The organism is Micromonospora sp. NPDC004336 (assembly GCF_053602615.1).
Map to the genome: position 1 here is coordinate 1 of NZ_JBSGDY010000042.1, position 41,795 is coordinate 41,795.

The following is a 41,795-nucleotide window of genomic DNA, read 5'->3' on the forward strand; positions in this document are numbered from 1 at the left end:
GGCGGCGCTGGCCGCCTCCCGAGGCGAGGACGGCGCGGCCGCCGCCGGCAGGGCGGCCCCGGCGGGTGCCGAGGTGACCGTCACGGTCGACGGCCAGCGGGTCACGGCCACCGTGCAGGCGCCCGTACGCGCGCTCGGCACGCGGCTGCCCCGGATCACCGTGGCGGCGACTGCGGTCGCCGCCGTGGAGCCCGGCGTCCCGGCGGCCGGACCGTGACCGACCCGGCGTCGGCGGGCCGTTTCCGCGGCCCGGCGGCCATCGACGGCGCAACCGCCAAGGAACGCGGCGGGGCGACGGTCTGCCTCCTCGCCGTCGGGCTGGTGTTCGTCCTGGTCGGCCTGTTCGGGGCGGCCGTCGGCGCCGCGCAGACCGCCCGGCAGCGGGCCCGGGTCGCGGCGGACCTGGGCGCGCTCGCCGGTGCCGGTCAGGCCCTTCAGGGGGAGCCGACGGCCTGCCGCCGGGCCGCCGAGATCGCGGCCGTCAACGGCGCGTCGCTGCTCGCCTGCCGGCTCGAAGGCCTCGACGTCCTGGTGACCGCCGAGGTGGCGGTGACGCCGCTGCCGGGCCTCGCCCGCGCGGCGACGGCGACCGCCCGCGCCGGCCCGGTCCGGGGTTGACCAGCAACGGCGACCGCCCAGGCCGGCCCGGGCCGGGCTGACCAGCGACGGCGACCGCCCAGGCCGGCCCGGTCCGGGGTTGACCAGCGACGGCGACTGCCCGCGCCGGCTCCGTCCGGGGTTGACCAGCGCCGGCACAGCTTCCCGACCGGGCCGGGCGGGTCAGCGTCCCTGGAGGGCGTCGAGGGCGATGGCCATCGCGATCACCAGCCGGCGGTCGACCTGCGGGTGTTGCACCTGGACGACGTACCGGTCCCGCAGGCCCCACTGCTTGATCACCGAGAACACGGGCTGACCCTCGGCGACGAAGTCGAAGTGGTAGGGCAGCCAGGACAGCGAGTCGACGAACCGCCGCAGCAGCGCCACCGGCATGCTGCGCTCCTGGCCGGTGATCTGCGGCAACCCGGCCTGCTCGACGTGCCAGGTGGACCGGAGCAGCGACTGGGCGAAGTCCTTGCGGAACTGGCCGATCGGGTTGCCGGCGTGGTCGGTCACGTCGTAGGTGGCGCCGATGTCGAGGCGCTGGCGGGCCTTGAAGCCGAGCAGCGGCTGCTGCTTCGAGTCGTCGGTGTAGATCGTCACCTGCTCCTTGAAGGCGAGCCGCTTCTGCTGGGCGAACGCCAGCATCCCGCCTTCAGAGCCGTCCGGTGCGACGGAGTGGACCTCGTACTGGTTGACCATCATCCGGAGCCGCTGCCGGATGTGGAACTGCTGCTGGGCCTGCAAGCTGTCGGGCTGCATCAGATCTCCTTCGAGGGGTGCGCCGGAGTGTCGCACAGGCTCAACCGATCCGCTCGCCCACAGGTCGCGTGCGGTCCGGCACCGACAGGCCGTGCCCTCCGCCGCCGGCACGCCGCCCGGCGGCAGCCGGCTAGGGCGCTGGCGCCCCTGCCCACCGAACCGCTGCGCCGCCGGCCGACGCCCCACGAGCGACGCGGGCCCGGCCGCCGCCCCGCGAGCGACGCGGGCCCGGCCGACGCCTCATCGGCCGCCGTCGACGGTTGCCTTCAACGCCCAGGCGTTCAGCACCTGATGGATGCCGCGCAGCCGTTCGTTGATCTGCTCCAGCCGCTCCGCCTGCGCCAGCGAGGCGAGCGCCGAGCCGAGGGCGATCAACTGGTCGGGTGTGAGGTTCTCCTGGTCGATGGTGTAGAGCAGGTCGACGGTCTCCGCGATGGTGTCGGCCACGACTCCTCCTTCGGCGGGAAGGACGGCTAGGGATCCGCGAGCACCGATGGAAGCGCTCCCACGACGTCTCTTGCCCCGCGAACGGAGGTTCTATGCCTGCATCCCGCCGCGCGGGACACCGCCCCGCACGGAGACACCCGCCCGGCACGGAGACCCAGCGCCGCACGAACACCGCGCCGCACGGACACCGCGCTGCACGGACACCGCGCTGCACGGACACCGCGCCGCACGGAGACGCAGCGTCGCAAGGAGACGCAGCGTCGCACGGAAACCCAGCGAGGCGATGGAAACCTCAGCGCGGTGAGGTCGGCAGGTCAGCCCGGCAGGCGCGCGCCGTCCGCGGCGGGCGTGCCCGAGGGGGCGTCGTCGGCCCGGCGGGGCGCCGGTACGCCGTCGGGCAGGTTGGCCAGCACCACGTCCAGCACCTTCACGGCGTCCGGCTTCGACAGCGGGTTGTTGCCGTTGCCGCACTTGGGCGACTGCACGCAGGACGGGCAGCCCGCCTCGCAGCCGCACTCGGCGATCGCGGCCCGGGTGGCCCGCAGCCAGGCGGCAGCCGTCCCGTACGCGCGCTCCGCGAAGCCCGCCCCGCCCGGGTGCCCGTCGTAGACGAAGACGGTCGGTGCCTCGGTGTCCGGGTGCAGCGCCGTGGAGAGCCCGCCGATGTCCCAGCGGTCGCAGGTGGCGGTGAGCGGCAGCAGCCCGATGGCGGCGTGCTCGGCGGCGTGCAGCGCGCCCGGCACGTCGGCCGGCTCGACGCCGGCGGCGGTCAGGGACTGCGGTGACAGGGTGAACCAGACCGCCACCGTGCGCAGCTCGCGGGCCGGCAGGTCCAGTGGGCGCGTGTCGATGACCTCGCCGGAGGCGATGCGCCGCCGCTGGTACGACACCACCTGGCTGGTCACGTCGACCTCGCCGAGGAAGAGGCCGACGGGCCCGGCGTCCACGTACGAGCGGACCGACACCACCGACAGCGAGGTCACGTCGCGCGCGTGGGTGGACCAGTCCGGCTCCTCGGGGTGCACCAGCGCGCACCCGTCGGCCAGGTCGAGCGAGTCGACCACGTACGAGACGCCCTGGTGCAGGTAGACCGCGCCGGGGTGGAGCAGGAAGTGCGACGAGCCGCCGTCGACGGTGCCGAGCAGCCGCCCGGTCGCCGCCTCCACCACGCAGACCGGCGCGCCGCCCTCGCCGCGCAGGTCCACCTCGGGCCGCTCCCGGTGCCGCCAGTACCAGCCGGTCGGCCGCTGCCGCAGCGCGCCCGCCGCCACGAGCTGGTCGATCGCCTCCTTGGCCCCGTCGCCGAAGAGTTCCAGGTCGGCCGGGGTCAGTGGGGCCTCGACCGCCGCGCAGGCGAGCTGCGGCGCCAGCACGTACGGGTTGGCCGGGTCGAGCACGGTGGCCTCCACCGGCCGCCCGAACAGCGCCTCGGGATGGTGCACGAGGTAGGTGTCGAGCGGGTCGTCGCGGGCGACCAGCACGGCGAGCGCCTCCTGACCGGAGCGCCCGGCCCGCCCGGCCTGCTGCCACAGCGACGCCCGGGTGCCGGGATAGCCGCAGATCAGCACCGCGTCGAGCCCGATCAGGTCGACGCCCAGCTCCAGCGCGTTGGTCGAGGCCAGCCCGAGCAGGTCGCCGTGCAGCAGGGCGCGTTCCAGCTCGCGTCGCTCCTCGCGCAGGTAGCCGGCCCGGTAGGCGGCCACCCGGTCGCCGAGCCCGGGCACCGCCTCGTCGAGGGACCGGCGGGCGTTGGCCGCGACCACCTCGGCGCCGCGCCGGGACCGCACGAACGCCAGCGTGCGTACCCCCTCGGCGACCGTGTCGGCGAGCAGGTCGGCGGTCTCCCGCAGCGCCGACCGGCGGACCTGGGTGAGGTCGGCCGCCGGGTCGGCGGCCGAGTCCGGCGGCAGCAGCGGCGGCTCCCAGAGCGCGAAGGTCACCCCGCCGCGCGGCGAGGTGTCCTCCGTGACGGCGGCCACGGGCAGCCCGGTGAGCCGCCCGGCCGCCGTCGCCGGGTCGCCGGAGGTCGCCGAGGCGAGCACGAAGACGGGGGTACGCCCGAACCGGGCGCACTGCCGTCGCAGGCGGCGCAGCACGTGCGCGACGTGCGAGCCGAAGACCCCGCGGTAGGTGTGGCACTCGTCGATCACCACGTACGCGAGCCGGCGCAGGAAGCCGGACCACTGGGCGTGCCCGGGCAGGATGCCGTGGTGCAGCATGTCCGGGTTCGTCAGCACGAACCGGGAGTGCTTCCGGATCCACTCCCGTTCGGCGCGCGGGGTGTCGCCGTCGTAGCAGGCGGGGCGTACCCCCTCCAGCTCCAGCGCGGCGACGGCGCGCAGCTGGTCGGCGGCGAGCGCCTTCGTCGGGGCCAGGTAGAGCACGGTGGCGCGGGGGTCGGCGAGCAGGGTGGCCAGCGCGGGGAGCTGGTAGGCCAGGGACTTGCCGGACGCGGTGCCGGTCGCCACCACCACGTGCCGGCCGTCGTGCGCCAGCGTGGCGGCCTCGGCCTGGTGCCGCCAGGGCGCGAGGACCCCGCGCCGGGCGAACGCCGCGCGCAGCTCCGCCGGCGCCCAGTCGGGCCACGGCGCGGGCTCGCCGGCGCGGGCCGGCACCCGTTCGACGTGGGTGACCGGGTCGGCGCCGCCCCGGGAACGCAGCCGGCCGAGCAGGTCGGCCGGGGAACGCCGGAGGCCGGCGCCCGCGGATACGGTGGCAACGGACGACGGCCCGGCGTCGCGGCGCGGCGTCGGGTGCGCCGAGCCGGGATCGTCGGAGGTCACGTCCTGCACTCTCGCACTGGTGTTCGGAGATGGAAAGCCGGGGCCCGGGGTAAGGGAAGGCCTCCGCCGGTGAGCAGAGCCGGTCTCCGGCGGGGATGGTTAGATGCCCAGGAGAGTTTACGGCTCTTGCGAGGGAGGACCGATGGAGCTGTCGCTGGCGACCCGCACCGTGGGCGAGCACACGGTGCTCGAGGTCGGCGGTGAGGTGGACGTCTACACCGCGCCGAGACTGCGGGAACGGCTCCTCGAACTGATCGACGGTGGCGCCCGTCACGTCGTGGTCGACCTGGGCCGGGTGGACTTCCTCGACTCCACCGGGCTGGGCGTGCTGGTCGGCGCGCTCAAGCGGCTGCGCTCGGCCGGCGGTTCCTTCGCGCTGGTCTGCGACAAGGAGCCGCTGCTCAAGATCTTCCGGATCACCGCGCTCGACCAGGTCTTCCCGCTGCACCCCACGGTCGAGGCGGCGATCGGGGCGGGCCCGGCCGGCGCTGGCGCGTGATGGCCACGGTCCGGCTCTCGTTCTCGCCGGCCCCGGTGCACGTGCGCACCGCGCGCCTGGTCGGCGTGGCGGTCGCTCGGCGGGCGGGGGTCCGCGAGGACCTGCTCGACGAGGTGCGGCTGGCCATCGGCGAGGCGTGCACGCGCGCCGTCGCCCTGCACCGGCAGTACGGCGTGTCCGATCCGGTGCTCGTCGAGATGTCCGACGGCGCGGCGTACGCGGTGCGGGTCGTCGACCGCGCGCCGATCGAGGCCGGCCTCGGGCTCGCCGCGCTGGACGCCGACCAGCTCGCCAACGAGTCGCTCGACGAGGACGACCTCACCACCGGCGTCGGCTTCGCGCTGCTCGCCGGCTTCGTCGAGGATCTCCAGGTCCGCCCGGTCGACGAGGGCGTCGGCACCGAGGTGCGGATGGTCTGGCCCGTGGGCCGCTGAGCCGCCGCCCCGCGAGCGGGGCCGCACCGCCCCCTCCGGCCGAGGGGAACAACAACCCGCCCTCCGACGAGGGCGTCACGCGCCGTCAGGCCGCGTCCCGCCAGGGGCGCGGCCTCTTTGCCATGGACAGGCCCCTATATCAGATTTTTCCTCATAACACAGCGACGAAGATCATCGAGACACCCTGCCCCCTGGTTGTGACCTCCGACACGGGGGAGGGCTACAGTACGCGGGTTGTGAGCAAGTGATCGCATCCCGCAGCCAGCGGGAACGGTGTTCATCGCTGGTCCGCCGGGGTGGGTTGGCGCGCGCTTGCGAATCCGCATCCAGGCGCCGGGTCGGTGCGTCTCCACCGGCCGGCGCGAGCGTTCGGTACAGGAGGACACAGATGTCCGACACCTTGGCCGCCGAGGGCGGCGGGATCTCCCTCACCGGAAACAACGTCACGTACGTCGTCATCGCCGCGGTGATCGCGCTGGTGGCGCTCGCCTTCGCCGCCGCGCTGACGAAGGCCGTACTGGCAGCCGGCAAGGGCACCACCAACATGCAGGAGATCTCCGGCGCGGTCCAGGAGGGCGCCTCGGCCTACCTGCTCCGGCAGTTCCGTACCCTGGCGATCTTCGTCGTCGTCGCCGTGGTGCTGCTCTTCCTGCTGCCGGTGCACGACACCGACGGCAGCGAGACGGCGGTGAAGATCGGCCGGTCCGCCTTCTTCGTCATCGGCGCGCTGTTCAGCGCGTTCATCGGCGGGGCGGGCATGTGGCTGGCCACCCGGGCCAACCTGCGGGTCGCCGCCGCCGCCCGGGAACGCGAGGGGGGCCGCGAGGCCGCCATGAAGATCGCCTTCCGCACCGGCGGCGTGGTCGGCTTCCTCACCGTCGGCCTCGGCCTCTTCGGCGCGGCGCTGGTCGTGCTGTTCTTCCGGGCCGACGCGCCGACCGTGCTGGAGGGCTTCGGCTTCGGCGCCGCGCTGCTCGCCATGTTCATGCGGGTCGGCGGCGGCATCTTCACCAAGGCCGCCGACGTCGGCGCCGACCTGGTCGGCAAGGTCGAGCAGGGCATCCCCGAGGACGACCCGCGCAACGCCGCCACCATCGCCGACAACGTGGGCGACAACGTCGGCGACTGCGCCGGCATGGCCGCCGACCTGTTCGAGTCGTACGCCGTGACCCTGGTCGCCGCGTTGATCCTCGGCCGCGCCGCCTTCGGCGAGCAGGGCCTGGTCTTCCCGCTGATCATCTCCACCATCGGCGTGCTCGTCGCGATCATCGGCGTCTTCATCACCCGGCTGCGCGCCTCCGACCGCAACGGTCTGACCGCCATCAACCGGGCCTTCTACATCTCGGCGCTGCTCTCGGCGGTGCTGGTCGCGATCGCCACGTACGCGTACCTGCCGGCCACCTTCGCCGGGCTGGACGGCGGGCTCACCGACGTCGACGAGAACCCGCGGGTGGTCGCGATCGGCGCGGTCGTCATCGGCATCGTGCTGGCCGCCGCGATCCAGGCGCTGACCGGCTACTTCACCGAGACGAACCGGCGCCCGGTGCAGGACATCGGCAAGAGCTCGCAGACCGGTGCCGCCACCGTCATCCTCGCCGGCATCAGCGTCGGCCTGGAGTCGGCGGTCTACTCGGCGCTGCTGATCGGGGCCGGCGTGTTCGGCGCGTTCCTGCTCGGCGGCAGCTCCGTCACGCTCTCGCTGTTCGCCGTGGCGCTGGCCGGCACCGGCCTGCTCACCACCGTCGGCGTGATCGTCGCGATGGACACGTTCGGCCCGATCTCCGACAACGCCCAGGGCGTGGCGGAGATGTCCGGCGACATCGACGAGCACGGCGCCCGGACGCTGACCGAGCTGGACGCGGTCGGCAACACCACCAAGGCCATCACCAAGGGCATCGCGATCGCCACGGCGGTGCTCGCCGCCACGGCACTCTTCGGCTCGTACACCGACACGCTGCGCACCGCGTACTCCGACGCGGGGGTGGGCGACGTCGGCGCCGAGATCCTCAACTCGCTGAACGTGGCGAACCCGCGCAACCTGGTCGGCCTGATCATCGGCGCGGCGGTGGTCTTCCTCTTCTCCGGGCTGGCCGTCAACGCGGTCTCCCGCTCGGCCGGCGCCGTCGTGATGGAGGTCCGCCGGCAGTTCCGCGAGCTGCCCGGGATCATGGACCGCACCCAGCGGCCCGAGTACGGCAAGGTCGTCGACATCTGCACCCGGGACGCGCAGCGCGAGCTGATGACCCCCGGCCTGCTCGCCATCCTCGCGCCGATCGCGGTCGGCTTCGGCCTCGGGCCCGGCGCGCTGGCGGCGTACCTGGCCGGCGCGATCGGGGCCGGCACGCTGATGGCGGTCTTCCTCGCCAACTCCGGCGGCGCCTGGGACAACGCCAAGAAGCTCGTCGAGGACGGCGCGTACGGCGGCAAGGGCTCCGAGTCGCACGCCGCGACGGTCATCGGCGACACCGTCGGCGACCCGTTCAAGGACACCGCCGGCCCGGCCATCAACCCGCTGATCAAGGTGATGAACCTGGTCTCGCTGCTGATCGCGCCGGCCGTGGTGGCCTGGAGCGTCGGCGACGACCGGAACACCGGCCTGCGGGTCGGCATCGCCGTGGTGGCGACGCTGATCATCGTGGCGGCGGTGGTGTTCAGCAAGCGCAAGGGCGTGGCGATGTCCGACTCGGGCACCGACACCGGCGCGGGCAGCCCGGACCAGCGGCCGGAGACGGTCAACGCCTGATCCGTACGGCGTCCGGTCCCCGGTCGGCCCGCGTGGCCGGCCGGGGACCGTCCGTGCGCCCGGCAAACCTGACCGGTGCCCGGGCTCGACAGAGGCCGTACGCTGCTTCGCATGCGCACGTGCCGGGCGACAGCCGCCGGAAAGCTGACGGTGGTCCTGGCCACGCTCGTTCTCGTGGCCGCCGGCTGCGGCGGCGGGCCCAGCCCACAGGCGTGGGCCGCCTCGGTCTGCTCCGCGCTCACCCCCTGGCGGGCCGAGATCAGCAAGCTGACCAGCAGCACAGACCAGCAGATGACCGCCCAGACCACCCCGGCGCAGGCGAAGGAGAACCTGGTGCGGCTCTTCGGCGGCGCGGAGCAGGCCAGCGAGACCGCCCGGCGCAAGGTCGAGCAGGCCGGCATCCCGGAGGCCGAGCACGGCGCGGAGGTCTCCGAGGGCTTCCGCGCGTCCCTGGCCAAGATGCGCGACGCGTACGGCAAGGCCCGGGACACCGTCGACGGGCTCAGCACGGGCCAGCCCACCGCCTTCTACGACGGCGTCCGCGCCGCCGTGGAGACCCTCAACAAGGAGTACGACGCCAGCGCGCTCGACACCAGCCGACTCAACTCGGAGGAGTTGAAACGGGCCTTCGACGAGGTGCCGGAGTGTCGCTGAGCGGGACCGGTGAGCCGCCCGACGGGCTGACGCCGCCTGCGCTCTTCCCGGCCCCCGGGCTCTTCCCGGCCCCCGAGCCGGACCGGGTGGCGCCCGCACCCCGCCGTGCCGCCCCGCCCCCGCCGGTCGACCCCGACGACGCCGCCCGGCAACTGCCCTTCTTCGCCGCCGAGGCGGCCGACCCGTCCCTCGCCGACCTCGCCGGCCTGCTCGCCGGGCCCGGCGAGGTGGTCAGGATGGGCGGCACGGCCCGCCTTTCGGTGGTGGTGGACGCCGCCTGGCGGGTGCACGTGCTCGTCGCCGAGCTGGCGTCGCGCGGGGTGGCGGCCACCTGGGAGGCGACCGCCGACGGGCGGCACGCGGTGCGCACCTCGTACGCCCGCACGCTCAAGCCGCTCGCGGTCGCCTGGCTGCGCGGCTCCGCCAAGCGCCCGCCCGCCGGGTTCCACCTCAACGGCCGGCGGCTGCGGCTCTGGCTCGCGGCGGCGGGGATGGCCGAGCCGCCCGGCTTCCTGCTCCGGCTCGGACCCGCCGACGAGGAGTGCTGGGAACCGGTCGGCGGCGCGCTGGCCGCTGTCGGCCTCTCCGGTGCGCTCCTGCGGCCGGGCGACGGCGGCCCGGCGTACCGGATCACCGGCCGCCGCCGGCTCGCCCGCCTGGCCGAGCTGGTCGGCGACCCGCCGCCCGCCGCCCCGGCGACGGCCTGGCCCGGCCACGCCTGACCACGCCGGTGCGGCCCGCCGTGCCGGGGCGGATGCGGACGCCTCCCCGCCGGGTCGGGCGGATCGGGATGCGGCCCGCCCGGGTCGGGCGGTCCGGGCGCGGCCGGGCGCGCGGGTGTCCGATCAGGGACAGCCGGATGCGGAAACGCGCAGGAAAACGGCCGGGTGGCGCCTCCACCGAGGGTCCGCCATCGTCACAGTGTTCCGCCTGACGGCACACGCACGGTGTACGGTGGCGCCGTCCGGCACCGCCACGCGCCGCCGGAGAGCAGGTGCCGCCCCGCCGAGGGCGGTTTGCCGCCCGCGAAACCCGAAACGTGGGCGGCGCGTTACGTTGGACATCCGGACCGCCGGGGGCCGGCGGGTCGAAAGCGGGCCCCAACCGGGCATCGCGGCCACGAGCAGGAGTGAGGTCGGGGAGAAACGTGCCGAGCAACGCTGGAACCACCCGTCTGGTCATCGTCGAGTCACCGGCGAAGGCCAAGACGATCTCGGGCTACCTCGGCCCGGGGTACGTCGTGGAGGCCAGCTTCGGCCACGTCCGGGACCTGCCGCGCAACGCCGCCGACGTGCCGGCGAAGTACAAGGGCGAGCCGTGGGCCCGGCTCGGGGTCGACGTCGACAACGGCTTCCACGCGCTCTACGTGGTCTCCGCCGACCGCAGGCAGCAGATCAGCAAGCTGGTGAAGCTGGCCAAGGAGGTCGACGAGATCCTCCTGGCGACGGACGAGGACCGCGAGGGCGAGGCGATCGCCTGGCACCTGGTGGAGACGCTCAAGCCCAAGGTGCCGGTCAAGCGGATGGTCTTCCACGAGATCACCAAGCCGGCCATCCAGGCCGCCGTGGCCAACCCGCGTGAGATCGACCGCGACCTGGTCGACGCCCAGGAGGCCCGGCGCATCCTCGACCGCCTCTACGGCTACGAGGTCTCCCCGGTGCTGTGGAAGAAGGTCATGCCGAGGCTCTCGGCGGGCCGGGTGCAGTCCGTGGCGACCCGGATCGTGGTGGAGCGCGAGCGGCAGCGGATGGCGTTCCGCACGGCGGAATACTGGGACATCCTCGCCACCCTGGCCGTGGCGAACGCCGGCGAGGGGCCGCGCACCTTCAACGCCACCCTGGTCGCGCTGAACGGCGACCGGATCGCCACCGGCAAGGACTTCGAGCCGACCACCGGCCGGGTCAAGGCCGGCGCCGGCGTGGTCCACCTCGACTCCGCCGGCGCCCACGGGCTCGCGGCCCGCCTTCAGGGGCGGCCGTTCACCGTCACCCGGGTCGAGGAGAAGCCCTACCGCCGCCGCCCGTACGCGCCGTTCATCACCTCCACCCTCCAGCAGGAGGCGGCCCGCAAGCTGCGGTTCTCGTCGCAGCAGACGATGCGCACCGCGCAGCGCCTCTACGAGAACGGCTACATCACCTACATGCGTACCGACTCGGTGAACCTGTCGGAGACCGCCATCGCGGCGGCCCGCCGGCAGATCGTCGAGCTGTACGGCGAGCGCAGCGTGCCGCCGGAGCCGCGCCGCTACACCGGCAAGGTGAAGAACGCGCAGGAGGCGCACGAGGCGATCCGCCCGGCGGGGGACAACTTCCGCACCCCGGGCGACGTGGCCAAGGAGCTGTCGGCCGAGGAGTTCAAGCTCTACGAGCTGATCTGGCGGCGCACCATCGCCTCGCAGATGACCGACGCCGTCGGCTCCAGCGTCTCGGTGCGCATCCGCGCCGTCTCCGCCGCCCAGGAGGAGGCGGACTTCGGCGCCACCGGCAAGACCATCACCGACCCTGGCTTCCTGCGGGCGTACGTGGAGTCCAGCGACGACGAGAACGCCGAGGCCGAGGACGCCGAGCGCCGGCTGCCCACCCTGGTCAAGGACCAGCCGCTCACCGCCGACCAGCTGGCCGCGCAGGGCCACCACACCCAGCCGCCGTCGCGCTACACCGAGGCGTCGCTGGTGAAGGCCCTGGAGGAGCTGGGCATCGGCCGCCCCTCGACGTACGCGTCGATCATGCAGACCATCCAGGACCGCGGCTACGTGAACAAGCGCGGCCAGGCGATGATCCCGACGTTCCTGGCGTTCGCCGTGATCGGGCTGATGGAGCGGCACTACCCGCGCCTGATCGACTACGACTTCACCGCCAGCATGGAGAACGAGCTGGACGAGATCGCCGGCGGCGACCACGCGGCGGTCGACTTCCTCACCGCGTTCTACTTCGGCAGCGCCAACGGCGCCGGCGACCGGGACATCGCCCGCTCGGGCGGGCTGAAGAAGCTGGTCACCGAGAACCTCAGCGACATCGACGCGCGCAGCGTCAACTCCATCCCGCTGTTCACCGACGACGAGGGCCGCGAGGTCGTCGTGCGGGTGGGCCGCTACGGCCCGTACCTGCAGCGGGCGGTGCCGGGCGAGCAGCCGGCGCCCGCCGCGGAGGGCGAGGAGGGCGGCGGCCAGGGTGACCGGGCGCCGATCCCCGAGGGGCTGGCGCCGGACGAGCTGACCCCGGAGAAGGTGCACGAGCTGTTCCTCGGCGGCGGCGGTGAGCGCAAGCTCGGCGACGACCCCGCCACCGGCGAGCCGATCCTGCTCAAGTCGGGCCGCTTCGGTCCCTACGTGGCCAGCGGCGAGCGGAAGTCGTCACTGCTGCGCTCGCAGTCGCCGGACTCGCTCACCTTCGACGAGGCGCTGAAGCTGCTCAGCCTGCCCCGGCTGGTCGGCGTGGCCCCGGACGGCGTCGAGGTCTTCGCGAACAACGGCCGCTACGGCCCGTACGTCAAGCGCGGCGACGAGTTCCGCTCGCTCGACTCCGAAGAGAAGATGTTCACCGTCACGCTCGACGAGGCGCTGGCCCTGCTGGCCGCCCCGAAGACCCGCCAGCGTCGGGCCGCCGCGCCGCCGCTGCGGGAGATGGGCGTCGACCCGCTGACCGAGAAGCCGCTGGTGATCAAGGACGGCCGGTTCGGCCCGTACGTCACCGATGGAGAGACCAACGCCTCGCTGCGCCGGGGACAGACCCCGGAGGCGCTGAGCATCGAGGAGGCCTCCGAGATGCTCGCCGAGAAGCGGGCGAAGGGGCCGGCGCCGAAGAAGAAGGCCGCCGCGAAGAAGGCGCCCGCCAAGAAGGCGACGGCGACGAAGGCGACGGCCGCGGCGGCCAAGTCGACGGCGGCCAAGAAGACCGCGACGGCCAAGGCCACCACCGCGAAGAAGGCCCCGGCCAAGAAGGCGGCCCCCCGGAAGGCCACCACCACCGCCGACTGACCGCCCGCCGCCGCCACCGCAAGAGATCTTGGTACGGGCGTGCCCCTCGGAGGGCGCGTTCGTACCAAGATCCGGTGGAACTGGACGGCGAGGCGTCAGCCGGCGATTCGGGTCAGGACGAGCCCGTCCAGCCGGCGGCTCGCAGGGCTGCTCGGACCTGGGCGAGGACCGTCGGAGAGTCGTTGCGTACTGCCCAGGCGGGAAAGCGGAGCACCCGGTCGCCGTCGATCCACAGGTCGTTCTGCCGACGCATGTCCGCCCAGGCGGTGGCGGGGTCGAGGTGCTGCCCGCCGTCGATCTCCACGTGCACCCGCCACCGTTCGAACCAGACGTCGAGGTAGCGACGTCGGCCGGCGGCGTCGTGGCGTACGGCCTGCCGGGTCGGCTCGGGCAGCCCGGCGCGCCGGATCAGCCCGAGGAAATCGAGTTCGGCCAGGGAGTGCGCGCCACCGGCGGCATCCGTGGCGGTGCGCCGGATCAGGTCCCGACGCCGGGCCCGGGGCAGCCGGTCCAGGACCCGGTGCAGGTCGTCGCCGCCGACGAGGCGCTGCTGAAAGCCGGCCGCGATGATCGATCGTGCCTCCTGGTCGGTCGCCGCCCACTGCGCCGCGTCGACCAGCGACCGGGCCGGCATGGTGCGGGGCGGCTGCCCGACGTGCAGCACGTCCTCCTCGCCGAGCAGGGCGGTCCGGTGCAGGCGTACGCCGGGTGGCAGCGCGCGGCTCTGGTGTGCGGCCGGTAGGAGCACGTCCACGACTCGGCTGTCGTGACCGCGTAGGCCCCAGGCCTGCGCCGCCGTGAGCCCGCCGAGCATCGCGGCCGACCCGGCGGCGAGCACCGCGATCCAACGGTGTTGTGCGGGACCGACCGGACCGTTGTGGGCGACGAAGACGGCGCGGTGCACCTGGCGCCAGCGGTTGGTGGCGACCCGGTGCCGGATCGCCCTCGGCGTCAGGTGACGCCGGGCCTGGCCCAGGCTGATCACGTCTTCCTGACGGAACAGCAACCAGGTCAACTCGTCGGCGTCGGCACCCGGCAACGCCCGCCGCAGCCCCGCCAGCGACCTCGAATGTCTCCCCACACCCGCACTCTGCCCACCCAGGTGCCGCGGCGTCCGCCCCTGTGGACGGCGAGCAGATCTTGGTACGAAAAAGCCCCTGGAGGGGCCGTTTCCTACCAAGATCTGCCTCGACCGGCGCGACGGCCGGCGCGACGGCCGGCGCGACGGTCGGGGGCGGTCGGGGCGGGGTGGGTCAGCCGAGGGTTCGGGTCAGGTGGGGGTTGGTGAAGAGGCGGTCGGGGTCGAGGCGGTCGCGGACGGCCTGGAAGTCCGCCCAGCGGGGGTAGGCCGTCGCGAGCGACGCCGCGTCGCGCCAGTGCAGCTTGCCCCAGTGCGGGCGCCCGCCGAGGCCCTCGGCGACCTGCTCGAAGGCCCGCAGGTACGGCTCGTACGGCATGCCGACGTACTGGTGGATCGCGACGTACGCCGACTCGCGCCCGTAGCCGTGGGAGAGCCAGATGTCGTCGGCGGCGGTGAACCGCACCTCCACCGGGAAGAGCACCTTGAACGGCAGGCCGTCGACGATGCGCCGGAGCGCGCCGAGCGCCTCGCCGAGGGCCTCGCGCGGCAGCCCGTACTCCATCTCGACGAAGCGGACCCGGCGCGGGGTGCAGAACACCCGGTCCGAGCGGCCGGTGTAGTGGCGTTCGGTGAGGGCCCGGGCGGAGATGGCGCTGATGCCCGGGGCGAGCGCCGGCACGGCGCGGCCGAGCCGGCAGGCGCCCTCGAAGACGGTGTTGGACAGGAACTCGTCGTCCAGCCAGCCGCGCCAGCGGGGCAGCGGCCGGTCGTCGGCGGGGACCCGGTCGTTGGTCTTGACCTGCACCCGGTCGGTGTAGGGGAACCAGTAGAACTCGGCGTGATCGTGCTCCTCGACCAGCGCCGGCAGGTCGGCCAGCACGTCGTCCAGCGACGCGGGCCGCTCGTGGGCGTGCAGTACGAAGGCGTCCACGCAGCGCAGGGTCACCTCGACCAGCACGCCGAGGGCGCCCAGCGAGACCCGGGCGGCGGCGAACACGTCGGGGTGCTCGTCGGCGGAGCAGCGCAGCACCTCGCCGGTGCCGGTGACGAGGGTGAGCGCCTCGACGAACGTCGACAGGCAGCCGTACGCGGCGCCGGTGCCGTGGGTGCCGGTGGAGATCGCCCCGGCGATGGTCTGCGCGTCGATGTCGCCCAGGTTGGGCAGGGCCAGCCCGTGTGCGGCGAGCAGATCGTTGAGCGCGCGCAGGGTGACGCCGGCCGGTACGGTGACCAGTCGGCGATCGACGTCGACGCGTACGCCGGTGTCCAGCGCGGTCAGTTCCATCCGCCGTCCGTCGGTGACGGCGACCCCGGTGAAGGAGTGGCCGCTGCCCACCGCCCGGATCCGGTCGCCGGCCGCCGCGGCGGCGCGGACGGCCTCGGTGACGTCGGCGAGGGAGGTGGGGCGCAGGATGGCGCTGGCGGTGGCGCGTTGGTTGCCGGCCCAGTTTGACCAGGCTGCCGGGGTGGGCGGTGCGGTGCCGACCATGCGCACTCCTCGACGTGAATGTGAACTGTCTTCATATCAGGAACGTTGTCGCAGGTAAATACCGCAATCGAGGTTTGCTCGTTGTACCGGTAGTCACGAAGACGTGACGTGCAGATATGTTCATCCGTCGAAGGGGGGTGGCGCCGAGTGTCCACACCAGCCGCCACAGCCGGGCCGCTGCGCCGCGTACCGGTGCAGGGTCGAAGTGTCGCGCGGGTCCAGCGGATGCTGGACGCCTGCGCCGAACTCGTCGACGAGGTGGGGTACGAGGGGCTGACCACGACCCTGCTCGCCGAGCGCGCCGAGGTGGCGATCGGGTCGGTGTACCAGTTCTTCCCGGACAAGCGGGCGATCGTGCAGGCCCTCACCCTGCGCACGATGGAGTCCTACCTCCAGCGGCTCGACGAGCGTTTCGCCTCCGACGACCTGACCCACTGGTGGGACGGGGTCGACGCGGGGATCGACGAGTACATCACGATGCACCGCACCGTTCCAGGATTTCGTACCCTGCACTTCGGCGACGTGGTCGACCTGCACCTGCTCGACGAGCAGCGGGACAACAACGGGGTGATCGCGGACCAGCTGGCCCGGGTGCTCACCGAGCGCTTCGGCCTGACCGACGTCCCCGCCCTCCGGTTCCACCTGGAGATCGCGGTGGAGACGGCCGACGCGCTGATCAAGTTGGCGTTCCGCCGGCTGCCCGAGGGCGACGACCGGGTGCTGGTCGAGGCGAAGGCGCTGATCCGGGACTACCTGCACCGCCAGGTCGACGCCCCGGCCGACGCCGGCCAGCCCGGCTGATCCCGTCCCGCCGCCCGGTGCGTGGGCGGCGGGAGACCTCGCTCCGCAGCGCCATCGAACCGTCGCAGCGCGGACGGCGTGTCAGAGGAAGGCGTGGCCCTCGCCCCGGTAGGTGGGCACGGTGGCCACGACCGCGTCCCCCTCGACCAGGTGCAGCTCGTTGACGTGCTCGCACAGCTCGCCGGCCTTCGCGTGCCGGAACCAGACGCGGTCGCCGACCCGTAGCGTGGCGGCGGCGGTGCCGGCCAGCGGGGTCTGCACCTCGCCGGCGCCCTCCATGCCGACCAGCTTCAGCCCGGCGGGCAGCCAGGGGCGGGGCAGCCGGCTGTCCTCCGCCGGCCCGGAGGCGATCCAGCCGCCGCCGAGCACGGTGGCCAGGCCGGGCGCCGGGCGGCGGACCACCGCGCAGGCGAAGGCCGCCGCCGGGGTGGGGCGCCACGCGCGGTAGGCCTCGAACAGCGTCGGCCCGTACAGGCCCGATCCCGCGGCGACCTCGGTGACCGCGGGATCGGCGCTGGTCGCGGCCACGCTGCCGGTGCCGCCGCCGTTGACGAACTCCAGGTCGGCGTGCTCGCGTACGGCGGCCACCGCCGCGCCCCGGCGGGCCAGCAACTCGCGGTACGACCCGCGCTTGACCAGCCGGATCACGGAGCCGGTCACCGCCTGCCCGGGCGGCGCGTCGCCGAGGCCGGCGATCTGCGCCTCGTACGCCATCAGCCCGACCAGCCGGAACCCGGCGCGGCCGGCGACGGCGGCGGCGAGCACGCCGGCCGCTCGCGCGCTGTGCACCGGGGAGCGGCGCACCCCGAGGTGCACCCGCCCGCCCAGCGGTCGCCAGGAGGCGTCCAGGTCGAGGCAGACCCGCAGCTCGGGGCGGCGCCCGGGCGCGCACACCGTGTCGACGAGGTCGAGCTGGTCGGTGCCGTCGACCATCAGCGTGACGGCCGCGGCCAGCGCCGGGTCGGCGGCGAGCTCGGCGAGCGCTCCCCGGTCGGCCGTGGGGTACGCCACCAGCGCGTCGTCGGTCACGCCGGCGCGGACCAGCCAGATCGCCTCGGGCAGGGTGAACGCCATCACGCCGTGCCAGCCGGGTCGTCCCAGCGCCCGGCCGATCAGCTCCCGGGCGCGGACCGACTTGCTGGCGACGCGGAGCGGTTTGCCGGCGGCGCGGTCGACCAGCGCGGCGGCGTTGCCGTCGAAGGCCGCGAGGTCCACCACGGCGTACGGCGGGTCGAGGTGCGCGGTCGCCCGGTCGAGGCGCTCACGAGTTTTGTCGCTTTCGGTGGTGGCCACGTCTGCACGCTAACTGTCTGGGAGTCAATGCGAAATACCCTCGCGTCTGTCCGGGCTGACGGCGGTGGTCGCGGCGGCCTAGGCTCGGCGAGCAGGAGAATGTCGCGGCGGGGGAGGTCCCCGCCGGGTCTAGAGTGTTCCACCGGGACTGCCCAGCGATGGGCCGGCACGTGGAGGTACGGCCATCGAAAGCCAGTTCAACGGCGAGTCGCCCGGCGTGTCGCCGTCCTCGAAGAAGCCCGGCGGCACCGCGGAGAAGCCCGGGGCCGACCTGTCCGGCTACGCGGGCATCCGCTCGGTGCTGCGGATCACCCCGTTCCGCCGGCTCTGGATCGTGCTCGGCGCGGCCTCCTTCGGCGACTGGTTCGGCCTGCTCGCCACGTCGGTCTTCGCCGCCGCCCAGGTCCAGGGGAGCACGGCGAAGGGTGCCGCCTTCGGTGGCGTCATCGCCATCCGGCTGCTGCCGGCGCTGGTGCTCGGCCCGATCGCCGGCGTGCTGGCCGACCGCTTCGACCGCCGCTGGACGATGGTCATCTGCGACGTGCTGCGCTTCCTGCTCTTCGCCTCGATCCCGTTGGTCGCGCTGCTTGGCGCCCCCGGCGGGGTGGTGGTCGGCTGGGCGGCCGTCGCGACCTTCCTGATCGAGTCGCTCACGCTGCTGTGGATCCCGGCCAAGGAGGCCGCGGTCCCCAACCTGATCCCGCGCGCCCGGCTGGAGGCCGCCAACCAGCTCACGCTCATCACCACGTACGGCCTCACGCCGGTCCTCGCCGCGCTGATCCTCGCCGCGCTCGACGCCTCCGTGCGGGCGGCCACCGGCGGCGCGACGCCGGACTGGGCCGAGCCGGCCCAGTTGGCGCTCTGGTTCAACGCGTTCTCCCGGCTGGCCACCGCGCTGGTGGTGGCGTACGGCATCAAGGAGATCAGCCAGGGGCAGGCCGACGAGCGGGAGCGCGCCGAGCAGAGCATGCTGCGCCAGTTCAAGGAGGGCTGGCGCTACATCGGGCAGACGCCGCTGGTCCGCGGCCTGGTGCTCGGCATCTTCGGCGCCTTCGCCGGCGGCGGCATCGTGATCGGCACCGCCAAGTTCTTCGCCACCTCGCTGGGCGCCGGCGACGCGGCGTTCTACCTGCTCTTCGGCGCCATCTTCATCGGCCTGGCCCTCGGCATCGGGCTCGGCCCGATGATCGTCAAGGACATGTCCCGGCGGCGCTGGTTCGGCATGAGCATCGTGCTGGCCAGCGCCTCGGTGATGGCCCTGGCCTTCGCCATCCACCTGTCGATGGCGATGGTCGGCGCGGTCCTGGTCGGCGCGGGCGCCGGGATGGCCTTCCTCTCCGGCACCACCCTGCTCGGCGGGGAGATCGCCGACGAGGTGCGGGGCCGGGTCTTCGCGGTGGTGCAGATCGGCACCCGGCTGGTGCTGATCCTCGCGATCGGCCTGAGCAGCCTGCTCGCCGGCGTCGGCGGCTCGCGCCGGCTGGAGCTGGCCGACCTGGGCGTCTCGATCTCCTCCACCCGGCTGCTGCTGCTCGCCGCCGGCGTGGCCGGCATCTTCGCCGGGGTCAGCGCGTTCGGGCAGATGGACGACAAGAAGGGCGTCCCCGTCCTGGCCGACCTCTGGGGCTCGATCCGGGGCCGCCCGCTGATGCCGGCCGAGCCGTTCGTCTCCGCCGGCCTCTTCGTGGTCTTCGAGGGCGGCGAGGGCGCCGGCAAGTCGACCCAGCTCGCCGCGCTCGCCGAGCGGCTGCGCGGGCAGGGGCGCGACGTGGTCGTCACCCGCGAGCCGGGTGCCACCGCCGTCGGCGAACGGATCCGGTCGCTGCTGCTCGGCGCGCCCGGGTCCGACGTGCCGTCGCCGCGCGCCGAGGCGCTGCTCTACGCCGCCGACCGGGCGCACCACGTGGCCACCGTCGTCCGGCCGGCGCTCGTCCGGGGCGCGGTGGTGATCAGCGACCGGTACGTCGACTCGTCCCTGGCCTACCAGGGGGCGGGGCGGACGCTCCCCGTCGACGAGGTCTCCTGGCTCTCCTCGTGGGCCACCGGCGGGCTCAAGCCCGACCTGGTGGTGCTGCTCGACGTCGACCCGCGCACCGGCCTGTCCCGGGTCGCGGCCCGCGCCGAGGCGGCCGACCACGTGGAGGCCGAGTCGGTCGCCTTCCACGAGCGGGTCCGGTACGCCTTCCTCGACCTCGCCGCCGCCGACCCGAAGCGCTACCTGGTGCTCGACGCGTCCCGCCCGGTCGAGGAGCTGGCCGACGGGGTGGCCCGGCGGGTCGAGGAGATGCTCGGCGCCCCCGGCGGCATCGTGCACCCGCGTCCCGCGCAGGGGCCGGACACCTCGGTGCAGCCGGAGTTATCCGAATCGGAGCTGGTGACGATGGAGCATCGGACCTGATGCCGGACGTCTTCGCCGACCTGGTCGGGCAGGACGAGGCGGTCGACACGCTGCGCCGCGCCGCCGCCTCGGCGGCCGCCGTGCTGCGTGCCGCCGCCGTTCCGCCCGCGACCGACGCCGCCGGGGACGAGTTCGACGCGCTCGCCGAGGAGGTCGAGGGCGCGGGCGCCGATGACGCCGAGGGCGCGCTCGCCGCCGTCGATCCCGGGGCGGGGATGACGCACGCCTGGATCTTCACCGGGCCACCCGGGTCGGGGCGGTCGGTGGCGGCCCGGGCCTTCGCCGCCGCCCTACAATGCGCCCACGGCACCGGCTGCGGGCAGTGCCAGGGCTGCCACACCACGATGGCCGGCACCCACGCCGACGTCCGGCTCGTCGTGCCGGAGGGGCTCTCCATCGGCGTCAACGAGATGCGGGCGCTGGTGCTGCGCGCCGCCAGCACCCCGTCGGGCGGGCGCTGGCAGGTGGTGATCATCGAGGACGCGGACCGGCTCACCGAGGCCGCCGGCAACGCGCTGCTCAAGGCCGTCGAGGAGCCGCCGCCGCGTACGGTGTTCCTGCTCTGCGCCCCGTCCACCCACCCGGACGACATCTCGGTGACCATCCGGTCGCGCTGCCGGGTCGTACCGCTGCGGCAGCCGGCGGCCGACGCGGTGGCCGAGGTGCTGGTCCGCCGCGACGGCGTGGCGCCCGACGTGGCGCGGTGGGCGGCGGCGGCCGCGCAGGGGCACGTGGGCCGGGCCCGTCGCCTCGCCCGCGACCCGGAGGCGCGCACGCGCCGGGAGGCGGTCCTCGCGGTGCCGCGCCGGCTGACCGGCGTGGGCGCCGCCTTCGACGCCGCGTCGGCGCTGATCGAGGCGGCGGAGGCGGAGGCGGCGGCCTCGGTGGCGGAGACCGACGCCGCCGAGCGGGCGGCGCTGGAGACCGCGCTCGGCGCGGGCGGCACCGGGCGGGGTGCGGCCGGCGCGATGCGGGGCGCCGCCGGCCAGCTGAAGGACCTGGAGAAGCGGCAGAAGTCGCGGGCCACCCGGGCGCAGCGCGACGCCCTGGACCGGGCCCTGGTCGACCTGGCGGGGTTCTACCGGGACGCGCTCACGATGGCGTTGCGCGCCCCCGTGGCGCCGGTGCACACCGACACCGCCGCGCTGGCCGGCGCGGGCGCGCAGAAGTGGGACGCCGAGGGGTCCCTGCGCCGCCTGGAGGCGGTGCTGGAGTGCCGGGCGGCGATCGAGGCGAACGTCAAGCCCCGGATCGCCGTCGAGGCGATGATGCTCGCGCTCTGGAAGGGCTGACGCCGGGCCGGACCCCCCGCGCCGGGCGCCCCCGCCGGGCCTGGTCCCGTCGGCCGGACCGGCCGTCCACAGGCATCGACAGCCTCGATTGCTGTGCGGTACGGTCCGGTGTGCCGTGGTGACGGCGGTGGCACGCTCAGTGATGGCCTGGCCGGGGAGGAGTCCGCCGATGCCGCGGGGGGAGATCGACGAGGCCTGGATCGAGGAGGCGGTGCGGCGCTACCGCCGGATCGAGTCGCTCCAGGCCGAGTTCGACCAGGCGGTGGCGACGGTCGAGGTCACCGTCCGGTCGCCCGACGGGCTGGTCGAGGTCGTGGTGACCGCCGGCGGGCGGATCACCGACGTCCGGTTCCTCGGCCCCCTGCACACCCGCAGCCCCCGGGACGTCGCCACCTCCGTGCAGGCCGCGGTCACCGCCGCCGCCGACGCCGCCCAGTGGGCCCGGGAGAAGCTGCACAACGAGACCTTCACCGCCTACCGTCCGCTGGCGGGAGCCTGAGATGGAGAGTCTGCGCGCCCTCGCCGCCCGGCTCGACCAGGCCAGCGAGACCCTGACCGCCGTGTCCCGCACGGTCACCGCCGGCGACCCGTCGCAGGCCGCGTTCGGCGCCGACGCCCCCGGCCGGCCCGGCGAGATCGGGCGGGCCCTGCACCGGCAGTGGATCGCGGCCACCGGCGACCGGGCCCGGGAGGCGCACGTCGCCGCCCAGCGGCTGGCGGCCGTCGCCGCGGCGGTGCGGGCCGCCGCCGACCACTACGCCGACGTCGACCGGGGCGTCCGCCACCGGCTGGCCGGGGAGGCGTGATGGACACGCTCGACCGGCTCGCGGAGCCCGGGCTCGACCTGCTGCGCCGGGTCGACACGCTGCTCGCCGCCGGGGCGCCCGAGAGCCACCGGGTCTGGCCGCTGCTGCGCCGGATGCAGGTGCTCCCCGGCGAGGCCGTCCGGCACTTCCTCGATCTGCACCCGGCGCCGCTGACCGGCGCGGGCCACACGCTGCGCCGGCTGGTCCGGGGCTACGACGACGCCTCCGCCGCGCTGACCGATCCGGTGCTCTGGTCCGGCCCGGCCGCGTCGGCGTACGGGCAGGCCCGGTCGGCCCTGCTGCGCCACCTCGACGAGGGGCCGGAGAGCCTGGTCGGGCGGCTGGAGTCGACCGCCGGCTACGCCGAGGCGCTCGCCGACTGGGTGGAGGGCAGCCGGCTGGCGTTGGCCCGCGCGCTGGCCGACGTGCTGCGCTCCGCCGAGGCGGTGGCCGTGGTCGCGGCGACCTCGACGGCGGGCGGCGGATCGGGGCGCCCGGGGCAGGCCGGGCCGGGCGGAACCGAGGCCGCCGAGATCGCCGTACGGGTGCTGGGGGTGCTCTGCGTCGCGTACGACGGGGCGGAGACGCTGCTGCGGCAGTGGGGGCCGAGCCTGGCCGAGTCCCGCTGGCGCGAGCCGGTGACCGACCGTCCCCGCTACGACACCCCGACCCGGATCGGCTGGTAGCCCTCGGGCTCGGCTGCCTGGCCCGCAGTTGCGCCGGCGGTTCCGCCGGACGGGCCTGCGCACGGCGCACGGCGTCGCGCCCGGGACCCGGTCGGACCGGGCTCCGGCGGCGACGCCGTGGCCTTTCCCCCTGCACCCCCCGCAGGTCTGCCTCCACTCAACGCCTCCGGTGCGCGTTTGTCCCGTACGGCGCGGAGGATTCAACCGTCCGGGCGAGGAGCCTCGACACGACGAGGTGGGCCACGGGTCAGTCGAGTCGACAGACATGAATGGCTGCACGGCGTAGTCGGGTCGCGACGGCCGGCCGCGCCGGAGGCGTCCCGCCGTCGTAGGGTGAGAGCCATGGGCATGCTCTGCGCGGTCAGCTTCCAGCGGTACGGGCGCCTCTACTACCTCGACCCGGGCGAGTGGAGCCCCCAGGTCGGCGACAAGGTGCTGGTGCCGACCGACGACGGGCCCGAGGTGGCCGAGTGCGTCTGGGCCGCGCAGTGGGTCGCCGAGGACACCGACGGCTTTCCCCGACTGGCCGGGCTGGCGCAGGAGGACGACCTGCGCCGCGACGAGGCGCTGCGCCGGCGCAAGGCCGAGGCGAAGGTCGCGGCGAAGCGGCTGATCCGGGAGCACGGCCTGCCGATGAAGGTGGTGGCGGTCGACCACGTGCTCGGGGCCGCCGAGGGCGGCGGCGAGCGGAGCACCATCTACTTCACCGCCCCGCACCGGGTGGACTTCCGCTCCCTGGTCCGGGACCTGGGAGCCACCCTGCACTGCCGGGTGGAGCTGCGCCAGCTCTCCGCCCGGGACTCGGCGCGCGTGCAGGGCGGCATCGGCTCGTGCGGCCGCGACCTCTGCTGTGCCACCTTCCTCACCGACTTCGAGCCGGTGACGATCCGGATGGCCAAGGACCAGGACCTGCCGCTCAATCCGCTGCGCATCTCCGGCGCGTGCGGGCGGCTGATGTGCTGCCTGAAGTACGAGCATCCGCTGTACCAGCGGTTCCAGGAATCCGTCCCCGGGATCGGGACGCGGGTGTCGACGCCGGAGGGCGAGGGTCGCGTGGTGGGGCACAGCGTCCCGCGCGACTCGGTCACGGTCCGTCTCGACGCCGACGGCTCCCGCTGCTCCTGCTCCCGCGCCTCGGTCTGCGGCCCCCGCCAGGCCCACGACCAGCACTACAACCCCTGACCCTCCCGCCCGCGCCCGGGCCGGAAGGGGTCAGGGGAGAGTGATCGGGGGCTCGGCCAGGCGGGGGCGGAGGGGGTGCTTCGGCACCAGCCAGGAGGACTCGGGGGACTGGTCCGGGTTGACCTGCCAGTCGCGGGCCACCCGGTCCACGGCGATCGGATAGATGGTCAGCGTGCCGTCCGGGTCGATGCGCAGCCGCAGGAACGCCTTCGCGTCCTCGATGCCCTGGCCGGCGAAGAGCTCGTTGATGTTCACCCCGAACGCGCCGGCCACCAGCAGGTACGCGGCGACCAACTGGCTCGCCACCAGCCCGATCACCGGGCCGTAGACCACCGCGGCGGCGACCGCCGGCAGCGGCCACGGCCAGTCGTAGAGGGGCAGGGCCAGCCAGGCCCACGTGCCGGCGGCGGCCAACCCGACGTGGGCCAGCCCGTGGCTCACGCCGAGGATCCAGTGCCGGGCGTGCCGCTTCCCGCCGGAGCTGGGCGGCTTGGCGAAGAAGCCCGCGCCGAGCAGGGTGACGACCAGCATCGCCACCAGCGGGACGCTGAACAGTCGCTGCTCGGTGCCGGTCCGGTTGCTCACGACGCCGGCCATCGCCAGCATCAGCAGCGTGTGCAGCGTGCCGAGCAGGGTGGTGAAGCCCGGGTTGCGCAGCGGCAGCCGGGGGAAGATCCCCCAGCCGTACCGTCGGGAGCGGGCGGCGTCCGGGTAGCGGGCGGCGAGGTCGTACGTGCGGGAGGCGCTGGCCCGCCGGGCGAGGGTGTCGCGCGGCGGCACCTCGATCCGCTCCGGGAGCCTGTGCGTGGGATAGAGGTACGCGCCCCCGCCCCCGCAGGTGACGAGCTGGCGATCCGGGCCGGCGTACCGGGCGTAGTGGTGCAGGTCGCCGGAGATCAGCAGCCGCACCTGCGCGCCGGTGGGCGCGACGATCGTACGGACGAAGTAGTCGATCGAGTCGTACGCCGTGGGATGGTCGACGGCCTTGACCCACGTCGGCGCCGGCACGACCAGGATCACCCGGCTGCGCGGGCCCAGCCGCTCGGCGACCCTGTCGAAGTAGGTGAGCTGCGGGTCGTCCAGGTAGGAACCGGACTGGTCGTCGAGGCCCAGCAGCCACCAGTCGGCGGGCAGCTCGGCGGCGAAGTACGAGCGGGACTGGCCGGTGTCCCAGCCGCCGAAGTGCCGGTCCCGGGAGCGCACGAACAGCCGCAGGAAGGCGGTCAGCCCGTCGTACCAGTCGTGGTTGCCGGGCACGGCGAAGAGAGTCGGCCGCTCGGGCGGGCTGACGGGCAGCGCGGCCTGGTAGGGCCCCTTGCACCGGTCCTCGTACGCCTCGAAGGCCGCCGACGGGTAGACCTGGTCGCCGCCCATCACCAGGGTCTGCGCCCGGGGCAGCCGGTGCCCGTCCACCTCCAGCTCCCGCTGGGCGAGCAGGTAGGCCACCGAGTAGGTGGCGTTGAAGCCGTCGCCCAGGTCGGCCACGTAGTCGAGCCAGAGCCCGCCGTCCGGCCCGACCTGCCTCGCGATGCCCGCGTCGAGGGAGTTCTGCAGCTCCCGCTTGTCCAGGTACGCCCCGAAGAGCATCGCCAGCAGCGTACGGATGCCGGTGCTGATCAGCAGGAAGGGCGCGAGCCACGGCACCGGCTTGCGCGGGGTGAAGCCCAGCTCGCGCGGGTCCGTGCCGCGCGGCCGGCGCGCCGCCCGCCCACCGGCCGCCTCGCTCGCGTGCGGGCTCTCCGCCGGGCCGTCCAGCCGGTCCTCGTCGGGGGCGCGATCGTCGGTCACCCGCCGCAGCGTAGTCCGGGCGCGCTGCGACCGCTGACCGGCCGGGCGTACGGTTCGGGCCCGGGTGTCCGGGTCGGTGGGCGCGGGAGGGGTATCCGATTCGGCCGGCGGCGGGGCGTGCCGTACACTTGACGATCGTTGCCGCCTTAGCTCAGTCGGCTAGAGCGACGCACTCGTAATGCGTAGGTCGACGGTTCGATTCCGTCAGGCGGCTCGGTGAAGAAGCCCAGGTCAACGACCTGGGCTTCGCCGTTTCCCGAGGTCCACCACGCTGCCGCCGATGGTGCCAGTCCGCAAATAGTCCGCATCCCGCGCAGCGACCGCCTCGTCCAGCCGGTTGGCGACCGCGTCCAGGTCGTCACCGAACAGACCCGCGTACACGTCCAGCGTCATCGACGCGGAGGCGTGCCCGAGCATCCGCTGCACCGCCTTGACGTTGGCGCCCGCCGCCACGGCGAGACTCGCCGCCGTGTGCCGCAGGTCGTGGGGAGTGAGCCCGGCCAGCCCGACCGATGCCGCCGCCGGCCCGAAGACCCGCGTCCGGAAGTTGGTGTTGCGCAGCGGCCCGCCGTTCGGGGTGGTGAACACCAGCGCGTCCCGCCCCTTGCCTGCGACGTGGGCGGCCAGCTCGTCGACGAGGAAGCGCGGGATCGGCACGGAACGGCGTTGGTGGTTCTTGGACGTGCCCTCACCAGCTCCCCGCCGACCTCCGCGAACGCCACCGCCACCGTTACCCGACGCCGCAGCAGATCAAGGCGGCCCGCAAGCGGGCCGCAGGCCGGCCGCGCTCGGCCTGCTGGCGGCGCAAGCGCCGGCATCGGCCGGCGCACCGGCCGATAGTTGCGGACTGCGCCAGGTACCAAACCGGTGCCTTCGGCGGGGATCGGCGGAGATGGGCTTCAGGCAGGGGCAGCGACGCCGAGGCCTTCTCTCAGTCGAGCAGTCCCGGAACCCGCTCCCGAAGCTTGGCCATCACCCGCGACAGCCCGGCGTCCAAGTCGTCGCCGTCCCACCGCACGAGTTCCCCGCCCAGCGGCTTGCCCGACACCAGCACCGTCCAGCGCCCCCGTTCGCGTTCGCCGTCCATCTTGACGATGGCGACCAGGCCGTGATCCCCGGGCTGGACCACCAACTGCGGTTCACTCCACCGCTGCACCGAAACGACACATCCGGTTTGACCATCCACAACGGCCACTACGCGCACTCTCGCGGGCGCCCCTGGTGGGGCACCTCTTATCGGAGCGGTGGCCGGACCCACCTCACCCGCAATGGATTCCTGCCATGACTCGCACCGTATCTCAGGGGCAAGCTGCGGCGGGTTCACCGGCTCCCCGCTTAGGCACCCGAGCCCCAAGACTGCCAGCGCCGCCACGAGCCGCGGGTTTGTCGTCCTGCGGGGCGACGGGGGGCGGGCCGGCGCACTCAGATCGATGACGGGCATAGGGCAAGTTATCCGATGGGTAGGTAACCCGCTCGTACCGACGCGGGCCATCCACGGGCCAGTAACCGTGGCGCGCAGCGGTCATGAGCGGGCATGAGCGGCATGGGGCTCTGCCGCCGCCCGCAGGCGTTTCGGGCATTACGGCCCGTTGAGCGCGCTCTTCCAAACTGACGGTGCCGGCAGCATGTTGTGTCGGCCTACGCTGCTGCCGTGTTGACGATCAGGATGAACGAGTCGGCGGCAGCTGCGCTCCAACCGCTGCGCCCGAGTGCCGCCCTCCCCGCTTGACGTGGCGGGCCGGGCGGCGGCCCGCTCCCCGAAGGGCGGGTCGGCGGCAGACAGGATGGCAGTTTGGGCCGCGTATTCTGCGTGACTGTGGTGCTGGACAACGCGACGCGAAGCAGGGCGCTGACCCTCGTTCGTGAACTGCGCAATCCCGCCCTTCCCGGCGAGGAGGCCGGGGCGCGAGTTGACGAGCTGGAACGCATCCTGTGTTGCCCACACGTCATCTCCCTGATGTTCTTTGGAGAACCCGAGTTGAGTGACGAGAAGTAGTTGAAGAGGCTCTCAAGTGCCAGCCGTTTGCCCTTTAGCCGCTTGAGTGGCCGGGCTGGGTGACCAACTGGGTGACGACGGGCGCGGGTAGCGCCGGACGCCCATGCACTCCGGTGGATCGTGTAGGCAGCTCACCCTGCTGTTGACGCAGCTCATCGCCGGCCGGTAGTTCCTTCACACCGAAGAGATCACTGGTTCGATCCTGGGGAGGTGCGGGCAGCGATACGCCCACCGAGGACCAGTGCGGCTGCCGCGATAAATGCGGGCATAAAGGACGCCACTAGTCCGATCTTACCCAGTTCGACCCATGCTGGATATGCTCGACCGAAGGCGGCCGGAAGCGCTTCATCAATCTCTGCTGGTTCGTCAGACAGCCATAGCCACCACCCGGAACCGCAACAGCAAAGCACACTAAGCAGGCTCGTTGCGAAGGCGGCTACTCTCGCACTCTGTTGACCCGTCCTGACCCACAACGCGACGCCAGCCAATGCAGGCGCGAAGAAGAGCGCATACCACAGGGTAAGTCGAGCTTCGAAATGGAAGTAGGACGCCTTGAGTGCGACCGAACTGCTGTCTACCGGGACGCTGGAGCGACCCGCTGCGTCGTTTACGGCAGCGTTGATGCCCCCTTGGGCGTATATGGCGGAAATCGCCGCGAATATTAGCAACGACGCCTGAAGAGCCAACAATGCGCTTGCGATGTTGACTCCCAGCGGGAGCCGTCGAGGCGGCAGCCCGCCGACCGAGTTCGTGCTAGTTGGAACCACGGGGTAATGCTAGATAACGGTCATCGCCGGACCCTTGCCGATCTGTACGCCGGATTTCGCTAGACCGACGGTTCGTGGAAGTAGACCGTGGCCGACCACCAGTCACCGTCGGCGTTGGCCTCGTTGCGCAAAATGACGTCCTGGACCTCGATGCAGGGCCGCTGTTCGATGCTGTCTGCGATGCGGCGTAGCAGCGCCGGGACGCTGTCCTGGCCGGGGCCGGCTGGGTTGCCTTGCGAGAAGTGCTTGATGGTCCACGATTCCGGTTCAGGCGACATGATGGCAGTCTGCCAGCGTTTCGAACGCGGCCGTCTCCAGTGTGGGCACCACAGGGCACAAGACGGTGCTCCGTATCCGCGTTACGCCGAAGCAATTGGCCCCGTTGCTGTCGCGACAGCAACGGTGACAGCAACAGGGCCGAACAGTGAGAGCCAAGGCCAGCCGGCGGCGGATCAACGCCCGACGTCAGAGACGCGCCCGGACAGAGCGCCCAGAACTCGTAAGCGAGATGTCGCGGAGTGAGGCGACGGGCGGTGACGTCCGGACATCCGGACGCCACCCGTCCATGCTGCTTCGCCCGCAGCTCAGCCCTCGGTCTGGCGAGGGTCACGGCTACGCGGGTAGGTGTTCTTCTCGCCGATGGTGCCATCTTTCTTCTTGATCACGTGCTCAACATCGCGCTGAATGGCCATCTGCCGGCCCGCGGCCTCCGCCTCAGCCTTGGTGTCATGCGCCGTGCTGGCGCGCTGGTTGCCCTCCGGACGGTTCTTCCACTGACCATCCTCGTGGTACGTCTCGATGTCGCCCTTCGCCACGTTCATGACCTCCCGGGTTCGCATGCTGGGTGATGAATATTTGCCCCGGCCGCATCGGAGGCCAAACGTCCGGCGGTCGGCTGCAGCTTGCAGGAAGCGATTGACGTGCTCGATGGCCATCACAGGCGGCTGAAGACCGAGCAGCCAACCGAGCGGTTGTCGGCGGACGATGACGGACCGGGACACCAGGTTGGTTAGGAGTGCCAGGCGGGAGACCAGCGCCGTGCAGCCGACTCGTAATGCGTAGGTCGACGGTTCGATTCCGTCAGGCGGCTCGGTAAGGAAGCCCAGGTCAACGACCTGGGCTTCGCCGTTTCCCGAGGTCGGCGACGGCGTGCCTCCGGTCCCCGGCACGAGTCCACGATGACGATCTCGACCCCAGGACGAGCATCCGGCAGGGTCCGTCCAGCTGACTACCGCCTGCCCGACGAGCCTGCATATCGTGAGTGGATGGCAAGCCCCTACTCCTCCATGTCTCGGGACCGCCGGCACATCGAGCTGCGCGAGTTCCTGCGCAGCCGCCGGGCGCGGCTTTCCCCCGCCGATGTCGGGCTGCCGGACGCCGGGCGGCGGCGCACGCCGGGGCTGCGGCGCGAGGAGGTCGCGGTGCTGGCGGGGGTCGGGGTGTCCTGGTACACCTGGTTGGAGCAGGGCCGTGACATCAAGGTGTCCGAGAGCGTCCTCGACGCCGTCGCCGGCGCGCTGCGGTTGGCTGCCGCCGAGCGCGCGCACCTGTACCGGCTGGCTGGTCTCGAACCGCCGCCGGCGCAGTCGGCACCTTCCCTCCCGGCGTCTCCCGAGTTGCAGCGCCTGCTGGACGCGTGGTCGCCCCGGCCCGGCTACATCCGCGACCGCCACTGGAACTTCACCGCCATCAACGACGCGGCCCGCGCGGTGTTCGGCTACGGCGACACCGACCACAACTGCCTGGTGTCCTTCTTCACCAACGCCCGGTACCGGGTCCTGCACCGCAACTGGGCCGAAACCGCCCGTGCGGTGGCCGCCGGGTTTCGTGCGGACGCGGCGCGCTACCCGGACGATCCGGAGTTCGACCGGATCGCCGACGAACTGGCCTCGGTCAGCCCGGAGTTCGCCGACCTGTGGAACCGCCACGACGTCGGCGAGCACACCAGCGCCGTGAAGGCCGTCGATCATCCCGACGCCGGCATGCTCGTGTTCGACGCCACGCTGCTGCCGCTGCCGGAGCGCCCCGGACACCACCTGATCCTGCACAACCCCCGCCCCGGCACCGACACCGAGGCGCGCCTGGAGCGGCTGATGAGCGGGCACAGCCTGGTGGTGGCACACCCAGGATGAACTGACACTGCCCGGCCGCGCGCCGCCCCGGCACGATCGCTGACATGACGATCAGCGACACGCAGATGAAGGCCATCACGATTCCCGAGTTCGGTGCGGCCGACGTCCTGCGCCTCGACGAAGTGAAGATCCCGGCGCCCGGCCGTGGTCAGGTCGCCATCGACGTGGCGTACGCGGGAGCGAACTTCGCCGAGATCCTCTACCGGCGGGGCGTGGTGGATGTGCCACTGCCGTTCGTGCCCGGCATCGAGGTCTCCGGGCGGATCCGGGCCCTCGGCGAGGGTGTCGAAGGGCTGTCCGTCGGTCAACCGGTCGCCGCCCTGACGATCGTCGACGGTGGCGGCTACGCCGAGGTGGTGGTTACGTCGGCAGACCTCGTCGCCCCGCTCGACGGCCTCGGCCTCGACCTGGACGTCGCCGCGGCACTCCCGTCCAACAGCACCACGGCATTTCTCGTGCTCGACCGGGTGGCGCGCATCGAGCCCGGCGACAGGGTGTTGGTGCATGCCGCGGCCGGCGGCGTGGGCAGCCAACTCGGCCAGGCCGCGAGGCTGCTGGGCGCGGACCGGGTGGTGGGCACCGTGGGCAGCGAGGCCAAGATCGCGGCAGCCGAGGGCTTCGGCTACGACGAGGTGATCCTGCGCGACCAGCTCGCCGACGCCGGTGAGTTCGACATCGTGGTCGACATGGTCGGCGGCCCGGCCCGCCGTGCCAGCCTGGACCGGCTCGCCCCGATGGGCCGCCTGATCGTGATGGGCAACGCCTCGGGAGCCGAGGACGTCGCGATCCCCGCCAACGAACTCTGGTTCACCAACAAGACGGTCTCCGGCTTCAACCTGGCCGCCTTTTCCGCGACCTTCCCGGCCGAGGCCGGCCGAGCGCTGCGCCGCGCGGTGACGGCGGCCGCAGCCGGCGACCTGCGCGTGCGGGTCGACGTGCTGCCGCTGGACCAGGCCGTCGAGGCGCATCGTCGCATCGAGTCCGGCGCCACCACCGGAAAGTTGGTGCTCGACGTCCGAACGGTGTGACCCGGATGCGCAGACGGAAGGGGTGACCGAGGCCCGGCTCCTCGTAATCCGGTTCGAAGCTCCGGCGTGGACCCTCGACAGAGATGAGCTTCAGCCGAAGGGGCGGCTTGCCCGTCCTCGTGGGTTACGGTGCTCGCCGTGATCCGGCAAACCATGGCGGCCTCCGTAGGTAGGCCGGGCGAGGTCGAGGCGGCTGAGGCCTGGCTCAACGTGAACCGGGAGGTTCTGACCCACGCCGAAGAGGAAGGCGGCTGCGGCTGCTGCGTACGGATGTGGAAGTTGGAGGGGCCTGCCGAGGTCTTGGCGACGATTCCCTACGAGGTTTCGGCCTCCTCCGACTGGGATGCGGTCTAGGCAGAGGCATCGGTGTTCGATCGCCTGCGCGACATGCGAACCGTGCGTTCCTGGTGGGGGTGGCCCGTACCGGCCACCGTCCGCACTGTCACCGCCACGCGTCTCCAGGAGTTGATCGGAACCGCCGTGGTGAACGGCTTCAGCCGGCGCGCCAGAGGCGTCCCGGTCGAGCAGGACCTGGAGTACGTGCTGTTTCCACAACTCCCTGAGCTGACGCCGTCGCCGTGCTGGATCTGCACGGTGGTCGCGGTCCCCGCCGCGGGTGCGCTGGTCGACGGCCATCGCGGGGAGATCCGGTACGGCCGACTCGACGTGTCCGTGGAGGACTTCCGCCGTCTACCGCGCGTGCGCCGGCACCGGCGCGAGGAATTGCTGCACTGGCTGGCCTACGCGGCTTCCCGGAAGCGCGGGTCGCACGACGTCGGCTACGAGACGGGACATGGCTCGCGGCCGACCTGATCCACGCGGCGCTGGTGGGGCGAGCGGGTCCGCGTCCGATCCGCAGGACGCCGGCGGACGGCAGGGGCGCTGTGCGATGTCTCGCTGACGAAGAAGCCCAGGTCATCGACCTGGGCTTCTTCGTTTCACGGGACCGGTCGACCGCGTGGGCGCAGCCCGGATCACGGCGTGGGTCGCCGGTCAGGCGCGGGCGTCGGCCTGGGTGTGCACGGTGAGGTACGGGGAGAGTGCGTCGAGGAAGTCCGGGGCGTCGAAGAGGGCGCCCGCGGAGGCGACGCCGGTGGTCCGGGTGCGGCCGGTGAGGATGCGGTCGACGGCCTCCACGGCGAGGGGCGCGCTGATGGCGTAGATGTCCTGGCCGGTGGCGATCACGCGGCGTTCGGTGTCGCCGCGGCGGACGCGGACGTCGACGTGGAAGGTCTGTGCGGAGCGGCCGCGCTCGTCGACGGCGGTGGGGGCCGCGGCGTCGGGGGCGAACAGGTCACCGGCCGCCTTGGCGGTCATGTAGGTGCGCACCTCGGGGATGGCCAGGTGGCTGGGGACGGTGACGATGTCGGCCATGGAGAACTCGCCGATGACGTTCTGGGTGCCCAGCGGCTCGGGGAAGGACCACTCCAGGGTGGGCAGCTCGTCGTTGTGGTACTCCAGCTGGCCGCCGCTGTAGCGGACCCGGCGGCCGCCGCGGCGCTGGGACGAGATCACGCCGGAGGCGACCGTGCCGCCGGTGGGGTGCCAGCTGCTCAGGCCGTAGGCGATGTGCGCCTCGTCGGCGGCGGTCCAGTCGCCCATGGCGGTGGTGACGAGCAGGTCGCCGAGGCCGCCGTAGAAGGCCATCGCCGGGACCACCACGGTCTCGGCGGCGCGGGCGCGCTCCGCGAAGTCGAACGTGTCGATGTTGGCCTCGATCTCGGCGGCCACGTCGACGTACGGGATGCCGGCGCGCAGCGCCGCCTCGATGACGGGGGCGGCGGTCGAGGCGAACGGGCCGGCGGTGTTGATCACGGCGTCCGCGCCGTCGAGCGCCCGGTCGAGGGAGGCCGGATCGTCGACCGACGCCTGCCGGGTCGGCAGGCCGGGGAAGTCGCCCGCCAGCGCCCGCAGCTTGTCCTGGTCGCGACCGAGCAGCAGCGGGGCGTATCCGCGTTCCTGCAGCTCGGCGACCACGAACCGACCGGTGTGCCCGTACGCGCCGTACACCGCCACGTTGCGAACCGTTGCCATCTCTTGCTCCTGCGACTTGAAGTGATCTGCTGCTGAAGATCCTGCCGTGGTCGGTAACCCCCGGCCAGTGTCTGGAACGACATCACCCGCACAGTTTCGGACACGCGTCGTCGCCCGGCCCGGCCCGACGTAGCACCCACCGGGCGGCGTCCCGGGCCGGCTGGGGGGAATCGACGGGCGAGGATGTCGGTCGTGCTCGCTACGCTCCCGCCGTGACCGACCTTGCCGATGGTGTCGCCAAGCTGCCGAGCGCCGAGGACGAGGCCCGCTTCTGGGCCCTCGTCGAGTCCGCCTGGGAGCGGCTGGGCCCCGAGCCCGCCGCGCTGCGCCGGGCCCTGCTGACCCGGGATCCCGACGCCGACGACGATGACGACGGCCGCTACGCCCTCGACCCGTGGCTCGACCCGTTCCTCGACAGCCTCCGGCAGCTCAGCGCCGACCTGTCCAGCCGGGAGCTGACCGACCTCGACCGGGTGGTGGAGCGCAAGCTGCACGACATCGACCGGGCCGACGTCCACGACGTTACCGACGGCTCCGACGACGGTTTCCTCTACTGTCGGGGCTTCGTCGTCGCCCTTGGGCGCGAGTTCTACGAGGCGGTCGACGCCGATCCCGCCGTGGCCGTTCCCGACGGCGAGTGCGAGGGCATGTGCTACTTCTTCGCCCACCTGCACGACGAGCGCTTCGGCGGCTGGCCGGAGACCGGCTCGGGGATCTCGCGGGAGTCGTGCACCAACCCGGCGGGCTGGAGCGAGTGACCGGCCGGCGGGCGCGGCGCCGGCGGTGAGTTTCCGCGTTCCGCCACGTCCACCCTGACGTCACGTCACACGAGCCCCCTCGGAGGGACCTCATGCAGTACGCACCGGTCGTCGTCAGCCTGCCGATCGCCGATCGGCCGACCTCGTACCGCTTCTACCAGGACGCGCTCGGCCTGGCGGCGGTCGGGGATCCGGCGGAGGACGGCATCCCCGAGCCGTTGCAGTTCGTGGTCAACGAGGGCCTGCGGATCATGCTGGTGCCGACCGGCGGGTTCGGTTGGGTCATCGGCGGCGGTCAGGTGGCGGCGCGCGGGCAGAGCGAGTGCGTGCTCAGTCTCCCGGCCGCGACGCCGGAGGAGGCCACCCGGCTCGTCGAGCGGGCCCGGGCGGCCGGCGCGGAGGTGGTCGTCGAGCCGGCACAGCAGCCGTGGGCGTTCACGGGCGTCTTCGCCGACCCGGACGGCCACCTGTGGATGGCCATCGCGGACGTCACCTGACGCACCCCGCGCCGCCGGTCCGGTCGGCCCGCCCGCCACCACCACGGTCGCGGACCCCCTGACGGTCCACCACGCCAGCCGGGCGACCACGAGCGACGGCCCAGGTCCCGGGGACCTGGGCCGTTCGCTGACGCCGGTGGGCGTACGGGGAAACCGTCAGAGGGTGCGGTGCGGGTAGCCGGCGTTGCCGGGATCCGGCACGACCTCGACGTCGGTCACCACGTAGGCCGTGTCGGTGGTGGTGGTTGGGCGGTCGTCCGTGTCGTCGGGGCGACGCTTCGCGGCCGCCGCGGCTCCGGCCGCCGCCGCGCCCGCCACCGCCGCGCCCGCGGCCTTGCCGGACACGCCGGCCTTGCCGCTGTCGCCGCGCGTGGCCGCCGCGTGCTCGACGCCCGGCGTGCCCACCCCGAGGCCGCCGTCGACCGTGCCGCGCCAGGCCCCGGTCTCCACGCCGCGCTCCTCGATGTACGACTTGAACTTCCGCAGGTCGGACTCGGCCTGCCGCTCGACGATGTTCAGCTTGTCGCCGGCCTTCTCGACCATGCCCTCGGGCTCGTACTCCAGGTGCAACTGCACCATGGTGCGGTCGGGGCCGACGGGCTGGAAGTAGACCGCCCCCGCGTTCGTCGCGCCCTCGGTGGCCGCCCAGGCGACCTTCTGGTCGGGCACCTGCTCCAGGACCGTCGCGTCCCACTCGCGCTGGACGCCGGCGATCTCGGCGACCCAGTGCATCCGCCGGTCGTCGAGCTGGCGCACCTCGCGGACGCCACCCATGAAGCGGGGGAACTCCTCGAACTGCGTCCACTGGTTGTACGCGGTGCTCACCGGAACCTGCACTTCGATGGACTTCTCGACCTTCGTGGTCACGGGTATTCCTCCTCGTTGGTCGAATCGCTCTCGTCGGAGGGGAGAGCCGTCCCTCGTCTGCCTGAACTCCTACCCCGGTCGAGGGCGCTCAATCGCCGGACCTGCCGGAACACCACAAGGGACGGTCGGGGCCGGGCGGGAGGGCCGGGCCGCGCGCGAAGTCCGGCCGCGCGCGAAGGCCTGGGTCGGCGGCGTGCCGACCCGGGCCTTCGACGGGTACGACGGGCTCAGCCGTCCTCGCGGTCGGGGCTCTCCAGCCGGAAGAAGTTGCTCTGCTTCCCGTCGGAGCGTTCCTCCTGGTAGATGAAGTTCAGCCGGCGCTTGTCGAAGGCGTCGAACCACTCCTCCCAGCTGATCTCCCGCAGCCGGTCCTCGCGGCCGTTGGCCGGGAAGTCGAAGCGCAGGACGCCGGCGTGGCCGTCGTGGTCGGTGCCGTCGACGGTGCACGGCACGCCGCCACGGGCCTCGGCCCACTGCCGGATCACCTCGTGATCGGTGGTGACCAGGCTGCGGCCGGGCCGCTCCGGCTCGTCGTCGACCGAGTCGATGACCTGCGAGTACTTCAGCGACCGTGAGGTCTGCGCGCCGGTCCGGATGCCGCCGGACGAGGAGCCCGACGAGCCGCCCGAGCGGCCGGAGCCGGCCGGGCCCGAGTCGGCCTTCATGCTCTTGATCAGGGCCTTGACCAGGTCGTCCTTCTTCAGATCGGCGGTGTCGGTGACGCCGCGCCGGCGCAGCCGGTCGCGGAGGTCGTCGACCTTCATCCGCGCGATCTCGCTCTCGTTGATGTCCGGGGTGTTCGGTGTCTGGTTGCCCGGGGGGTTCTTGGTCGCGGTCGATCCCGAGTTGCTGCGCGTGGGCATGGGAGGTCCGTCCTTCCTTCGACCCGTGTCCAGGGGGTGTGTGGTGCCGCATGGGGCGCGGCGGAACGTCCCATCAGTACCCCCGGCAGCCGGCCCAAACGTCGGGCCGGCCGGACGGCCCGCGCCGGCAGGTCGCGCGGGCCGGGAACGGGCGGGTGGCGGTCACCGGGTTTGGCAGCCCGACCGGGGACGGTCAGGTGTAGATGCTCTTCGCGTAGTCCGGGCCGTAGTGGCGCTCCAGGGCGGCCAGGCTCTCCTCGGGCGCCTCCAGCTCCTTGACCAGCCGGGCCCGGGACGGCAGCGCGTCCGGCTGCCAGCTCTCCGGCTGCCAGAGCTGGGACCGCAGGAACGCCTTCGCGCAGTGGTAGAAGATCTGCTCGATCTCCACCACGACGGCGAGGACGGGCCGGTGGCCCTTCACCACCATGTCGTCGAACCAGGGGGCGTCGCGGACCAGCCGCGCCCGGCCGTTGATCCGCAGCGTGTCGGTGCGCCCGGGGATCAGGAAGATCAGCCCGACGTGCGGGTTGTCCAGGATGTTGCGGTAGCCGTCCGCGCGCCGGTTGCCCGGCCGCTCCGGGATGGCGATCGTCCGCTCGTCCAGCACCAGCGTGAAGCCGGGCGGGTCGCCCTTCGGGGAGACGTCGCAGGTGCCGTCCGCGCCGGCCGTCGCCACCAGGCAGAACGGCGACGCGGCGAGCCACTGCCGGTCCCGGGGGTGCAGGACGGGGCGCTCCTTGTTCAGCGCCCGCGGCATCGGCTCGCCCAGCAGATCGCGCAGCTCCTCGTGCGAGGTGATCTCCACCGTCACGTGACCCTCCCCCGTGCGTTGATCCCGACGGGGCGGCGCGCCCGTCGCCCGCCAGCCTAGGCGGCGCTGACCGGCGCGAGGTTTGTCCCTCGGCGGCGGGGGTACCGCCTCACCCGACCCACCCCGGAGAGACCGAGCAGTGGAGGCCCGTGTGGAGAGCCGGCTCAAGGTGCTGGGCCACCCCGTCCATCCCATGCTCGTCATGTTCCCGGTGGCCCTGCTGGTCACGGCGGTCCTGTTCGACGTGGTGGACACCGTCGGCGGGCCCGACCTCCTCGGCGAGGTCGCGTACTGGAACATCACCGTCGGCCTCGTCGGCGGCCTGCTGGCCGCGGCGGCCGGGACGGTCGACCTGCTGGCCATCCCCTCGGGGACCCGCGCCAAGCGGGTGGCGCTGACCCACGCCGCCGCCAACCTGGCGGTGATCCTGCTGTTCGCCGCGATCTGGGTGGTGCGGCTCAACGCCGAGTCCCGGGGCGCCGGCGGCGCGCTGATCGCCATCGAGGTGGTCGCGCTGGCCATCCTCGGCATCAGCGCCTGGCTCGGCGGGGAACTGGTCGACCGGCTCGGCGTCGGAGTGGACCGGGACGCCGGCCTGGACGCCCCCAGCTCACTGCGGTCCACGGCGGCCGCCCAGCGGATCGGAGAGGTGCGATGAGCGAGCGCAGCGGAGGACCGGCGGCATGAGCGAGCAGAGCGGCGGGTCCGGCCGGGGCTGGCGCGGTCGCCAGCAGGGCTGGGACCCGATGGGCGAGTTGCAGTCCCTGCGCTCCGAGCTGCGCCGGCTGGTCGGCGGACGGGCCGGGCCGCCGGACGTCGAGCTGGCCGAGACCGCCGACGGCTGGGAGGTCGTGGTGCGGCTGCCCGGGGTGGCGCCCGAGGAGGTGGCCGTCGAGCTGGACGACCGCGAGCTGTGCGTCCGGGCCCGCTCCGAGGCGGAGGTCAACGCCGACCACGGCATCCCCGGCGGCTTCGAGACCCGGGGCTTCGAGTACCGCGTCGACCTGCCGTCGCGGGTGGACCCCGACGCCATCGACGCGGTGATGGACCACGGACTGCTCCGGGTCCGCCTGCCCCGGGCCGCGCGGCCCGCGCCGCGCACCATCACCGTCGGCAGGGCCGGCGCCCCCGTCGGTACGCGGACCGTCGTCGACCCGGCCGCCGACCGGGAGATGCACCACCCGGACATCGCCGTCGGCGAGACCGACCGGCCGTAGGGGTCGCGTGGTCACCCCGGACCTGCTCGGCCCGGTCGCCGGGCGGGTGCCCGACGTGGAGCGGATCGCCGTGCTGCGCGCCAACGCGCTCGGCGACTTCATCTTCGTCCTGCCGGCGCTGGACTCGCTGCGCGCCGCGTACCCGGAGGCGGAGATCGTGCTGCTCGGCGCGCCGTGGCACGCGAAGTTCCTGCGCGACCGGCCCGGCCCGGTGGACCGGGTGCTGGTGGTGCCGCCCGCGCCCGGGATCCGCTACCCGGAGCCGGGCGAACCGGAGTCGTCGGCGGACGGCTTCCTCGCCGCGGCCCGCAAGGAACGCTTCGACCTGGCGCTGCAACTGCACGGCGGCGGGGCCAACTCCAACCCGCTCGTCGCCGCCCTCGGCGCCCGGGTCACCGCCGGGGCACGGGCCGAGGACGCGCCGCCGCTGGACCGCTGGATCCGGTACGTCTACTACCAGCACGAGGTGATCCGCTACCTGGAGGTCGCGGCGCTGGTGGGCGCGTCGGCCAGCACGGTCGTGCCGGCGCTGGCCGTCACCGACGCCGACCGGGCCGAGGCGGCCGGGGTGCTCGGCCCGCTGCGGCGGTCGAGGGTCGCGCTGCATCCCGGCGCGACGGACACCCGCCGGCGCTGGCCCGCCGAACGCTTCGCCGAGGTCGCCCGCGAACTGGTCGGCGACGGGTACGAGGTGCTGGTCACCGGCACCCCAGCCGAGCGGGACGTGGTGGACCGGGTGGTCGCGGCGGCCGGGGTGCCGGTGCGGCCGCAGGTGGGCACGCTCAGCCTCGGCGGGCTGGCCGGCTGCTACGCCGGCTGCGAGCTGGTGATCTCCAACGACACCGGGCCGCTGCACCTGGCCGCCGCCGTGGGCACCGCCACCGTCGGCATCTACTGGGTCGGCAACCTGATCACGGTCGCGCACCTGCTGCGCGGCCGGCACCGGCCGATCAGCTCGTGGACCGTGCTCTGCCCGGTCTGCGGGGTCGACTGCACCCCCGGCATCTATCCGCACCGGCCGGGCGACGGCGAGTGCCCGCACCGGGACTCCTTCGTCACCGACGTGCCGGTCGTCGAGGTCGTGGAGGCGGCCCGGGAACTCCTTGCCCCGGAGCCCGGCGCTCCCTGAGCGCTCGGCGGGGATTCGAGTCGTCGGTCCACCGGGGCCGCTGGCCCGAACCGGTAGTCGTCTCTCGCCGGGCTCACCGGAGTGACCGGGACCCGTCGCCGCGTCACGACGAGGCCCAGGGCAGCGGCGTGTGGTCGGTGGCGAGGGCGCGCAAGCGCGCCTGGACGGCGGTGCGTCCGCGCTGGTAGGCGACTGCCTCGTCGTGCAGCAGCGAGACGCCGTTGGCGGCCTCCATGAGGGCGATCAGCTCGAAGGCGAGCTGCTCCGCGTCGGTGCCTTCGATGATCTGACCGAGTTGACGGGCGTCTTCGACGGTGCGCGCAACCAGGCGCCGCCAGTCCAGGCTGGCGGCGACAATGGCGTCCCGGACTCGGCCGGGCCGGCCTTCGAATTCGGTGGTGACGGTGAAGAAGAAGCAGCCGCCCGGGAAGACCCGCCGCTGCGAGTAGGTCAACCAGCTCTCGCACAGCCGCCACACTCGCCCCAGCCCGGGCGGCGCGCCCAGTGCGGGTTCGACGACCTCGGTGATGAAGACCCGGGCCGCGGCTCGAACGGTGGCGAGCTGAAGCTCCTCCTTGGAGCCGAAGTAGCCGAAGAGTCCGCTCTTGCTCACGCCCAACTCGCCGGCGAGCCCGCCGATGGACAGGCCTTCCAACCCGTTCCGCGACGCGATGTCCGCCGCCCGGCGCAGAATCCGGTTCCGCGCCTGGTCGTCTCGTGGTCGCCCCGCCATGCACATCCCCTCGCGTACGAACGTTCGGTAATCATACTCCACTAACTGCCGGTGAGGCTGCTACGCTCGGCGACAAGCACGAACGGTCGTGCTGAAAATGAAGGATCACGACCGCGCACCGCCACCGCCCGCACGCGGCCACCGGGCCGGCCCGTGGCGATGCCAGCCCCCACACTCCGCGGCCCCGGTCGCCATGCCTGAGGAAGAAGATGAAAAACGCGGTATCGCTCGTCGGATCGACCCTGAACGCCGTGTCCCTGCTGTCGCCCCGGACGGCCGGCAAAGCCGCCTTCGCGCTGTGGCGCCGCCCGATGGGGCGCAGCAAGGTACGGACCGTCGAGCGTGAGACGCACGACGCGGCCGTCGTCGAACGGGTCTCCGTCAACGGGAAGGATGTGGTGACCTACCGCTGGGGCGACGGCGAGAAGCCGGTGCTGATGGTGCACGGCTGGCAGTCGCGTGGGTCCCGGTACGCGGGATTCGTGCCCGTGCTGCGAGGCCTCGGGTTCAGCCCCGTCACCTTCGACGCCCCCGGCCACGGGGATTCCGGCGGTACGGCCACGACCATCCTCGAATACGAGGAGGTGATCCACCACCTGCAGGGCCGGTACGGGCGCTTCGAGGCCGTCATCGCCCATTCCTTCGGGGTCCCCTGCGCCCTCCAAGCTGTCCGCAACGGCGTCGCGGCCCGGCGGCTGGTGGCCGTCAGCGGCGTATCCGAATTCGGGTACCTGGTCGACGAGTTCAGCCGGCAGCTCGCCCTGTCCGGACGGGTGAAGCAGGAGCTACGACGCCGGATCGAGGAAGAGCTGTTCCCGCACGAGACGGAGATCTGGGAGCGATTCTCCGCGACCTTCCTGCCGACCAGCCTCAACATCCCCCTTCTTGTCATTCATGACGAAGATGACGATCTGGTGCCGCTGGAGCAGGCCCACCTGATCACGGCCGCGCACGGGGCCCGGCTTGTCGTCACCCGCAACCTGGGGCATCGCAGGGTCCTGGGTCAGCCGGAGGTGATCGACGCGGTCATGAGATTCATCACCGCCGACCTGGCGAGCCCCGCTCAGCCTGCCCCAGCAGAGACGTCCAGAGGCTGGGATGACGCCGGGCCGGTCTCCCTGACCATGCACCCGTGACGGTTGCCGCACGCCCTACGACGATGCTCCTATGGTTGTCAAGGGGTGTGGAGAGCGGCGAAGTCGGCAAGGAGGGCGGTGTGGACCTCGCGGACGACGTATCGCTTGAGGCATCG

The 41,795-nt window shown here is 73.1% G+C and carries 39 protein-coding genes, 1 tRNA gene and 3 pseudogenes; 27 read left to right on the forward strand and 16 right to left on the reverse strand.

From position 1 onward, the window contains the following. Both ACWENR_RS11930 and ACWENR_RS11935 read left to right on the forward strand, forming a co-directional pair. Window positions 1-217 (forward strand): annotated as a pseudogene (locus tag ACWENR_RS11930) (TadE family type IV pilus minor pilin); the annotation flags it as partial. After that, window positions 214-618, forward strand: coding sequence for an Rv3654c family TadE-like protein (locus ACWENR_RS11935; protein ID WP_452276998.1), 405 nt, complete (start codon window positions 214-216; stop codon window positions 616-618). The pseudogene ACWENR_RS11930 and the gene ACWENR_RS11935, both read left to right, overlap by 4 nt. Before the next feature lie 162 nt (window positions 619-780). Here ACWENR_RS11935 and ACWENR_RS11940 read toward each other — a convergent pair whose 3' ends face one another. From ACWENR_RS11940 to ACWENR_RS11950, 3 genes are all read right to left on the reverse strand, one after another. Continuing rightward, window positions 781-1,359, reverse strand: coding sequence for a hypothetical protein (locus tag ACWENR_RS11940; RefSeq protein ID WP_452276999.1), 579 nt, complete (start codon window positions 1,357-1,359; stop codon window positions 781-783). Window positions 1,360-1,599: 240 nt separating this feature from the next. Next, window positions 1,600-1,806 carry a hypothetical protein gene (locus ACWENR_RS11945; RefSeq protein WP_452277000.1) on the reverse strand — a complete coding sequence of 69 codons (207 nt, stop codon included), beginning with the start codon at window positions 1,804-1,806 and terminating at the stop codon, window positions 1,600-1,602. A 314-nt stretch (window positions 1,807-2,120) separates the two neighbouring features. After that, entirely contained in the window at window positions 2,121-4,598 is a 2,478-nt protein-coding gene (locus tag ACWENR_RS11950; RefSeq protein ID WP_452277001.1) for a DEAD/DEAH box helicase, read from the reverse strand. A 133-nt stretch (window positions 4,599-4,731) separates the two neighbouring features. On the opposite strand from ACWENR_RS11950, the gene ACWENR_RS11955 reads away from it, so the two are divergent. The 6 genes from ACWENR_RS11955 (at window position 4,732) to topA (ending at window position 12,895) form a co-directional block, all read left to right on the forward strand. Then, entirely contained in the window at window positions 4,732-5,088 is a 357-nt protein-coding gene (locus ACWENR_RS11955; RefSeq protein WP_452277002.1) for an STAS domain-containing protein, read from the forward strand. Then, window positions 5,088-5,522 carry an ATP-binding protein gene (locus tag ACWENR_RS11960; RefSeq protein ID WP_452277003.1) on the forward strand — a complete coding sequence of 145 codons (435 nt, stop codon included), beginning with the start codon at window positions 5,088-5,090 and terminating at the stop codon, window positions 5,520-5,522. Before ACWENR_RS11955 ends, ACWENR_RS11960 begins: the two co-directional genes overlap by 1 nt. A 388-nt stretch (window positions 5,523-5,910) precedes the next feature. Further along, window positions 5,911-8,265 carry a sodium-translocating pyrophosphatase gene (locus ACWENR_RS11965; protein WP_452277004.1) on the forward strand — a complete coding sequence of 785 codons (2,355 nt, stop codon included), beginning with the start codon at window positions 5,911-5,913 and terminating at the stop codon, window positions 8,263-8,265. A gap of 111 nt (window positions 8,266-8,376) precedes the next feature. Continuing rightward, the gene (locus ACWENR_RS11970) at window positions 8,377-8,919 is read left to right on the forward strand and encodes a hypothetical protein (RefSeq protein WP_452277005.1); all 543 of its coding nucleotides are present in this window, start codon (window positions 8,377-8,379) and stop codon (window positions 8,917-8,919) included. Then, on the forward strand, window positions 8,910-9,641 hold the full coding sequence (locus tag ACWENR_RS11975; protein ID WP_452277006.1) for a hypothetical protein: 732 nt from the start codon (window positions 8,910-8,912) through the stop codon (window positions 9,639-9,641). Before ACWENR_RS11970 ends, ACWENR_RS11975 begins: the two co-directional genes overlap by 10 nt. 425 nt (window positions 9,642-10,066) lie before the next feature. Then, on the forward strand, window positions 10,067-12,895 hold the full coding sequence (gene topA, locus ACWENR_RS11980; protein ID WP_452277007.1) for a type I DNA topoisomerase: 2,829 nt from the start codon (window positions 10,067-10,069) through the stop codon (window positions 12,893-12,895). Window positions 12,896-13,007: 112 nt separating this feature from the next. Here the strand turns inward: topA and ACWENR_RS11985 are convergent, their stop codons facing one another. Together ACWENR_RS11985 and ACWENR_RS11990 are read right to left on the reverse strand one after the other, a co-directional pair. Beyond that, window positions 13,008-13,976, reverse strand: a complete 969-nt coding sequence (locus ACWENR_RS11985) for a DUF559 domain-containing protein (protein WP_452277008.1) — start codon at window positions 13,974-13,976, stop codon at window positions 13,008-13,010. 172 nt (window positions 13,977-14,148) lie between these two features. After that, entirely contained in the window at window positions 14,149-15,465 is a 1,317-nt protein-coding gene (locus tag ACWENR_RS11990) for a D-arabinono-1,4-lactone oxidase (protein WP_452277009.1), read from the reverse strand. A 225-nt stretch (window positions 15,466-15,690) separates the two neighbouring features. Between ACWENR_RS11990 and ACWENR_RS11995 the strand changes: the two genes are divergently transcribed. Beyond that, complete coding sequence (locus ACWENR_RS11995; RefSeq protein ID WP_452277034.1) at window positions 15,691-16,266, forward strand: TetR family transcriptional regulator; 576 nt, start codon at window positions 15,691-15,693, stop codon at window positions 16,264-16,266. Window positions 16,267-16,347: 81 nt separating this feature from the next. Here ACWENR_RS11995 and ACWENR_RS12000 read toward each other — a convergent pair whose 3' ends face one another. Continuing rightward, entirely contained in the window at window positions 16,348-17,559 is a 1,212-nt protein-coding gene (locus ACWENR_RS12000; protein WP_452277010.1) for an amino acid deaminase/aldolase, read from the reverse strand. A gap of 298 nt (window positions 17,560-17,857) precedes the next feature. Between ACWENR_RS12000 and tmk the strand changes: the two genes are divergently transcribed. From tmk to ACWENR_RS12030, 6 genes are all read left to right on the forward strand, one after another. After that, on the forward strand, window positions 17,858-19,957 hold the full coding sequence (gene tmk / locus ACWENR_RS12005) for a dTMP kinase (protein WP_452277035.1): 2,100 nt from the start codon (window positions 17,858-17,860) through the stop codon (window positions 19,955-19,957). Next, a complete protein-coding gene (locus ACWENR_RS12010; RefSeq protein WP_452277011.1) occupies window positions 19,957-21,249 on the forward strand; it encodes a DNA polymerase III subunit delta' in 1,293 nt (430 codons plus the stop codon). Before tmk ends, ACWENR_RS12010 begins: the two co-directional genes overlap by 1 nt. Window positions 21,250-21,418: 169 nt before the next feature. After that, the gene (locus tag ACWENR_RS12015; protein WP_452277012.1) at window positions 21,419-21,748 is read left to right on the forward strand and encodes a YbaB/EbfC family nucleoid-associated protein; all 330 of its coding nucleotides are present in this window, start codon (window positions 21,419-21,421) and stop codon (window positions 21,746-21,748) included. Between the two features lies 1 nt (window position 21,749). Beyond that, window positions 21,750-22,055, forward strand: coding sequence for a hypothetical protein (locus ACWENR_RS12020; protein WP_452277013.1), 306 nt, complete (start codon window positions 21,750-21,752; stop codon window positions 22,053-22,055). After that, window positions 22,055-22,741 (forward strand): hypothetical protein, encoded by a 687-nt coding sequence (locus tag ACWENR_RS12025; RefSeq protein ID WP_452277014.1) that lies wholly within the window; start codon window positions 22,055-22,057, stop codon window positions 22,739-22,741. Before ACWENR_RS12020 ends, ACWENR_RS12025 begins: the two co-directional genes overlap by 1 nt. 342 nt (window positions 22,742-23,083) lie before the next feature. Next, entirely contained in the window at window positions 23,084-23,923 is an 840-nt protein-coding gene (locus tag ACWENR_RS12030) for a PSP1 domain-containing protein (protein WP_452277015.1), read from the forward strand. A gap of 30 nt (window positions 23,924-23,953) precedes the next feature. On the opposite strand, the gene ACWENR_RS12035 is transcribed toward ACWENR_RS12030, so the two are convergent. Then, the gene (locus ACWENR_RS12035) at window positions 23,954-25,678 is read right to left on the reverse strand and encodes a metallophosphoesterase family protein (RefSeq protein WP_452277036.1); all 1,725 of its coding nucleotides are present in this window, start codon (window positions 25,676-25,678) and stop codon (window positions 23,954-23,956) included. 173 nt (window positions 25,679-25,851) lie between these two features. Between ACWENR_RS12035 and ACWENR_RS12040 the strand changes: the two genes are divergently transcribed. After that, window positions 25,852-25,925: transfer RNA gene (locus ACWENR_RS12040), tRNA-Thr, on the forward strand. A gap of 17 nt (window positions 25,926-25,942) precedes the next feature. On the opposite strand, the pseudogene ACWENR_RS12045 reads toward ACWENR_RS12040, so the two are convergent. Both ACWENR_RS12045 and ACWENR_RS12050 read right to left on the reverse strand, forming a co-directional pair. Then, window positions 25,943-26,380: pseudogene (locus ACWENR_RS12045) on the reverse strand (tyrosine-type recombinase/integrase); the annotation flags it as partial. Window positions 26,381-26,642: 262 nt separating this feature from the next. Next, window positions 26,643-26,867, reverse strand: coding sequence for a hypothetical protein (locus tag ACWENR_RS12050; RefSeq protein WP_452277016.1), 225 nt, complete (start codon window positions 26,865-26,867; stop codon window positions 26,643-26,645). Window positions 26,868-27,527: 660 nt separating this feature from the next. Between ACWENR_RS12050 and ACWENR_RS12055 the strand changes: the two genes are divergently transcribed. Continuing rightward, window positions 27,528-27,707, forward strand: a complete 180-nt coding sequence (locus ACWENR_RS12055; protein WP_452277017.1) for a hypothetical protein — start codon at window positions 27,528-27,530, stop codon at window positions 27,705-27,707. Window positions 27,708-28,533: 826 nt separating this feature from the next. Here the strand turns inward: ACWENR_RS12055 and ACWENR_RS12060 are convergent. Both ACWENR_RS12060 and ACWENR_RS12065 read right to left on the reverse strand, forming a co-directional pair. Then, complete coding sequence (locus ACWENR_RS12060) at window positions 28,534-28,752, reverse strand: hypothetical protein (RefSeq protein WP_452277018.1); 219 nt, start codon at window positions 28,750-28,752, stop codon at window positions 28,534-28,536. Window positions 28,753-29,058: 306 nt separating this feature from the next. Next, window positions 29,059-29,643, reverse strand: a complete 585-nt coding sequence (locus ACWENR_RS12065) for a DUF2188 domain-containing protein (RefSeq protein WP_452277019.1) — start codon at window positions 29,641-29,643, stop codon at window positions 29,059-29,061. 96 nt (window positions 29,644-29,739) lie between these two features. On the opposite strand from ACWENR_RS12065, the gene ACWENR_RS12070 reads away from it, so the two are divergent. The 4 genes from ACWENR_RS12070 (at window position 29,740) to ACWENR_RS12085 (ending at window position 32,447) form a co-directional block, all read left to right on the forward strand. Continuing rightward, entirely contained in the window at window positions 29,740-30,606 is an 867-nt protein-coding gene (locus ACWENR_RS12070; RefSeq protein WP_452277020.1) for a helix-turn-helix transcriptional regulator, read from the forward strand. Window positions 30,607-30,650: 44 nt separating this feature from the next. Then, on the forward strand, window positions 30,651-31,634 hold the full coding sequence (locus tag ACWENR_RS12075) for a quinone oxidoreductase family protein (protein ID WP_452277021.1): 984 nt from the start codon (window positions 30,651-30,653) through the stop codon (window positions 31,632-31,634). A gap of 138 nt (window positions 31,635-31,772) precedes the next feature. Continuing rightward, window positions 31,773-31,988: a hypothetical protein gene (locus ACWENR_RS12080; RefSeq protein ID WP_452277022.1), complete on the forward strand. Its 216-nt coding sequence runs from the start codon at window positions 31,773-31,775 to the stop codon at window positions 31,986-31,988. A 12-nt stretch (window positions 31,989-32,000) separates the two neighbouring features. Beyond that, a complete protein-coding gene (locus tag ACWENR_RS12085) occupies window positions 32,001-32,447 on the forward strand; it encodes a hypothetical protein (RefSeq protein ID WP_452277023.1) in 447 nt (148 codons plus the stop codon). Window positions 32,448-32,627: 180 nt separating this feature from the next. On the opposite strand, the gene ACWENR_RS12090 is transcribed toward ACWENR_RS12085, so the two are convergent. Then, entirely contained in the window at window positions 32,628-33,668 is a 1,041-nt protein-coding gene (locus ACWENR_RS12090) for a saccharopine dehydrogenase family protein (protein ID WP_452277024.1), read from the reverse strand. 212 nt (window positions 33,669-33,880) lie between these two features. Here ACWENR_RS12090 and ACWENR_RS12095 point away from each other — a divergent pair, with 212 nt between their 5' ends. After that, on the forward strand, window positions 33,881-34,426 hold the full coding sequence (locus ACWENR_RS12095; RefSeq protein WP_452277025.1) for a DUF4240 domain-containing protein: 546 nt from the start codon (window positions 33,881-33,883) through the stop codon (window positions 34,424-34,426). A gap of 92 nt (window positions 34,427-34,518) precedes the next feature. After that, a complete protein-coding gene (locus ACWENR_RS12100; RefSeq protein WP_452277026.1) occupies window positions 34,519-34,923 on the forward strand; it encodes a VOC family protein in 405 nt (134 codons plus the stop codon). Window positions 34,924-35,340: 417 nt separating this feature from the next. On the opposite strand, the pseudogene ACWENR_RS12105 reads toward ACWENR_RS12100, so the two are convergent. The 3 genes and pseudogenes from ACWENR_RS12105 to ACWENR_RS12115 form a co-directional block, all read right to left on the reverse strand. After that, window positions 35,341-35,790: pseudogene (locus tag ACWENR_RS12105) on the reverse strand (SRPBCC family protein); the annotation flags it as partial. 227 nt (window positions 35,791-36,017) lie between these two features. Then, entirely contained in the window at window positions 36,018-36,653 is a 636-nt protein-coding gene (locus ACWENR_RS12110; RefSeq protein ID WP_452277027.1) for a hypothetical protein, read from the reverse strand. Between the two features lie 193 nt (window positions 36,654-36,846). After that, window positions 36,847-37,464 (reverse strand): pyridoxamine 5'-phosphate oxidase family protein, encoded by a 618-nt coding sequence (locus ACWENR_RS12115; protein WP_452277028.1) that lies wholly within the window; start codon window positions 37,462-37,464, stop codon window positions 36,847-36,849. Between the two features lie 151 nt (window positions 37,465-37,615). On the opposite strand from ACWENR_RS12115, the gene ACWENR_RS12120 reads away from it, so the two are divergent. The 3 genes from ACWENR_RS12120 to ACWENR_RS12130 are packed head-to-tail and all read left to right on the forward strand — an operon-like array spanning window position 37,616 to window position 39,810. Beyond that, window positions 37,616-38,122: a DUF2231 domain-containing protein gene (locus ACWENR_RS12120; RefSeq protein ID WP_452277029.1), complete on the forward strand. Its 507-nt coding sequence runs from the start codon at window positions 37,616-37,618 to the stop codon at window positions 38,120-38,122. 25 nt (window positions 38,123-38,147) lie between these two features. Then, the gene (locus tag ACWENR_RS12125) at window positions 38,148-38,681 is read left to right on the forward strand and encodes an Hsp20/alpha crystallin family protein (protein ID WP_452277030.1); all 534 of its coding nucleotides are present in this window, start codon (window positions 38,148-38,150) and stop codon (window positions 38,679-38,681) included. Between the two features lie 7 nt (window positions 38,682-38,688). Then, window positions 38,689-39,810 (forward strand): glycosyltransferase family 9 protein, encoded by a 1,122-nt coding sequence (locus tag ACWENR_RS12130; RefSeq protein ID WP_452277031.1) that lies wholly within the window; start codon window positions 38,689-38,691, stop codon window positions 39,808-39,810. Between the two features lie 103 nt (window positions 39,811-39,913). Here ACWENR_RS12130 and ACWENR_RS12135 read toward each other — a convergent pair whose 3' ends face one another. Beyond that, window positions 39,914-40,585: a TetR/AcrR family transcriptional regulator gene (locus ACWENR_RS12135; protein ID WP_452277032.1), complete on the reverse strand. Its 672-nt coding sequence runs from the start codon at window positions 40,583-40,585 to the stop codon at window positions 39,914-39,916. 167 nt (window positions 40,586-40,752) lie between these two features. Here ACWENR_RS12135 and ACWENR_RS12140 point away from each other — a divergent pair, with 167 nt between their 5' ends. Beyond that, window positions 40,753-41,679, forward strand: a complete 927-nt coding sequence (locus ACWENR_RS12140) for an alpha/beta fold hydrolase (protein ID WP_452277033.1) — start codon at window positions 40,753-40,755, stop codon at window positions 41,677-41,679. The last annotated feature ends 116 nt before the right edge of the window (window positions 41,680-41,795 follow it).

What these genes read in the sequence shown, in the direction of transcription:
- ACWENR_RS12100 (WP_452277026.1), top strand. Translation starts at nt 34,519, where the DNA reads ATGCAGTACGCACCGGTCGTCGTCAGCCTGCCGATCGCCGATCGGCCG.
- ACWENR_RS11940 (WP_452276999.1), bottom strand. Translation starts at nt 1,359, where the DNA reads ATGCAGCCCGACAGCTTGCAGGCCCAGCAGCAGTTCCACATCCGGCAG.
- ACWENR_RS12075 (WP_452277021.1), top strand. Translation starts at nt 30,651, where the DNA reads ATGACGATCAGCGACACGCAGATGAAGGCCATCACGATTCCCGAGTTC.
- ACWENR_RS11955 (WP_452277002.1), top strand. Translation starts at nt 4,732, where the DNA reads ATGGAGCTGTCGCTGGCGACCCGCACCGTGGGCGAGCACACGGTGCTC.
- ACWENR_RS12060 (WP_452277018.1), bottom strand. Translation starts at nt 28,752, where the DNA reads ATGTCGCCTGAACCGGAATCGTGGACCATCAAGCACTTCTCGCAAGGC.
- ACWENR_RS11995 (WP_452277034.1), top strand. Translation starts at nt 15,691, where the DNA reads ATGCTGGACGCCTGCGCCGAACTCGTCGACGAGGTGGGGTACGAGGGG.
- ACWENR_RS12015 (WP_452277012.1), top strand. Translation starts at nt 21,419, where the DNA reads ATGCCGCGGGGGGAGATCGACGAGGCCTGGATCGAGGAGGCGGTGCGG.
- ACWENR_RS12010 (WP_452277011.1), top strand. Translation starts at nt 19,957, where the DNA reads ATGCCGGACGTCTTCGCCGACCTGGTCGGGCAGGACGAGGCGGTCGAC.
- ACWENR_RS11990 (WP_452277009.1), bottom strand. Translation starts at nt 15,465, where the DNA reads ATGGTCGGCACCGCACCGCCCACCCCGGCAGCCTGGTCAAACTGGGCC.
- ACWENR_RS12140 (WP_452277033.1), top strand. Translation starts at nt 40,753, where the DNA reads ATGAAAAACGCGGTATCGCTCGTCGGATCGACCCTGAACGCCGTGTCC.
- ACWENR_RS11960 (WP_452277003.1), top strand. Translation starts at nt 5,088, where the DNA reads ATGGCCACGGTCCGGCTCTCGTTCTCGCCGGCCCCGGTGCACGTGCGC.
- ACWENR_RS12070 (WP_452277020.1), top strand. Translation starts at nt 29,740, where the DNA reads ATGGCAAGCCCCTACTCCTCCATGTCTCGGGACCGCCGGCACATCGAG.
- ACWENR_RS11965 (WP_452277004.1), top strand. Translation starts at nt 5,911, where the DNA reads ATGTCCGACACCTTGGCCGCCGAGGGCGGCGGGATCTCCCTCACCGGA.
- ACWENR_RS12030 (WP_452277015.1), top strand. Translation starts at nt 23,084, where the DNA reads ATGGGCATGCTCTGCGCGGTCAGCTTCCAGCGGTACGGGCGCCTCTAC.
- ACWENR_RS12090 (WP_452277024.1), bottom strand. Translation starts at nt 33,668, where the DNA reads ATGGCAACGGTTCGCAACGTGGCGGTGTACGGCGCGTACGGGCACACC.
- ACWENR_RS11970 (WP_452277005.1), top strand. Translation starts at nt 8,377, where the DNA reads ATGCGCACGTGCCGGGCGACAGCCGCCGGAAAGCTGACGGTGGTCCTG.
- ACWENR_RS12125 (WP_452277030.1), top strand. Translation starts at nt 38,148, where the DNA reads ATGAGCGAGCAGAGCGGCGGGTCCGGCCGGGGCTGGCGCGGTCGCCAG.
- ACWENR_RS12110 (WP_452277027.1), bottom strand. Translation starts at nt 36,653, where the DNA reads ATGCCCACGCGCAGCAACTCGGGATCGACCGCGACCAAGAACCCCCCG.
- ACWENR_RS12025 (WP_452277014.1), top strand. Translation starts at nt 22,055, where the DNA reads ATGGACACGCTCGACCGGCTCGCGGAGCCCGGGCTCGACCTGCTGCGC.
- ACWENR_RS12020 (WP_452277013.1), top strand. Translation starts at nt 21,750, where the DNA reads ATGGAGAGTCTGCGCGCCCTCGCCGCCCGGCTCGACCAGGCCAGCGAG.